Origin of the sequence: Saccharospirillum sp. HFRX-2, from assembly GCF_043196805.1 — a bacterium.
Taxonomy (GTDB): Bacteria; Pseudomonadota; Gammaproteobacteria; order Pseudomonadales; family Natronospirillaceae; genus Saccharospirillum.
The window spans coordinates 204009-250242 of record NZ_JBEBMU010000004.1 but is presented as its reverse complement, the minus strand read 5'-3'; the positions used below and the strand labels follow the sequence as shown (position 1 = coordinate 250242).

General features: G+C 56.5%; 48 protein-coding genes and 4 tRNA genes. 32 read left to right on the top strand and 20 right to left on the bottom strand.

What is annotated here, in order from left to right; translation table 11 throughout:
• Positions 1–25 precede the first annotated feature (25 nt).
• The 3 genes from ABMA60_RS11260 to ylqF all read left to right on the top strand — a co-directional run bounded on the left by ABMA60_RS11260 (position 26) and on the right by ylqF (position 3385).
• A tRNA-Asp gene (locus ABMA60_RS11260) sits at positions 26–102 on the top strand.
• Positions 103–436: 334 nt separating this feature from the next.
• A complete protein-coding gene (locus ABMA60_RS11255; RefSeq protein ID WP_392802952.1) occupies positions 437–2455 on the top strand; it encodes an FAD-dependent oxidoreductase in 2019 nt (672 codons plus the stop codon).
• Positions 2456–2521: 66 nt separating this feature from the next.
• On the top strand, positions 2522–3385 hold the full coding sequence (gene ylqF / locus ABMA60_RS11250) for a ribosome biogenesis GTPase YlqF (protein WP_392802949.1): 864 nt from the start codon (positions 2522–2524) through the stop codon (positions 3383–3385).
• Here ylqF and ABMA60_RS11245 read toward each other — a convergent pair.
• Positions 3382–4320, bottom strand: a complete 939-nt coding sequence (locus tag ABMA60_RS11245; RefSeq protein ID WP_392802947.1) for a histone deacetylase family protein — start codon at positions 4318–4320, stop codon at positions 3382–3384. The two genes, ylqF and ABMA60_RS11245, sit on opposite strands and share 4 nt — an antisense overlap.
• A gap of 73 nt (positions 4321–4393) precedes the next feature.
• Here ABMA60_RS11245 and ABMA60_RS11240 point away from each other — a divergent pair, with 73 nt between their 5' ends.
• Together ABMA60_RS11240 and nudC are read left to right on the top strand one after the other, a co-directional pair.
• Positions 4394–7042: a GNAT family N-acetyltransferase gene (locus tag ABMA60_RS11240; protein ID WP_392802945.1), complete on the top strand. Its 2649-nt coding sequence runs from the start codon at positions 4394–4396 to the stop codon at positions 7040–7042.
• Between the two features lie 11 nt (positions 7043–7053).
• Positions 7054–7884 carry an NAD(+) diphosphatase gene (gene nudC, locus ABMA60_RS11235; protein WP_392802942.1) on the top strand — a complete coding sequence of 277 codons (831 nt, stop codon included), beginning with the start codon at positions 7054–7056 and terminating at the stop codon, positions 7882–7884.
• Here the strand turns inward: nudC and ccoM are convergent.
• The 14 genes from ccoM to ccoN form a co-directional block, all read right to left on the bottom strand.
• Positions 7839–7985, bottom strand: coding sequence for a cytochrome c oxidase subunit CcoM (gene ccoM / locus ABMA60_RS11230; protein WP_392802939.1), 147 nt, complete (start codon positions 7983–7985; stop codon positions 7839–7841). The two genes, nudC and ccoM, sit on opposite strands and share 46 nt — an antisense overlap.
• Positions 7986–8092: 107 nt before the next feature.
• A complete protein-coding gene (gene fnr, locus ABMA60_RS11225; RefSeq protein ID WP_392802937.1) occupies positions 8093–8833 on the bottom strand; it encodes a fumarate/nitrate reduction transcriptional regulator Fnr in 741 nt (246 codons plus the stop codon).
• Between the two features lie 114 nt (positions 8834–8947).
• Entirely contained in the window at positions 8948–9844 is an 897-nt protein-coding gene (ttcA, locus tag ABMA60_RS11220) for a tRNA 2-thiocytidine(32) synthetase TtcA (protein WP_392802934.1), read from the bottom strand.
• A gap of 74 nt (positions 9845–9918) precedes the next feature.
• Positions 9919–10386, bottom strand: a complete 468-nt coding sequence (locus ABMA60_RS11215) for a hypothetical protein (protein WP_392802932.1) — start codon at positions 10384–10386, stop codon at positions 9919–9921.
• Positions 10387–10461: 75 nt separating this feature from the next.
• Positions 10462–11070, bottom strand: a complete 609-nt coding sequence (locus ABMA60_RS11210) for a gamma-glutamylcyclotransferase family protein (RefSeq protein ID WP_392802930.1) — start codon at positions 11068–11070, stop codon at positions 10462–10464.
• Positions 11071–11072: 2 nt separating this feature from the next.
• Positions 11073–11723, bottom strand: a complete 651-nt coding sequence (locus ABMA60_RS11205) for a sulfite exporter TauE/SafE family protein (protein WP_392802927.1) — start codon at positions 11721–11723, stop codon at positions 11073–11075.
• Complete coding sequence (gene ccoS / locus ABMA60_RS11200) at positions 11713–11895, bottom strand: cbb3-type cytochrome oxidase assembly protein CcoS (RefSeq protein WP_392802925.1); 183 nt, start codon at positions 11893–11895, stop codon at positions 11713–11715. The genes ABMA60_RS11205 and ccoS overlap by 11 nt, the downstream gene beginning before the upstream one ends.
• A 3-nt stretch (positions 11896–11898) precedes the next feature.
• Positions 11899–14295, bottom strand: a complete 2397-nt coding sequence (locus tag ABMA60_RS11195) for a heavy metal translocating P-type ATPase (protein ID WP_392802923.1) — start codon at positions 14293–14295, stop codon at positions 11899–11901.
• Positions 14295–14798 (bottom strand): FixH family protein, encoded by a 504-nt coding sequence (locus tag ABMA60_RS11190; protein ID WP_392802920.1) that lies wholly within the window; start codon positions 14796–14798, stop codon positions 14295–14297. Before ABMA60_RS11190 ends, ABMA60_RS11195 begins: the two co-directional genes overlap by 1 nt.
• Before the next feature lie 24 nt (positions 14799–14822).
• Positions 14823–16232: a cytochrome c oxidase accessory protein CcoG gene (gene ccoG, locus ABMA60_RS11185; RefSeq protein WP_392802918.1), complete on the bottom strand. Its 1410-nt coding sequence runs from the start codon at positions 16230–16232 to the stop codon at positions 14823–14825.
• A gap of 95 nt (positions 16233–16327) precedes the next feature.
• The gene (gene ccoP, locus ABMA60_RS11180) at positions 16328–17260 is read right to left on the bottom strand and encodes a cytochrome-c oxidase, cbb3-type subunit III (RefSeq protein ID WP_392802916.1); all 933 of its coding nucleotides are present in this window, start codon (positions 17258–17260) and stop codon (positions 16328–16330) included.
• Positions 17253–17438, bottom strand: a complete 186-nt coding sequence (locus ABMA60_RS11175; protein ID WP_392802913.1) for a cbb3-type cytochrome oxidase subunit 3 — start codon at positions 17436–17438, stop codon at positions 17253–17255. Before ABMA60_RS11175 ends, ccoP begins: the two co-directional genes overlap by 8 nt.
• Positions 17439–17447: 9 nt before the next feature.
• Complete coding sequence (ccoO, locus tag ABMA60_RS11170) at positions 17448–18053, bottom strand: cytochrome-c oxidase, cbb3-type subunit II (RefSeq protein WP_392802910.1); 606 nt, start codon at positions 18051–18053, stop codon at positions 17448–17450.
• Positions 18054–18068: 15 nt separating this feature from the next.
• A complete protein-coding gene (gene ccoN, locus ABMA60_RS11165; RefSeq protein WP_392802906.1) occupies positions 18069–19505 on the bottom strand; it encodes a cytochrome-c oxidase, cbb3-type subunit I in 1437 nt (478 codons plus the stop codon).
• A gap of 344 nt (positions 19506–19849) precedes the next feature.
• On the opposite strand from ccoN, the gene ABMA60_RS11160 reads away from it, so the two are divergent.
• The 16 genes from ABMA60_RS11160 to nadA all read left to right on the top strand — a co-directional run bounded on the left by ABMA60_RS11160 (position 19850) and on the right by nadA (position 32109).
• Positions 19850–20125 (top strand): acylphosphatase, encoded by a 276-nt coding sequence (locus tag ABMA60_RS11160; RefSeq protein WP_392802904.1) that lies wholly within the window; start codon positions 19850–19852, stop codon positions 20123–20125.
• Positions 20126–20235: 110 nt separating this feature from the next.
• Entirely contained in the window at positions 20236–22008 is a 1773-nt protein-coding gene (gene aspS / locus ABMA60_RS11155; RefSeq protein WP_392802902.1) for an aspartate--tRNA ligase, read from the top strand.
• A 39-nt stretch (positions 22009–22047) separates the two neighbouring features.
• Complete coding sequence (locus tag ABMA60_RS11150) at positions 22048–22779, top strand: YebC/PmpR family DNA-binding transcriptional regulator (RefSeq protein WP_392802900.1); 732 nt, start codon at positions 22048–22050, stop codon at positions 22777–22779.
• Positions 22780–22798: 19 nt separating this feature from the next.
• The gene (ruvC, locus tag ABMA60_RS11145) at positions 22799–23323 is read left to right on the top strand and encodes a crossover junction endodeoxyribonuclease RuvC (protein WP_392802898.1); all 525 of its coding nucleotides are present in this window, start codon (positions 22799–22801) and stop codon (positions 23321–23323) included.
• A 31-nt stretch (positions 23324–23354) separates the two neighbouring features.
• Positions 23355–23960, top strand: coding sequence for a Holliday junction branch migration protein RuvA (gene ruvA / locus ABMA60_RS11140; RefSeq protein WP_392802895.1), 606 nt, complete (start codon positions 23355–23357; stop codon positions 23958–23960).
• A gap of 28 nt (positions 23961–23988) precedes the next feature.
• Positions 23989–24996: a Holliday junction branch migration DNA helicase RuvB gene (gene ruvB, locus ABMA60_RS11135; RefSeq protein WP_392802893.1), complete on the top strand. Its 1008-nt coding sequence runs from the start codon at positions 23989–23991 to the stop codon at positions 24994–24996.
• A 119-nt stretch (positions 24997–25115) separates the two neighbouring features.
• Complete coding sequence (tolQ, locus tag ABMA60_RS11130) at positions 25116–25835, top strand: protein TolQ (protein WP_392802890.1); 720 nt, start codon at positions 25116–25118, stop codon at positions 25833–25835.
• Positions 25832–26263: a protein TolR gene (gene tolR / locus ABMA60_RS11125; RefSeq protein WP_392802887.1), complete on the top strand. Its 432-nt coding sequence runs from the start codon at positions 25832–25834 to the stop codon at positions 26261–26263. Before tolQ ends, tolR begins: the two co-directional genes overlap by 4 nt.
• Entirely contained in the window at positions 26253–27116 is an 864-nt protein-coding gene (gene tolA, locus ABMA60_RS11120; protein ID WP_392802884.1) for a cell envelope integrity protein TolA, read from the top strand. Before tolR ends, tolA begins: the two co-directional genes overlap by 11 nt.
• 38 nt (positions 27117–27154) lie before the next feature.
• Complete coding sequence (gene tolB / locus ABMA60_RS11115; RefSeq protein WP_392803120.1) at positions 27155–28423, top strand: Tol-Pal system beta propeller repeat protein TolB; 1269 nt, start codon at positions 27155–27157, stop codon at positions 28421–28423.
• Between the two features lie 87 nt (positions 28424–28510).
• The gene (gene pal / locus ABMA60_RS11110; protein WP_392802882.1) at positions 28511–29041 is read left to right on the top strand and encodes a peptidoglycan-associated lipoprotein Pal; all 531 of its coding nucleotides are present in this window, start codon (positions 28511–28513) and stop codon (positions 29039–29041) included.
• Positions 29042–29047: 6 nt separating this feature from the next.
• Positions 29048–29842, top strand: coding sequence for a tol-pal system protein YbgF (gene ybgF, locus ABMA60_RS11105; RefSeq protein ID WP_392802879.1), 795 nt, complete (start codon positions 29048–29050; stop codon positions 29840–29842).
• Between the two features lie 50 nt (positions 29843–29892).
• Complete coding sequence (queC, locus tag ABMA60_RS11100; protein ID WP_392802877.1) at positions 29893–30567, top strand: 7-cyano-7-deazaguanine synthase QueC; 675 nt, start codon at positions 29893–29895, stop codon at positions 30565–30567.
• A gap of 111 nt (positions 30568–30678) precedes the next feature.
• Positions 30679–30754, top strand: a tRNA-Lys gene (locus tag ABMA60_RS11095).
• Between the two features lie 79 nt (positions 30755–30833).
• Positions 30834–30909, top strand: a tRNA-Lys gene (locus tag ABMA60_RS11090).
• 150 nt (positions 30910–31059) lie between these two features.
• Entirely contained in the window at positions 31060–32109 is a 1050-nt protein-coding gene (gene nadA, locus ABMA60_RS11085; RefSeq protein WP_392802874.1) for a quinolinate synthase NadA, read from the top strand.
• Between the two features lie 9 nt (positions 32110–32118).
• On the opposite strand, the gene ABMA60_RS11080 is transcribed toward nadA, so the two are convergent.
• Positions 32119–33492, bottom strand: coding sequence for a M48 family metallopeptidase (locus ABMA60_RS11080; RefSeq protein ID WP_392802871.1), 1374 nt, complete (start codon positions 33490–33492; stop codon positions 32119–32121).
• A gap of 73 nt (positions 33493–33565) precedes the next feature.
• Between ABMA60_RS11080 and ABMA60_RS11075 the strand changes: the two genes are divergently transcribed.
• Both ABMA60_RS11075 and ABMA60_RS11070 read left to right on the top strand, forming a co-directional pair.
• Positions 33566–33814 (top strand): sulfurtransferase TusA family protein, encoded by a 249-nt coding sequence (locus ABMA60_RS11075; protein WP_392802868.1) that lies wholly within the window; start codon positions 33566–33568, stop codon positions 33812–33814.
• Entirely contained in the window at positions 33777–34928 is a 1152-nt protein-coding gene (locus ABMA60_RS11070; protein WP_392802865.1) for an AI-2E family transporter, read from the top strand. The genes ABMA60_RS11075 and ABMA60_RS11070 overlap by 38 nt, the downstream gene beginning before the upstream one ends.
• Here the strand turns inward: ABMA60_RS11070 and ABMA60_RS11065 are convergent.
• Positions 34925–35410 (bottom strand): peroxiredoxin, encoded by a 486-nt coding sequence (locus ABMA60_RS11065; protein WP_392802862.1) that lies wholly within the window; start codon positions 35408–35410, stop codon positions 34925–34927. The genes ABMA60_RS11070 and ABMA60_RS11065 overlap by 4 nt on opposite strands.
• A gap of 212 nt (positions 35411–35622) precedes the next feature.
• On the opposite strand from ABMA60_RS11065, the gene dapA reads away from it, so the two are divergent.
• From dapA to ABMA60_RS11040, 5 genes are read left to right on the top strand one after another with little or no spacing between them, the layout of a single operon-like run.
• The gene (gene dapA / locus ABMA60_RS11060) at positions 35623–36498 is read left to right on the top strand and encodes a 4-hydroxy-tetrahydrodipicolinate synthase (RefSeq protein ID WP_392802859.1); all 876 of its coding nucleotides are present in this window, start codon (positions 35623–35625) and stop codon (positions 36496–36498) included.
• On the top strand, positions 36491–37084 hold the full coding sequence (locus tag ABMA60_RS11055; RefSeq protein WP_392802855.1) for a hypothetical protein: 594 nt from the start codon (positions 36491–36493) through the stop codon (positions 37082–37084). The genes dapA and ABMA60_RS11055 overlap by 8 nt, the downstream gene beginning before the upstream one ends.
• A gap of 1 nt (position 37085) precedes the next feature.
• On the top strand, positions 37086–37850 hold the full coding sequence (locus tag ABMA60_RS11050; RefSeq protein ID WP_392802852.1) for an MBL fold metallo-hydrolase: 765 nt from the start codon (positions 37086–37088) through the stop codon (positions 37848–37850).
• Between the two features lie 16 nt (positions 37851–37866).
• Entirely contained in the window at positions 37867–38580 is a 714-nt protein-coding gene (gene purC / locus ABMA60_RS11045; RefSeq protein WP_392802849.1) for a phosphoribosylaminoimidazolesuccinocarboxamide synthase, read from the top strand.
• A 58-nt stretch (positions 38581–38638) separates the two neighbouring features.
• Positions 38639–39448 carry a hypothetical protein gene (locus ABMA60_RS11040; RefSeq protein WP_392802845.1) on the top strand — a complete coding sequence of 270 codons (810 nt, stop codon included), beginning with the start codon at positions 38639–38641 and terminating at the stop codon, positions 39446–39448.
• A gap of 179 nt (positions 39449–39627) precedes the next feature.
• On the opposite strand, the gene ABMA60_RS11035 is transcribed toward ABMA60_RS11040, so the two are convergent.
• Positions 39628–40257, bottom strand: coding sequence for a TetR family transcriptional regulator (locus ABMA60_RS11035; protein ID WP_392802842.1), 630 nt, complete (start codon positions 40255–40257; stop codon positions 39628–39630).
• A gap of 119 nt (positions 40258–40376) precedes the next feature.
• Here ABMA60_RS11035 and ABMA60_RS11030 point away from each other — a divergent pair, with 119 nt between their 5' ends.
• On the top strand, positions 40377–41795 hold the full coding sequence (locus tag ABMA60_RS11030) for an NAD(P)H-hydrate dehydratase (RefSeq protein ID WP_392802839.1): 1419 nt from the start codon (positions 40377–40379) through the stop codon (positions 41793–41795).
• On the opposite strand, the gene ABMA60_RS11025 is transcribed toward ABMA60_RS11030, so the two are convergent.
• Positions 41780–43201: a hypothetical protein gene (locus ABMA60_RS11025; RefSeq protein WP_392802836.1), complete on the bottom strand. Its 1422-nt coding sequence runs from the start codon at positions 43199–43201 to the stop codon at positions 41780–41782. The genes ABMA60_RS11030 and ABMA60_RS11025 overlap by 16 nt on opposite strands.
• Positions 43202–43353: 152 nt before the next feature.
• Here ABMA60_RS11025 and ABMA60_RS11020 point away from each other — a divergent pair, with 152 nt between their 5' ends.
• The 3 genes from ABMA60_RS11020 to ABMA60_RS11010 all read left to right on the top strand — a co-directional run bounded on the left by ABMA60_RS11020 (position 43354) and on the right by ABMA60_RS11010 (position 46022).
• Complete coding sequence (locus ABMA60_RS11020; RefSeq protein WP_392802833.1) at positions 43354–44808, top strand: hypothetical protein; 1455 nt, start codon at positions 43354–43356, stop codon at positions 44806–44808.
• Between the two features lie 178 nt (positions 44809–44986).
• On the top strand, positions 44987–45298 hold the full coding sequence (locus ABMA60_RS11015; protein ID WP_392802830.1) for an FKBP-type peptidyl-prolyl cis-trans isomerase N-terminal domain-containing protein: 312 nt from the start codon (positions 44987–44989) through the stop codon (positions 45296–45298).
• Positions 45299–45329: 31 nt separating this feature from the next.
• A complete protein-coding gene (locus ABMA60_RS11010) occupies positions 45330–46022 on the top strand; it encodes an FKBP-type peptidyl-prolyl cis-trans isomerase (protein ID WP_392803118.1) in 693 nt (230 codons plus the stop codon).
• 135 nt (positions 46023–46157) lie between these two features.
• Here the strand turns inward: ABMA60_RS11010 and ABMA60_RS11005 are convergent.
• Positions 46158–46233: transfer RNA gene (locus ABMA60_RS11005), tRNA-Asn, on the bottom strand.
• Between the last annotated feature and the right edge of the window lies 1 nt (position 46234).

Here is a 46234-nt window from a genome sequence, read left to right as displayed (position 1 = left end):
ATCCCGTTCACACCCACCATAACGCGGAGCGGTAGTTCAGTTGGTTAGAATGCCGGCCTGTCACGCCGGAGGTCGCGGGTTCGAGTCCCGTCCGTTCCGCCATTTTGAAGTCCCTAGGGGTAAACCCGAAGGCAGTGCGAGGTTGAAGACCTTGGTCGCGGTCCGGTGTGCCGGCGCAGTCGAGTCCCGTCCGTTCCGCCATTTCTTTTTCTCCCCTTGCATAGACCCATGTCGCGAGCCGGAATCCCGGCATAGCCGCACTGGTCAGTGCCTTCATCTATTTCCCCGTTTCTCCCATCCTTTTGCTAGTCTCTGATGTAGCAATCAGCACCACTCTGTCCAGACTTGGCAAGCACTTCTCGCTTGACTCCAACCACCCCCTGTGGTGCCATTCGCCGAATTAAAACAACTGTTTGAAACGGGTGAAAGAATCGCCATGTCCAGTGCTTATCCTGCTGTGTTCCAACCTCTCGATGTCGGCCCCTTTACGCTGAAAAACCGGTTCCTGATGGGCTCGATGCACACCGGCCTGGAAGAAGCCAAGGGCGGTTTCGAGCGTATGGCGGCGTTCTATGCCGAACGCGCTCGCGGTGGCGTGGCGTTGATCGTCACCGGTGGCATTTCGCCCAACGATGAAGGTGTAACCTATCCTGGTGGCGCCAAGCTGACCAATGAAGAAGAAGCCAATTCGCACCGCCTGATCACCGAAGCCGTGCATGAAGCCGGTGGCCGCATCTGCATGCAGATCCTGCATACCGGCCGCTATGCCTATGTACCGCACAATGTCTCAGCGTCTTCACTGCAGGCGCCGATCAATCCGTTCCAACCGAAGGAGCTGGACGACGCCGGTGTCGAACGCACCATCGACGACTTTGTCCGTTGCGCCCGCCTGGCCAAGCAAGCCGGCTATGACGGTGTCGAGGTGATGGGCTCGGAAGGCTATTTGATTAATCAGTTTACCGCGCCGCGAACCAACCATCGCGACGACCGCTGGGGCGGCGAGATCGACGGCCGCATCAGCCTGGCCGAACACATCGTGCGTGGCATCCGCGCCGAATGTGGCGATGACTTCCTGGTCGTTTACCGGCTTTCGATGATCGACCTGGTCGAAGACGGCAACACCTGGGATGAGATTGTCGATCAGGCGCACCGCATCGAAGCGGCCGGTGCACACCTGCTCAACACCGGCATCGGCTGGCACGAGGCGAGGGTACCGACCATTGTCACCTCGGTGCCACGCGCGGCTTTTGTGGCGGTGACCGAGCGCATCCGCAACGAAGTCGGCATACCGGTGGTCGCCTGTAACCGCATCAACACCCCGGAGGTGGCCGAGCGCATCGTTGCCAGCGGCCAGGCGGATATGGTGTCGATGGCGCGTCCGTTTCTGGCGGACAGCGATTTCGTCAACAAGGCTGAAGCCGGCGATGCCGACGCCATCAACACCTGCATCGCCTGTAACCAGGCTTGTCTCGATCATGTGTTTGAGTTGAAACCGGCGTCTTGCCTGGTCAATCCGCGCGCCGGCCGGGAAACGGAACTGAATTATCTGCCGACCGACAAGGTCAAGCGTGTTGCTGTGGTCGGTGCCGGCCCCGGTGGATTGTCGGCGGCGACGGTGGCAGCGCAGCGCGGTCACATTGTGACGCTGTTTGATGAGCACGATGTGATCGGTGGTCAGTTCAATCTGGCGCGGCGTATTCCCGGCAAGGAAGAATTCAGCGAGACGTTGCGCTACTTCCGGACTCAACTGGAACGGTTGGGTGTCGAGCAGAAGCTGGGTCGCAAGGTTGGCGCTGATGAACTGGCGGCGTTTGATGAAGTGATCGTCGCCACCGGCATCGTACCGCGCACACCGGCCATTGACGGGATCGATCATCCATCGGTGGTGTCTTACGTGGATCTGGTTTCCGGCAAGGTCGCACCCGGCAAGAAAGTCGCCATTGTCGGCGCCGGTGGTATTGGTTTCGACGTTGGCGAAGTACTGGTTCATGGCGAGCATAGCCCGAGTCTGGATATCGAGGCCTTCGCGCGTGAATGGGGTGTCGATTTCAGTGTCGCCGGCCGCGGTGGTCTGATCGCACCGCAGCCCGAACCGAGCCCGCGTCAGGTCTGGCTGTTGCAGCGCAAGTCATCGAAGCTGGGCAAAAATCTGGGCAAGACCACCGGCTGGGTGCATCGCGCTACTTTGAAACAGAAGGGCGTCGAATTTCTCTCTGGTGTCGACTACCAGCGTATCGATGACGAGGGTCTGCATGTTCTGGTTGATGGCGAAGCCAGAACACTGCCGGTCGACCAGATTGTTATCTGCGCCGGCCAGGAATCGCGTCTCGATTTGTTCGAGGCATTGGAAGCCGCAGGCAAAAGCTCACATCGCATCGGCGGCGCCTTCAAGGCCGGCGAGCTGGATGCCAAGCGCGCCATTCGCCAGGGCGCAGAGGTAGCGGCAGAGCTGTAATACCTAAGCCGGTCAAACAGACCGGCTGTGTTACACTGCGCGCCTTTCATTCAGCCAGAGATTTTCATGGCCAAGATTAATTGGTTCCCCGGCCACATGGCCAAGGCGCGGCGTCAGATCGGCGAGTTGATGCCGAAGATCGATGTGGTTATCGAAATCCTCGACGCCCGCCTGCCACAGTCCAGCATGAACCCCATTCTCGGTCAGGTGCGCGGCGATAAGCCGGTGGTGCGCCTGCTGTCGAAAGTCGATCTGGCCGACCCGGAGATCACCGAAGCCTGGCGTCGGCATTTCAGCGAAGAGCACAACATCAGTGTGTTGCCGCTGGAGATCACCGACCGTCGTCAAATCAAACGCGTGCCCGATCTGTGCCGCAAGCTGGCGCCCTACCGAGGCGGCGTCGGCAAGCCGGTGCGCGCCCTGGTGATGGGCATTCCCAATGTGGGTAAATCGACCTTGCTCAATGGCCTCGCCGGCCGGCGTATCGCCAAAGTCGGCGACGAACCGGCCGTCACTCGCCGTCAGCAACGTATCCAGATCGCTGATGATTTCACGTTGATGGATACCCCCGGGGTGATGTGGCCGTCACCGGACAGCGAAGTCGGTGGTTACCGCTTGGCTGCCTCCGGCGCGATTCGCGATACCGCCGTCGAATACGAAGACATCGCCCTGTTCGCAGTCGATTACCTGATGCAGCGCTATCCTGAGCGCCTGCAGGAACGCTACAAGCTCAAGGAACTGCCCGACAGCGCCATGGACTGCATGGCCGCCATCGCCCGTCAACGCGCCTGTGCGCCGGGTGGACACGTTGATTGGCATAGAGTCAGTGAGATTGTGCTGAAGGAATTGCGTGGTGGGGTGTTGGGTCGGATCAGTCTGGAAGAGCCGGGGCGGGAAGTGCCGTATCGGGATTTGGAAGAAGACGCTTAGTCGAGCTCCGTCTCTCCCATCAAGGCTCTGATATGCACCTCAGCGCTGTCCGCCAATGCCTTGAGGTGATAACCGCCTTCCAGCATCGAGACGATGCGCCCGTCACAGACTTCCTCGGCCACTTCGACGATGCGTCGGGTAATCCAGTCGTAGTCTTCGGTTTGCCAGTTCAATTGACCCATCGGATCGAGCGTATGGGCGTCGAAGCCGGCGGAGATAAAGATCATCTCTGGCTGGTGTGCCAGCAGCGCCGGCTTCCAGCGCGCTTCCCAGTCGGCTTTTAGATCATCGGCGGTGGCGAAGGTGATTTGCGGCGACAGCACGATGTGCGGATGCTCGCTGGCCCAGTGCGAATTCGGGTAGAACGGATGCTGGAAGCTGGAGCAGACCAGGATTTCCGGCCGGCTTTCGAAAGCTTCGATGGTGCCGTTGCACTGGTGGACATCGAAGTCGATGATGGCGACGCGTTTCAGGCCATGCTCGGCAATGGCATGAGCGGCGGCTACGGCGATGTTGTTGAAGAAGCAGAAACCCATGGTGACGTCGGGTTCGGCGTGGTGGCCAGGCGGGCGGATGGCGCAGAAGGCGCGCTGGTATTCGCCGGCCATAATGGCGTCGACAGCACCGGTGCCGGCACCGACGGCGCGATAGGCGGCTTCCCAGGTGTATGGACCCATCAGCGTATCGGGGTCGGCCTGAATCAGCCCGTGTTTCGGGCTGATGCGGTCGAGCTGTTCGATATAGATATCGCTGTGCACGCGGCGCACAGTTTCCGGGCCATCGAGGCGGGCTTCGCGAACAATCAGTTGGTTGACCAGGCCGGTTTCATCGAGCCGGTTGAGGATGGCTTCGAGGCGCTGCGGCGATTCCGGATGACCTTCGCCCATGTCGTGCAGCTGGCAAACCGGATGCTGGATGAGCGCTGTTCGAGTCATGCGGACGGTCCATTGAAAGGCAAGGCAGTATAAGGCTAGTCTTGTCGCGATTCATCCCGACTTTGGTGGTACCGTGCCCGACCTCAGTGCCTTTTTCCAGCCCAAGAGCGTTGCTGTTCTGGGTGCCTCTGAACGACCCGGCAGTATGGGCGCTGTGGTCACCACCAACTTGAAAGACGCTGGCTTCGAAGGCCGCATTTACGGCGTTAACCTCAAAGGTTACGACAGCGTTTACGGCTTCCCTTGTTATCGCTATGTCCGCCAGATTCCGGATCCGGTTGATCTGGCGCTGATCTGTTTGCCGCCGGAAACTATTTTGCGCGTTTTGCCGCAACTTGGCCGTAAAGGCATTAAGGCAGCGATTATTCTGACTGGCGGCCTGTCGCGGCGCCTGGCGGTGGAACAGAAACGCCGTCACCAGCGTATTGAAGAGCTGGCGCGCGAGCTGAATATCCGCGTGCTCGGCCCGCATTGTCTGGGTGTGCTGGTGCCGGATGCGCACCTGAATGCGAGTTTCGCGCATCTGAATGCGCAACCCGGGCGTTCGGCTTATGTCGGTCATTCGGCGGCGCTGGGTTCGGCCTTGTTGGATTGGGCCGGAGCCCGTGGGATCGGCTTCTCGCACTTTCTTACCGCCGGTTCCAGCGCTGATCTGCGCATCTCTGATATCGTCGATCATCTGTCCACCGATCGCCGCGTGCGCGCCATTCTGATTCATCTGGAGCAGATCCGTGACGCCAACCGTTTGTTGATTGCCATGCGGGCGGCGGCGCGTTCGAAAAAGGTGCTGGCGATCCGCACTCAGGTACAGGACAAATTACCGCCGGGTCTGATCGATCGTCGCGCCGTCGACGACGAATTCTTCGCCCGCGCCGGTGTGCTGCAGGTCGATAGCGTCGATGGTTTGTTCAGCGGCCTGGAGGTGCTGTCGCGGGCGCGGCCGTTGCACCGTCCTAACCTGGCCATCGTCAGCAATGGCCTGGGTCCGGCGATGCTGGCACGGCAGCAGTTGCAGGCGCTCGGTGGACAGTTGGCGCCGGTCGACAAGGTCAGCGAGCGTCTGACCGATCTGTGGTATGCCGACGAAACCGGCTACAACCCGGCCATCCTGCCGGCCAACGCCAGCGGCGACGACTATGTGCGGGTGCTGACTGAGTTGGAAAAAGAAGGCGCCATTGGCGGCATTCTGGTGGTGCACGGCCCCAACCGACGCTCCGACCCGACTGAGGTGTCGAAAAAACTGCTGCCCTGGGTTAAGCGCAGTCGGCGACTGGTGCTGACCTGCTTTTTGGGCGGCGTCAGTATTGGCCCGGCCCGAGCCGCCTTTGATGCCGCTGGCCTGCTGAATTTCGATTCGCCCAACGACGCCGTCGAGGCGTTTTTTACCCTGGCCAAACACGAAATGGCGCAAGAACGCCTGCGTGAGACGCCAACATCCTTGGCGCTGGGTTTTCAGCCCGATCGCGATCAGGCGTTACAGCTGTTCCGACAGGCAGAGGAAAACAAACGACGCTATTTCACTTGGGCCGAAGCGCGAATGTTGATGCGGCTTTATGGTTTCCAAATGGTCGATTCCACCTTTGGTGTCGACTTCGACCGGGTGCTGGAACGACTGACCGGGCGCTATTTTCCGGCCTCGCTGCGTCTGGTTCATGAGGCCTATTGCTATCCCTTTGCCTACAACGAAACGCCTGCCGAACGTTGGCGTGGTGTGCGTATCGAATTGAATTCTGCGGAAGAATTACGGCAGGCGCGGGCTGAGCTGGAAGCTGAAAAAGCCGAGCGTTTTCCCAACAGTCGTACTCTCGGTTGGGGCGTACAACCGATGCGGCGCAAGATCGATCATCTGCAATTCAGTCTCGGTATGACGCGCGATGAAGCCTACGGGCCGTTGATTTTGTTTGGCGAAGGCGGCTCGCGCGCCGACATGCTGGCCGACCGTCAGGTGGCATTGCCGCCGCTCAACGCCAGTCTGGCGCGGCAAATGATTCAGCGCTCACACGGTTATCAGGTTCTGGCGGAGCGTTCTGATCATCTGGAAAAAGATCTGGCGCGGTTGACCCGGGCGTTGAAGACGCTGTCGCAGATGGTCATCGATCTGCCTGAACTGGCCGGGCTGGAAGTGAATATTCTGTTGCAGCCGGGTGAGGAATTATTGGTTTTGGGTGTCGCTGCCTGCCGTGGTCCGGCTCAGCGTCCGGCCTTGAATCCCTATCCGAGCGAACTGGTTGACCGTCTGAGCCTGAAAGATGAGCGTTCGGTGCTGATCCGTCCGATTCGCGGTGAAGACGAGCCGTTATTGAAAGCCTTCTACGGTGGCTTTGACAGCGAAGCCCTGCGTTTGCGCTTTTTCGGCAGCCGCCTGCATTTTGAACATCGTGAACTGGCGACTCTGTGTCAGATCGATTACCGCCGGGAAATGGTCTTTGTGGCGCTCATCGATGGCGCCATCGTCGGTGAAATGCGGCTCTGGACCGATGTGAACACCAACGAACTGGAGTTCGCCATCATGGTGTTGCCGAAGTTTCAGGGCAGCGGTCTGGCCGGTCAGTTGATGCGTAAGACGCTCGACTACGGCCGAGCTCAGGGCGTGGATCGGATCGTTGCCGATGTGTTGGCGGAAAATCAGCCCATGCTCGGTCTTGGCCGGCATTTTGGGTTTAGCGTCGAACCCGACGAAGAGGGTGTGGTTCGGCTAGTCTTGCCGCTGAAGGCGGATTAAGGAGTGCGCTTGTGTTGTATGAATTAGGCCAGCACCGGATTGAACTGCCTGGCTCGGCGCCGGCAGTCAGTTCGGATGATCGGTTATTGCTGTGGCAAGACGGCGAATTGGTCAGCCCGGAGGATAACTGGGTGCAGCAGCGCAGCGAGTGGTCAGCGCATCCATTACTGAATGAAGAATTTGTCGGCTTGTTGGATGGACATGCTTATTACACCGCTCAGCTGGATAGTACCGAAAGCTGGCCTCGATTGGGCTTAAGAGACATCGGCCTGCGCAGTGAAACGGCCTTTATGCTGGCGGCGCGCGCCCGTGGTTTGTTGGATTGGCGTCGTCAGCATCGGTTTTGTGGCCAGTGCGGCCAGACGACAACCAGATTGCCGGGCGAGTCGGCCATGGTCTGTGAGCCCTGCAAGCTGCGCTTTTACCCGCGTGTCAGCCCTTGCGTCATTGTACTGATTACCCGCGGGCCGGAAGTGCTGCTGGCTCAGGGCGTGCGTCATCGCAGTTCCGGCTGGTACAGCACCCTGGCAGGTTTTGTCGAGACTGGTGAGTCGCTGGAGCAGGCGGTACACCGCGAAATCCGCGAGGAAGTCGGCGTCGAAGTGACCAATCTGCGCTACCAGGGCAGCCAGACCTGGCCGTTCCCGCATCAGTTGATGCTCGGCTTCTGGGCCGACTACGCCGGTGGCGACATCGTTCCGGAACCAGGTGAAATTGCCGATGCGCAGTGGTTTCACGTCGACCAGCTGCCGCAATTCCCGCCCGGTTTTTCCATTGCCGGCTATATGATCGAGGCTTACCGGCGTTCCTGGTCGTCCGCTGAGGCGCCATTTTCCGGATGAGCGCGTAAGTCTTGACGCACGAACCAAGCAATGCCGCCGAAGAAGGCGAACATCAGAGCCACAGTGACTAAGCCAGCGATAACTACAGTGTCGAAATACATGGTTGGAACCCCTTGGACTGGAGGATGTGTATCAGTCTAGGGGAGGTCGGGATGGGGCTATTGATGTGGATCAAGGCCGCGCCGGCGGCCAGTTGATCTAGATCAATTCAGGCGCTGATGCCCAGTTCCAGGCGCTCGCAGTCGGCCAGAGAGGCCATCTGGGTCAGCGCAGTCAGGTCGACGATTTCGATATCCCGCGCACTGCTGCTATCGGCCAGGATGCCCTGGCGCTGGAAACGGGTGAATACGCGGCTAACGGTCTCTACCGCCATGCCCAGATAGTTGGCAATGTCGCTGCGCGCCATGGTCAGCCGGAACTGGGTGCCGGAGTAGCCCCGGCGGCGGAAGCGGGCAGCGAGGTTGAGCAGGAAGGAGGCGATGCGTTCTTCGGCGCTCTTCTTGCTCAGCAGCAACATCATTTGTTGGTCTTCACGCAGTTCGCGACCCATCAAACGCAGCAGTTGACGACGCAACTCTGGCAACTGGCCCGATAACGCATCCAGACGATCAACCGGAATTTCACAAACGTTGGTGGTTTCCAGGGCGCGGGCTGTGGCTGGGTAAACCGGAGAGTCGTAGGCGTCCAGGCCAACCAGTTCGCTGGCCAGATGGAAGCCGGTGATCTGTTCATCACCTTCCTGAGTCAGGGTATAGGTTTTAACGGTACCGGTCCGTACGGCAAAGACCGAATTGAAAGGTTCACCCTGCGCAAACAGTAACTCGCCTTTTTTGATCGGTCGGCCACGGCGGATGATCGCATCCAGTTTGTCCATTTCACTGGTTTTCAGTGACAGCGGCAGGCACAACGGATGCAGACTGCAATTGCTGCAGTGAGTGGTCAGCGACATCGTTTCTCTCCCGTCCAAGGGTGGGATAATCACCTTCCTACAGCCAGAGTAGAACGCCGATTATCTGTTGTTCGCCATCTTAGCCGAAACCGTCGTGCTGTACAGGGTTGTGGCTCAATCGTCGTTCGACGGAACCCAGGTATTGACGCGGGTTTGCGCCATTGGGCTGTATTCACTGCCCTCATTAACCGGCGCTAATGGGATGCCCGTCGCCTGTAGCGACAGAAAATCGAATTGTTCACGGTCCGCCAGTTGGGACGGTGCGATGTTCTGGATGGACCGAAAAATATTTTCGACGCGGCCCGGATGCTGTTTTTCCCAGTCGCGCAGCATGGCTTTGATGGATTGACGCTGCAGATTGTCCTGCGAACCACAGAGGTTGCATGGAATGATCGGGAATTCACGCTCGATGGCGTATTGCTCGATATCGCTTTCGCGGCAATAGGCCAACGGCCGGATCAACACGTTGGTGCCACTGTCGGACAACAGCTTGGGGGGCATGGCTTTAAGCTTGCCGCCGTGAAACATGTTCAGAAACAGCGTTTCCAGAATGTCGTCGCGATGGTGGCCTAAGGCAACCTTGGTGGCGCCGATCTGGTCAGCAAAGGCGTAGAGCGTGCTGCGCCGCAGCCGCGAACAGATGCCACAGGTGGTTTTACCTTCGGGCACCATTTCCTGAACCACGCTGTAAGTATCGCGTTCCAGGATGTGATAAGGCACGCCCAGGTTTTTCAGGTACTCCGGCAGGATGTGTTCCGGGAAACCCGGTTGTTTCTGGTCCAGATTGACGGCCACCAGCTTGAAGTCGACCGGGGCGCTGCGCTGCAGGCTGATCAGGATATCGAGCATGGTGTAGGAATCTTTGCCGCCGGACAGGCAGACCATGATGGTGTCGCCGTCTTCAATCATGTTGAAGTCAGCGATGGCGCGGCCGGTTTCCCGGCGCAAGCGTTTTTGCAGCTTGTTGAATTCGGTGCGCGATTTTTTCTCAGCGAGGGTCTGGGCAGTCATGGACAATCGGGTGGCTCGGGGTTGGGCGCGTGTTCTACCACCTCAGACGCCGAGGGACAAGTGTTGTCGTGAAATCAGGCGGCCTGTTCAGAGGGTTCCATCGAATAGACGCGCCGGAACGGCCGGTCGTCAACCCGGTGGCCGCGATGACAGGCCTGACGCCACAGTTCGACCGCCTGGTCGCTGTCCAGAACGGGAACCTCACCGCCGGCATAAAAGCGGGCGTTCAAGGCCGCCAGGGCCGTGGCATAACCCCAGTTCAGGCTGAGTTCCTGGTGAGGATCTTTAAGAAAGCAGCGTTGGCTGGCCAGGCCACGAATCTGACAGGCCAGTTCCGGCCATTGCGCGATGTATTCATCCCAGACGCGTTTGTGTTGCCAGGCGGTCATGCCGAACGGGCCATAGCGGTTGCTGCTGCGACGTTGTTGTTCAGCGCCAGCGACCGCATCGAGCCAGGCCGGCAGGCCCGGATCGGTTAATTGCGCCAGATGCAGCGCCGGTTCGATTACGCAGCTTTTCAAATCCAGACAATACGCCGTCATAGCGGACACCTCCTGAGGTTCGCAGTCAGCCTGCAAAAATCGGGCTGAACTCGACCTGAACTGCCTATATCTGGGTTAACGGCCGACGCTTTCAAGGCTGAAGCGGGTGCGCTGCTGAAACAGCTCGGGCAATTCATCGGCGAGTAGTGCATCGATGCGCGGTGGCAGGTGGTGATCGTCCATGGCGCGAGGGTACTGCGGTGCCAGACGGTCATCGCTCAGGTGTTGCCAGGGACCGGTGGAGTGCAGAAAGCGGCGGGCGAAGTCTTCACCGTAGCTGAGGCAGCCGTGCAGGATGACATCGACATAGGTCTGCATAATCGGTCGATGCGGTTGCGGTGTTTCGCTGGAATAACCGACATAAGCCCACAAGGGTAATTCCATTGGTAAGGACTGCTGGCCGAGCGAGCGCACCTCGGACCAGTCGATGCGATGCCGGTCATAACCCTGTTCACGTTCATCAAAGCGCGCCAGGTTGGCGTCATCGACGATAAAGACGACGCCGTTGCAGCGGCTGTCCGGATTCAGGTGAGCACCGACAGCAGTAGCGCCATAATCCGGTACCGGCACTGACCAGCGGCGCTCAATGCCGTCGATTTCCACGGCCAGGGCATCGCCACCGATACCCGTGCGGCGCCGACTGTCGGCGCTGATCAAACTGCCATAACCGAAAATGGCCTGCATCCTTACATCACCCCCAGCATGCGTGCGGAATTGAACATCAGCCAGCCGGCAAAAAACAACAGCGTCGCACCGATCAGGGCGCGTAGCGCGGGGCGCCGTAACCAGCCATTCAGCTGTTGGCTGAAGGCGCCGGTGGCGAGCATGGCCGGTAGCGTACCGACACCAAAGGCCAGCATCAAAGCCGCACTGCCCAAGGCATCGGCTTGGGTCGCTGCGTAACCCAGGGCGGTATAAACCAGGCCGCAGGGCAGTAATCCCCAAATCATGCCGACCGGATAAGCCTGAAGCGGATGGCGTAACGGCAGCCAGCGCCGGGCCAGCGGTTGCAAGCGGCGCCACAGCGGGAGCGCCAGCTTCTCCAACTGAGTGATCCAGGGTTTGATGTTCAAATAATACAGCGCGATCAACATCAGAAGTGCAGCGGCGATCAAACGCAGAATAGGGGTGGCGGAGGCGGGCAACCAATGCAGACCGGCGCCGATCAGCAGGCCGAGCAGGGCGTAGGTGGAAATGCGCCCTAAATTATAAAACAGCAGGCTGCCCGAGCCCTGGCTGTGCAATCCCAACGCCAGCGTAATGCCTCCGCACATGCCCAGACAGTGGCCGGCAGAAATCAGCCCGATCAGGGCCGCAGAGAGCAGATCAGCGATCACGGTGGGACTTATGGTCGTCGGGAATCATGTCGTCATCGTCGTCGAAGAGGATGCGCTGGGCCGGGCTGTCCAGATCGTCGTATTGGCCGGAGCGCACCGTCCACCAGAACAGGCCGCCGCCGATCAGCAGCAGGAAACCGGTGATGGGCAGCAAAAGCAGCAGAATATCCATGGCTTAATTCAAACGTCTCAGTCGCAATGCATTGAGCACGACCAGCAAGGAGCTGGCCGACATACCAATAGCCGCTTGCCAGGGTGTTACCCAGCCCAAAGCAGCCAAGGGGAGGGCGACGCCATTGTACACCAGAGCCCAGATCAAATTCTGGCGAATGATGCGCCGGGTCTTGCGCGCGGCCCTGACGGCCGCTGCCAGCACGGTCAGTTTGTCGTTCAGCAAGAGTGCATCTGAAGCTTGCTTGGCCAGATCGGTACCCGAGGCCAGGGCGATGGAAACCGGTGCACCGGCCAGCACCGGCGCATCGTTGATGCCATCGCCGACCATGGCGATGCGCCAGCCGTCGTCCTGTTGTTGATGCAACCAACTTAGCTTATCCGCCGGGCTTAACCCTGAACGGTAGTCTCCGCTCAGCGATAAAGCGTTCAAGCGCGCATCGGGCATGGGGTTGGGATCACCAGTCAGGACATGGCAGCGCAGACCCAAGTCGGCCAATTGCTGTAACGCCGGTGCGGCGGTGGCGCGTAATTCGTCCGCCAGCTGGAACCGAGCCAGGGCGATTCCGTTATGGCTGAGCCACAAAGTACCCGATGTTTGGGTGTCTTGATTCGGTTCACTCAGTGCAAAGGCAGCGCTGCCCAGACGGTATTCACCGCTGCTATCGCGTCCGGAAACGCCTTGCGACGGGTGCAAGGTTCGCTCGTTTAGCAAAGGTAACGATGCACCAGCAGCGGCTTCTCGAAAGGCCCGGGCCAGAGGGTGATCGCTGTCGGCTTCCAGAGCGGCGGCCAGTTCGATCAGTTCCGCAACACTGTGCTGTGCCGATGGCTGTACTGCTGTCTGTACCAGTCGAAACCGGCCTTCGGTCAGGGTGCCGGTCTTGTCGAAGGCAAGATCGGTGATATCAGCCAAGCGTTCCAGGGTATGGCCGCGGGTGACGATCATGCCTTCTTTGGCCAGGCTTTGCGTGGCCTGCGCCAGGACAGTAGGCGTTGCCAGGCTTAGCGCGCAGGGGCAGGTGACGACCAGCACGCTGATGACGATCCAGAAGGCGCGGTCCGGGTCGATCCACAGCCAGGCCAGACCAATCAGCGCGGTGATGATCAAAGTGGTCCAGACAAAATGCCGGGCACCGCGATCGGCCAGTTCCGCCAGGCGCGGTTTTTCGCTGGCGGCTTGTTCGAGCAGTTGCGTGAGGGCCGAAGCGGAGCTGTCGGCGCCGAGTCGTTCAACCTCGATTTCCACCGCCTGGCTGAGGTTGGTGGTGCCCGCCAGTACCGCATCGCCGCTGGCTTTTGGTTGAGGCGCAACTTCCCCGGTCAGCCGCGCTTCGTCGAATTCGCTGGCGCCACTGACGACACGGCCATCTACCGGGCAGAGTTCGCCGGCGCGGACCTGAATGCGTTCGCCGATAACCAGGTCGCGTACCGCCTTTTGCTCAAAGTCATCACCCTGGCGCACCCGGCAGGTGGGCGGCAGCTGGCGCGCCAGTGCATTGCTGGAGGCGTGGACAGAGGTGCGGGCGCGAAATTCCAGAAAACGGCCCAGCACCAGAAAGAAGGTGAACATCGATACCGATTCGAAATAGACCTCACCCTGGCGGGTCAGGGTGGCCCAGACGCTGGCGGCGAAAGCGCCACCGATGGCCAGCGACACCGACACATCCATGCTCAGACTGCGCGCTCGAATAGACCGCCAGGCGGCGGTGAAAAAGGGGCCGGCGCCGATGATGACGACCGGCAGGGTGATCAGCAGCGAGGTCCAGCGCAGCCAGTGCACATAGGTCGCTTCGATACTGCCGCTGTACAGCGCCACCGCATTCATCATCGCCTGCATCATGCCAATGCCGGCCACGCCCAGACGCAATAAATAACGTCGTCCGGTGCGCTGACGCAGCGCTTCCTCGGCGTCGGCCTGGTACGGCTGAGCGCGATAACCGAGTGAATGCAGTGCAATAAACAGCGTCGACAAAACAGCTTCGCCGGGTTGCCAGCGCAGCAGCAAACGGTGAGTGGTCTGATTAAACCGGGCCTCGGCAACGCCAGCTTGTTGATGCAGTCGCTTCTCGATCAACCAGCTGCAGGCGGCGCAACTGACGCCATCGATCATTAACGTCGCTTCGCATTGGCCGGAATCGAGCTGGCGTACAAAATCGGCCTGGACATCATCGCGGTCGTAGAGCGCCAGCTGTTCGCGGTCACGCTCACTGACCGGTGGTGCGGCCGGGGTCTGGTCGGGATCGTGGAAGCGGTAATACTCGCCCAGGCCGCTATCGATAATGGTCTGGGCAGCGGCCAGACAGCCGACGCAACAGAAAACCCGGGCCTCGCCGCCTACCTCGAGCTGAAAACGCTCATCGAAGGCCGGCAGACCGCAATGAAAGCAGGCCTGCGCCATTAGAGTTTGGGCGCAAGCCTGATAATGCTGCGATCGGGCAGGGTGGCTTCGCCGTGCAAGCGCCAATTGGCCTGATCACCAACCGGTTCCAGAATCAGCTGGCGTGTTTCGGTGACGACTTCAGGCAAGGTACCCAGGTAGCGACCATCGGGCTGACGCTCGAGTTGCACGCTGACGTCCCAGCTGGCTCGTGTTGGGAAGGCATAGGTGAGCTGGAGGGTATTCGGAATCGGATCCAGATTGCCTTCCAGGCGCAGCTGCACGCGCTCGCCGAGCGTCTGCAACTGGGCGCTGAGATCGTGCTCGGCCGCCCATTGCGACTGGGTGTTGCGTTCAATAACCGTCATGCCGTCCTCGTAGTAATTATCGAGGATGGCGCCGTCGTTGGTCTGGATGGCAATGGGGATCAACCAGGCCCAGAAACTGACCACGGCGATGATCGGCGCCAGGATGAACCAGATCCAGAATTCACGGTACCAGGGTTTGCGAGCGCTCGTGTTCACGTCAGTGTTCTCCTAAACCGTCTATTAAAACCGGGCCGGGCCAAAGAAACGGCTCTCCGCCTCGACGCTCTGGCTTGGGTCGTCGACGGCGACAGCGGTGAAATGAATTTCGTTATTGGGCAGTTGTAACTGATTGGGGTCGATCAGCAGACGCACGGGTAATTGCACCACACCGCCGGCGGTGACGCTGATCACGTCCGGTGCCAGCAGTTGCAAACCGTCCAGACCATCGACGCTGAGGCGATAACGCCGATCCTGCTCTGTCATATTCATCAGACTGATCTGATAGGAGTTTTCCACCAGCCCGGCGGGCGTCATGCGGTGCAGCGCACCCCGGCCGCGTTCTATGGACAGATCCATGGGAATACGGGTGGCGATGACCCAACTGAACAGCCCGATCATGACCGCCAGCGCCAGCGCATAGCCGATCAGGCGGGGTCTGAGGATACGGCTGGGTTTGCCTTCCAGGCTGTTTTCGGTGGTGTAGCGGATCAGGCCGGGCTCGTAGCCCATCTTATCCATGACCGAATCGCAGGCATCAATACAGGCGGCGCAGCCGATGCATTCGTATTGCAGGCCATCACGGATATCGATACCGGTCGGGCAGACCTGAACGCACAGTTCGCAATCGATGCAATCACCCAGACCAGCATCTTCTGGTTTGATGCCGCGCTTGCGCGCCCCTCTGGGTTCGCCGCGTTTTTCGTCGTAGCTGACGATCAGGGTGTCCTGATCGAACATCACCGCCTGGAAGCGGGCGTAAGGACACATATAGATGCACACCTGTTCACGCAACCAGCCGGCGTTGCCGTAGGTCGCCAGCGTGAAGAAGGCGATCCAGAAAATGGCCCAGCCACCGGCGCTAAAACCGGCCAGTTGCGGCAGCAGTTCTTTCACCGGTACGAAATAGCCGACGAAGGTGATGGCGGTAATCAGTGCTACTGCCAGCCAGAGCAGATGCTTGGCAGCTTTGCGCGCGAACTTCTGAGCGGTCATGGGTTGATCATCGAGTTTGATGCGGGCGTTGCGTTTGCCCTCGGTCTTTTCCTCGATAAACATGAAGATCCAGGTCCAGGCGCTTTGCGGGCAGGTGTAACCGCACCAGACCCGGCCGGCGAAGACGGTGACCAAAAACAGCGCAAAGGCGCAGATGATCAGCGCCCAGGACAACAACATAAAGTCCTGCGGCCAGAAGGTGATGCCGAAGATATGGAACTGGCGCGCGGGCAGGTCGAACAGCACGGCCTGGCGACCGTTCCAGTCCAGCCAGAGGGTGCCAAAGTAAAGCGCGAACAGGGCTGCGCCCCCGTAGACTCTCAGGTTTCGATAAAAACCTTTGATGCGGCGGACGTAGATTTTTTCCCTTTCTTGATACAGGTCGACGGTCGTTACGGCGTCGTCCGTGACGTCTTTGACCTCTATTTTATCGGTCATGTTTTTTGGGGGATCAGGATTGGTTTGGGAAGGGCGGGCACGCCCGACCTTTCCAAGCCAGTCCGGGGTGCGTGGGCACGCACCCCGTTGGTTAGTTATTGCTGCTCCAGCTCTTGCTCTTGGCTAAGGCTGTAGACGTAGCCAGCAACGATATGCACGCGCTCTTCGCCGAGCACGTTGGCCCAATCCGGCATCCGTCCAGAGCGACCATGTTCCAAGGTGTACTGAACGGAATCGCGCAGACTTTCACCTGGAATTCGGTACAACCAGATATCGTCGGTCAGGTTGGGAGCACCAATGTTGGGCTGGCCAGCGGCAATGCTGCCGCGACCGTCCTGGCCATGGCAGGCAACACAGCTGGCATTGAACAGGGCTTGCCCCTGAGTGGCCAGGTTGGTGTTGACCTCGTCCTGACCAGACAGCTGCATGACGTACTCAGTCACTGCACGCACACCGCTGGCGCCAAGGGCATCACCCCAGGCCGGCATCTGACCACTGCGACCAGCCATAATGGTGGTCTTGATGGTGTCACCCTCGCCGCCGTAGAGCCAATCGTCATCGGTCAGGTTAGGAAAACCGTAGCTGCCGGTGCCAGCCTGGCCGTGGCACAGGGCGCAGTTGTCTTCGAACAGACGCTGACCGACGCGCATGGCTTGAGGGTAGTCGTGCAATTTTTCGACCGGAACCGAGGCCAGACGCTGGTAGATTTCGCCATAGCGGCGCTCATGGGCAACCTGATCGGCGGTCAATTCACCCACAGAGGTCCAGCCCAGTACGCCTTTCCAGTTACCCACCGGCATAGCGATGAGATAGCACACCGCAAAGATGATGGTCAGCCAGAACAGGTTCAGCCACCACTTGGGCAGAGGATTGTTGTATTCCTCAATGCCATCAAACTGGTGACCCGTGGTCTGAGCGCCTTCACCGCCCGGATCGGGCATCCGTCGAGTAAAATAAAGCAGCGCGACGATGCCCACCAGAAAGACGGTGGTGATTGCAATAATGTAGAAACTCCAAAAGCTACTCATCGTCATTCCTCTTCTTGTCCGAGGCGGCGTCCATCTGTTCGTCGCGTTCGGCGAACGGCAGGTTGGCCGCATCGTCAAAACGTGCTTTGCGCTTACTGGAGTAGGCCCAGAACACCACGCCAAAGAAAGCGATCATGGTGAATACGGTGGCCAGTCCGCGCCAAGTATTGATATCCATGACAGTCCCCTAGCGACCGGTTACGACGGTACCGAGGTGCTGCAGATAAGCGACCAGGGCGTCGATTTCGGTGGTTCCAGCTACGGCTTCCTGAGCACCAGCGATCTGTTCGTCGGTGTAAGGCACACCAACGGTACGCAGGGCGCGCATCTTGGCCGCCGTATGTTCACCATCCAGAGTGCGTTCGAACAGCCAGGGGAAAGCCGGCATGTTGGACTCGGGAACAACAGAGCGCGGATTGTAAAGGTGCGCTTTATGCCACTCATCGCTGTAACGTTCGCCGACACGGGCAAGGTCCGGGCCGGTGCGCTTGGAACCCCACAGGAAGGGATGCTCGTAAACCATCTCGCCAGCCTGGGAGTAAGGACCGTAGCGCTCAACTTCAGCGCGCAGCGGGCGTACCATCTGGGTGTGGCAGACATGGCAGCCTTCGCGAATGTAGATATCGCGACCTTCCAGCTGAACCGCGGTGTAAGGTTCCAGACCTTCGACCGGTTCGGTGGTGTCGTTGATGAAGAAGAGCGGCACGATTTCGACCAGACCGCCAAAGCTGATGGCGATGACGACCAGAAAGGCCATCAAGCCAACGTTCTTTTCAACCTTTTCGTGTTGCATCTTATGTCCTACCTATCAAGCGGCCTGGGGCGCGGGTTCAGCCTGAGTCGCCTGATCATTGCGCACAGTGCGCCAGACGTTATAGGCCATCAGCAGCATGCCGGACAGGAAGACAATGCCTCCGATCAAGCGCACCACATAACCGGGCCAACTCACCTCGACACCCTGGACGAAGCTGTACATCAAGGAACCGTCGGTATTGACTGCACGCCACATCAGACCCTGGGCAATGCCGTTAACCCACATGGCCGCGATGTACAGAACGGTACCGATGGTCGCCAACCAGAAGTGCACATTGATCAGCGCGATGCTGTACATCTGAGTCTGACCAAAGAGACGCGGAATGGTGTGATAGATAGCACCGATGGAAATCATCGCCACCCAGCCGAGTGCGCCGGAGTGAACGTGACCGATGGTCCAGTCGGTGTTGTGTGACAGAGCATTGACCGTCTTGATGGCCATCATCGGGCCTTCAAACGTGGCCATGCCGTAGAACGACAGTGACACCACCAAAAAGCGCAGAATCGGGTCGGTACGCAGTTTGTGCCAGGCACCGCTCATGGTCATCATGCCGTTGATCATGCCGCCCCAGGAAGGAACCAGCAGAATAACGGACATCACCATACCCAGGTTCTGAGCCCAGTCGGGCAGGGCAGAATAGTGCAGGTGGTGACCACCTGCCCACATATAGATAGCGATCAGCGCCCAGAAGTGCACGATCGACAGCCGGTAGGAATAAACCGGGCGCTCAGCCTGTTTGGGTACGTAGTAGTACATCATGCCGAGGAAGCCGGCAGTCAGGAAGAAACCAACAGCGTTGTGGCCGTACCACCACTGCACCATGGCATCCATGGTACCCGGATAGACAGAGTAAGCTTTGAACAGAGTGACCGGGATGGCGATGTTGTTGACCACATGCAGCACCGCCACGGTGATGATGAAGGCCAGATAAAACCAGTTACCCACATAGATGTGCGAGGTACGGCGGCGGTGAATGGTACCGACGAAGACCGCCAGGTAAGACAGCCAGACGGCGGCGATCAGGATATCGATCGGCCATTCCAGTTCGGCGTATTCCTTGGACGACGTTAAACCCATTGGCAGGGTGATGACGGCCGCGACGATGACCGCCTGCCATCCCCAAAAGGTAAACTTGGCGAGCCCCTCAAAGGCCAACCGGGCCTGAGTGGTTCGCTGGACGACATAATAGGACGTTGCAAAAAGCGCACAGCCACCAAAGGCAAAAATGACCGCATTGGTGTGCAGTGGACGCAAACGACCAAAGTGAAAGTAAGGACCGAAATTCAATTCAGGGAAGGCTAACTGGGCGGCAATAATAACACCAACCAGCATGCCGATAATTCCCCATACGACAGTCATGATGGCGAACTGACGAACAACCGTATAGTTGTACGTTTCATTCACCTCAGTAGCGGGGCTAGCATGGCTCATGGATCAGCTTCCGAGGGGCAAAGGGTTAGATACAAAAAGCGGCGCAAGTATGCTCAGCCGCTTGGGGTTTTGCAAATGACCCAGGTCAATTTCCAAGGTAATAGCATTGCAGATGTGCCGCCATTACCCGCTTTGGAACAGAGCCTAGCAAAGGTTTTTCGACTCTGCCGATTGTTCGAAGCAATAGTAAAACGATGCGTTTTTTTAAGATTGTTCGGTGGGTGAATATCGCAATAATTATAATGAGAATTGTTATCAATTAATGTCTGGCTGAGATATCTTTGAATGAATGATGGGCGCCGTTAAACTGGCGTGCTTATTAAAGTCGGACAGAGAGGTTTGCAATGCAGTGCATGAAGGCCTGGGTTTACGGCAAAGTGCAGGGTGTCGGTTACCGCCTGTTCTGTCGGCGCCGTGCTCGTGAGTTGGGAGTGACGGGCCATGCCATCAACCTGCCGGATGGTCGTGTTGAAGTGATGCTCTGTGGTACCGAACAGGCGCTGTCCGATATGGTTGACGCCTTGCACCAGGGGTCGCGCTTTGCTCAGGTTGCCGGTGTCGATGTCGAACGCATCCAACTCGATGAAAGCAAGCTGCCGGTCGACTTCGTCACCGGCTAAACCGCCTTGGCCTACCGTTTTGCCACAGATCACCGGTAGTTAAACGACCGACACCTAGGTATAATGCCGGCCCTTTGCGAACTCCCTAAGCACCAGATTCAGGAACTCCTATGCGAAGCCATTACTGCGGGGAACTCAACGCTTCCCTGATTGACGAAACCGTGACCATCAGCGGCTGGGTTCACCGTCGCCGCGACCACGGCGGCGTGATCTTCCTCGATGTGCGTGACCGCGCCGGCATCACCCAGGTGGTCTTCGACCCCGATGCACCGGAAAGCTTCAATATTGCCGACCGGGTTCGCTCGGAATACGTCATTGAAGTGACTGGCCGGGTGCGTGCCCGCCCTGAAGGCACCGTCAATCCGAATATGGCGACCGGTGAAATTGAATTGCTGGGCAAGGAAATTACCGTCCTGAACTCAGCCAAAACGCCTCCCTTCCCGCTGGATGAATATTCCGATGTCGGTGAAGACGTGCGTCTGCGCTACCGCTTTATGGACCTGCGTCGTCCGGAAATGCAGCAGAAGCTGGTGTTGCGTTCGCGCATTACCTCCAGCATCCGCCGTCATCTGGAAGACCAGGGTTTTCTGGATATCGAAACCCCTATTCTGACTCGCGCCACGCCCGAAGGTGCGCGTGATTATTTAGTGCCCAGCCGGACGCATCCGGGTGAGTTCTTTGCACTGCCGCAGTCACCGCAGCTGTTTAAGCAATTGCTGATGGTGTCGGGTTTTGATCGTTACTATCAGATCGCCAAGTGTTTCCGTGACGAAGACCTGCGCGCCGATCGCCAGCCGGAATTCACCCAGATCGACATCGAAACCTCCTTCACCGATGAAGCCGGCATTATGGCGCTGACCGAAACCATGATCAGCAACCTGTTTAAGGATGTGCTGGACGTCGATTTCGGTGAATTTCCGCGCATGCCGTATTCCGAAGCCATGGAAAAATACGGCAGCGATAAACCCGATCTGCGTATCCCGCTGGAGTTGACCACCGTCAGCGATCTGATGACCGAGGTCGATTTCAAAGTCTTCTCCGGACCTGCGACCGATCCCAAAGGTCGTGTGGCTGCTCTGAAAGTACCGGGTGGCAGTGAGCTGACCCGTAAGCAGATTGATGACTACACCAAGTTTGTTGGCATCTACGGCGCCAAAGGTCTGGCTTATATCAAGGTCAACGACAAGAGCAATCTGCCGGATGGTCTGCAATCGCCGATCGTTAAGTTTATTCCCGAAGCTGTGCTGGCTCAGTTGATCGAGCGTCTGGACGCCAACGATGGCGACCTGATCTTCTTTGGCGCCGATAAAGCCACCATCGTTAACGATGCTCTGGGCGCCTTGCGCTGCAAGATCGGCGAAGACATGAATCTCTATACCCAGGATTGGGCGCCGCTCTGGGTCGTCGACTTCCCGATGTTTGAAGAAACCGGTGAAGGTCGCCTGGCTGCGCTGCACCATCCGTTCACGGCGCCGTCGTGCAGTCCGGAAGAATTGAAAGCCAACCCGGAAACCGCCTTGTCACGCGCTTACGACATGGTATTGAACGGCGTTGAACTCGGTGGTGGTTCCATCCGTATTCACGACGAAGCCATGCAGCACGCGGTGTTTGAAGTGCTCGGCATCAGCGAGGAAGAGCAGGAAGAGAAGTTCGGCTTCCTGCTGTCGGCGCTGCGCTATGGTGCACCGCCGCACGGTGGTCTGGCTTTTGGTCTGGACCGTCTGGTCATGCTGATGACCGGCGCAGAATCCATCCGTGAAGTCATCGCCTTCCCGAAAACCCAGACCGCTGCTTGCCTGTTGACCCAAGCACCGGGTGAAGTCAGCCAGGAACAGTTGCGCGATCTGAATCTTCGCATTCGCAAGCCGGTGGCCGAATCCTGATTCGCGCCACCCAAGGAAAGAGCACGAGGTAATAAAGCTATGGCAGGTCATAGTAAGTGGGCCAACATCAAGCACCGCAAGGCGGCTCAGGACGCTAAGCGGGGCAAGGTCTTTACCAAGATCATCCGTGAATTGGTGGTCGCTGCGAAAAACGGCGGTCCCAGCCCGGAAGATAACCCGACGTTGCGTTCGGTCATGGACAAAGCTCTGACCGCCAACATGAAAAAAGACACCATCGAAAAAGCCATCGCCCGAGGCGCGGGTAATGCCGAGGGTGACGACTTCGAAGCCATGACTTACGAAGGTTATGGCGCCAGCGGTGTGGCGGTGTACGTGAAGTGCCTGTCGGACAACCGCAACCGCACCGTCTCGGAAGTGCGTCATGCGTTCACCAAGTGTGGCGGTAATCTGGGCACCGACGGTTCTGTTGCTTATTTGTTCAGCAATGCTGGCCAGCTGTTTATCGAAAGCGGAGAAGAAGACGCCATCATGGAAGCGGCGCTGGAAGCCGGCGCTGAAGATGTGATCAGCAACGATGACGGCAGCTTCGAAATCCGCACCAGCCCGGAAGATTTTCTCGACGTTAAAAACGCACTGGTCGAAGCTGGTTATGAAGTGGAAGGCGAAGTCACCATGATTCCCTCCACCGAGACTGAACTGGACGTTGAAACCGCCGAGAAAGTACAGCGGCTGATCGATATGCTTGAAGATCTTGACGACGTGCAAAACGTCTACACCAACGCGGCCTTCCCCGAGGAAGCGGAAGCCTAGTGATGGTGGCGGTGCGCCCATGGCATTGATACTGGGTATCGACCCCGGTTCGCGTAAAACCGGCTTTGGCATTATCAATGTTGTGGGCAGCCGTCAGGACTATGTCACCTCTGGCGTGATTCGCCTGGAATCCTTCGATACCTTCGCTGAGCGACTCGACAATTTGTTTCGCTTTCTGCGCGAGGTGATCGAGCAGTATTCACCGGCGGAAGCCGCCATTGAGCAAGTCTTTATGGGGCGCAGTGCTGCCTCGGCGTTAAAACTGGGTCAGGCGCGCGGCGTGGCGATTCTCGCCGCGACGCAATCCGGTCTGGCGGTCAGCGAATACGCCGCTCGTAAGGTTAAACAAGCCGTCGTTGGTAATGGCGGCGCCGATAAGGTCCAGGTTCAGCATATGGTGCAACGCATGCTGAAGTTGCCTGGCCTGCCGCAGGAAGACGCCGCCGATGCCTTGGCCATCGCCCTCTGTCATGCCCATACCAGTGCGGGTTTGGTCCGGGTAGCCGGTAGTCGCCACTCACGACGTGGACGCTGGCTGGATTAGCCGTCCAACGACTCTATAAAGGAAGCACCTCATGATTGGCCGTTTACAGGGCACTTTGCTGGAAAATCGGGCACCGGATTTGCTGGTCGATGTCGGGGGTGTGGGCTACGACGTCCAGGCACCGCTGTCGACAGCCTTCAAATTGCCGGCTGTTGGCGAAACCGTGGTCCTGCATACCCATCTGGCTATTCGTGAAGATGCGCATGTGCTCTTTGGTTTCGGAACCCGTGAAGAACGCAGTCTGTTCCGTGCACTGATTAAAACCAGTGGTGTTGGTCCGAAGCTGGCTTTGGCTATTCTCAGTGGTATGGAACCGGATCACTTTATCCGCTCTGTCCAACAAAAGGATGCGACCATGCTGGTGAAGGTTCCGGGTGTGGGCAAGAAAACCGCCGAGCGGTTGATTGTCGAAATGCACGACCGTATTGCTGACCTCGGTGGCGCAGAGCGCCTATTGGCCATGCCGACCGTGCCGGAAGCTATGCCGCGCCCGGCAAGCGCCGAAGAAGATGCCGAAAGCGCTTTGATCGCTCTGGGTTACAAGCCTCAGCAGGCAACACGCGCCATTGCGCAGGTCGCGCAGGCGGGTATGGATTCCGAAACCTTGATCCGCGCTGCGCTCAAGCAGATGATGTAAACCACTTTCTGGCTGAACCAACTGACCGATGATCGAAACCGACCGCTTTATCGCGCCTGAGCCGCAAAACGTCCGTGAGGAACAGTTTGATCGGGCTATCCGGCCGCTGTCTCTGGCTGAATATATTGGTCAGGCGGTGGTGCGCGAAAAGATGGAAATCTTTATCAGCGCCGCCCGCAAGCGTGAAGAGCCGCTCGATCATACCTTGGTATTCGGACCGCCTGGCCTGGGTAAAACGACGCTGGCCAACATCATTGCCAATGAGATGGGCGTCAACATCAAAACCACCTCCGGTCCGGTGCTGGAAAAAGCCGGTGACCTGGCGGCCATGCTGACTAATCTGGAATCCGGTGATGTGCTCTTTATCGACGAGATTCATCGGCTGTCGCCCCAGGTTGAAGAAGTGCTCTACCCGGCGATGGAAGATTATCAACTGGATATCATGATCGGCGAAGGCCCGGCGGCGCGATCCATTAAACTCGATTTGCCGCCTTTCACTCTAGTTGGCGCGACCACTCGTGCCGGTTTGCTGACGTCGCCCTTGCGGGATCGTTTCGGTATTGTCGAGCGACTGGAGTTTTATTCGGTCGCTGAACTGACTGAGATCGTGCTGCGTTCTGCCAATAAGCTCGGTGTGGAAATTGATCGCGAAGGTGCCGGCGAAGTGGCGCATCGTTCCCGTGGTACGCCCCGGATTGCCAATCGCCTGTTGCGACGGGTGCGTGATTATGCCGAAGTTAAGCACGAAGGCAGTGTCAATCAGGTTATTGCCGATGACGCCCTGAATTTGCTCAATGTCGACAAAGCCGGATTCGATCATCTTGATCGTCGTATGCTGATGACGCTGATCGAGAAGTTCGGTGGCGGTCCGGTGGGTGTGGAAAGTCTGGCCGCTGCCTTGAGTGAGGAGCGCGATACGCTCGAGGATGTGGTCGAACCCTATCTGATACAGCAAGGATTTTTGACCCGCACGCCGCGCGGTCGAATGGTGACCGATCTGGCTTACCAGCACTTCGATTTACCCCAATCCAAATAACCTTTCCGGCGTTGCTCGCGGCCCTGTGCAAAGGGAGTGAAAACCGTCTTTAGCGCAATAGCGCCGTCTAGTATTTGCCAAAAAACTTCTTTAGTCTGGCCCGCTGAAAGTCTCTGAGGATGACGGTAGTGGGCAGTCAAATATCAATATGGGAATTGGTCAGCGAAGCGACACTGTTGGTGCAGTTTGTCATGCTGACGTTGTTAGCCGCTTCGGTTGCAACCTGGGTGTTTATCTTCGAGCGCCGTAAGGTGCTGACGACCGCCTATCATCGATTTGCCAGTTTTGAAGAACGTTTCTGGTCCGGCATGGACCTGTCTCAGTTGTATCGTCAGATCAACGCCAACCCGGATCCCGATAACGGCGGCGAGCATATCTTTCGCGCCGGTTTCAAAGAATTCAGCCGCCTGCGCCAGCAGCAAGTGACCGACGCCGATGCCATCATGGCCGGCTGTCAGCGCGCCATGCGGGTTGCGGTCAGCAAGGAAATGGAAAAGCTCGACCAGCATCTGCCGTTTTTGGCGACGGTCGGTTCGACCAGTCCGTACGTCGGTTTGTTCGGTACCGTCTGGGGCATTATGAATTCATTCCGTGGCCTGGCATCAGTCACCCAGGTGACGCTGTCGACGGTAGCTCCAGGTATTTCTGAAGCATTGATTGCTACGGCGATGGGCCTTTTTGCGGCTATCCCAGCGGTGATCGCCTACAACCGTTTTTCGGCACGCTCCGATAAACTGGTTGCCAACTACGAAACCTTTGCTGAAGAGTTTGCCGCCATTTTGCACCGTCAGGCACATTTGCTGGCGGGCCAGGGTCGCAAGCAGGAAGTGGCTGAATGAGCCTGGTGCGCAAACGGCGCAAGCCGATGTCCGAGATCAACGTGGTGCCTTATATCGACGTCATGCTGGTCTTGCTGATCATCTTTATGGTGACCGCGCCAATGATGATGCAAGGCGTCGAGGTTGAGGTGCCGCAGGTTGAGTCCGGTCCGCTTGAGCGTGATGAAAACCAGGAATATTTAATTGTCGCTGTTGATGCCGGCGGCCAGGTGTATGTCGAGCGCGGTGAAGAAGAGCCCGAGGCCGTTGAACCGAATGGTGTAGGGCAGTATGTCGCTCGCGTTCTGGGTCAGCAGCCAAGTTTGCAGGTTTATATTCGCGGCGACAGCAGTATCTCCTATGGTCGTGTTATGCAGGTCATGGCGAACCTACAGACTGCCGGTATTGAGTCTGTGGGTCTGATCACCGAGGCGCCGGATGAAGAGTGAGTGGCGCTTAAATTTAAGTCGTCGCCATTTGGCGTTGCCGGCTGTGCAAGCTGTTGGCTTGCATGCATTGTTGGCGGCGCTGTTTTTGGTTGGCTTTAGCGTGACTCACCCGTCGCCGGACCGGTTCGAACTGCCGCCGACCTTGACCGCCAACCTGATGATGGAGCCACAGCCACAGCCGGTTCGAGAACAACCGCCAGCAGCGCAGCCGGCTCCGGAACCAGCACCACAACCCAAACCGGAACCAGAGCCCCGGCCTCAGCCTGAACCACAACCGACGCCGCCGGCTCCAAAACCAGAGCCACAACCTGAACCAGCACCGCAACCAGCGCCGCAGCCAAGGCCAGAGCAAGCTAAGGCGCAGCCGGAACCTGAGCGGGTGCCGCCGGCCAGCAGCAATACTGCGCCAGCGGAAAGCCAGCCAGCTCCGACGAATAGTGAAGATCTGTTTGATGATTTATTGGCGGGTTTGGACAGTGAAGACTCACAGCTGGAGCGTCAGCAGGAAGAGCTGGCTGCAGCTCAGGCACAACGTGAACGTGATGCACAGGTGACCTCGACCTATACCGACCGTATTTATCAACAGATCAGTCGCGCTTGGTCGAGACCAATGGAACTGCAGATTATGGATTTGACCGGTCGGGAAACCGTCGTACAGGTATCGTTGTTACCGACCGGCGAATTGTTGTCCGCCGAAATCGTATCCAGCAGTGGTATTGCTGCACTGGACCAATCTGCTATCAGGGCGGTGCAGCGTGTACGTCGCTATCAGGTGCCGGATGATATCAATATTTTTAATCGTAACTTTCGAAGCTTTCGCTTCCGTTTCAAACCAGAGGACCTGATGCAGTGAGAGTTCAACGACGTCTGGCCATTCTGGCTATCGCTTTTATGTCGCTAGTGGCTGGAACACTGGCCCAAGCTGAAGACCTGGAAATTGTGGTTACCCGCGGTTACGACGCGCGCACCAAAGTCTCTGTTGTGCCGTTTTTCTGGGGTGGATCGGAAGCTTTGCCGGAACAGGTCGATGCGGTTATTCGTGCGAATCTGAGCCGCACCGGTCGGTTTGACTTGTTGCCGGCGAGTGAAATGCTCAGTCAACCAACATCCCAGGAGGGTGTTTTTTATCGCGACTGGCGTTTGCTGGAGCAGGAATACTTGGTGATTGGTCGAATGGAGCCGGTGGCCGGAGGGCGTATTCGGGTCAACTTTTCGCTGTTCGATATTGTCCAGGGCCGACGAGTGGTCGGCGGCAGTCAGACGGTCGCGGTTTCTCAGTTGAGGGATCTGGCGCATTCCATTTCCGATCTGATTCATGAGCGTATTACCGGCATTAAAGGCATCTTTTCCACCAAGATCGCTTTTGTGACGCGCCAGCCAACCAGTGTCGGTAATTTTGAGTATCGCTTGCAGGTGGCGGATGCCGATGGTCAACGCGCCCGCACTGTTTATCAGTCCGATGAACCGATTATTTCGCCATCCTGGTCGGGTGATGGCCGACGTATTGCCTTTGCAAATAAGGTCGGTGATCGTTGGAAAGTTTTTGTACAGGAGTTGGCTTCCGGTCAGTCGGATACCTTGTCGGGTCGACGGGGTTATACCAGCTCGCCGGCATTTTCTCCTGATGGTCGATATTTGGCTTATGTATCCAGTACGGAGGGTAATCCAGAACTATATCTGTATGATTTTTCCACGGGGCGAAGTACTCGTTTAACGCGCAATAGTTATATTGATACTGAACCGAGTTTCTCGCCTGATTCTCAATCTTTGATCTATACCTCGGAAAGAGGAGGTAGACCACAAATTTATCAAATGGACCTTGCCACTAAGCGTATTGAGCGCTTAACCTTTGAAGGCAGTCAAAACCTGAAAGCCCAATACAGCAGCGACGGGCAATACCTGGTCTTTATTCACCAAACAGAGGGCAGGTTTCACGTTGCAGCAATGGATCTGGCATCACGTAACATTAGAGTGCTGACAGAAACCAACCTGGATGAGTCTCCCAGTATTGCGCCAAATGGCACCATGCTGGTCTATGCGACTAAGAGAGGGGGTGAGGGGGTTTTGGCCTGGGTGTCCCTGGATGGGCAGGTCACAAGCCAGATGCCGTCGATATACGGTGACGTAATTGAACCGGCCTGGTCTCCCTACTTGAACTAGGGTCATTTGCAGGGCAATATGCCAATAAGGGCAAATTGGTCTGCAAATAACCAATAAAACGACATATAACCGATGGGATAAAGGAAAATGGCTAAATCCAAACTGATTCAAGCTGCTGCTATTACATTCGCGGTATTCCTGGCCGGCTGTGCCTCTACTGAAGAGACTGCGTCTACTGGCGAGTCAAACACAACGGGTACTACTGGCTCTGTGCAGGAAGAAGAACAGCTGACACTCGATACTGAACCAACTGAAGCCGAACAAAGCGTTACCAGCGAGTTCCAAGCTTTGCTGGATCAGACCATCATCTACTTCGATTTTGACAAGTCTGAGATCCGCACTGAGTTCCGCACTGTGCTGAACGCACACGCTATGAACCTGGTTGCCAACCCGAACATGAGCATCGTTCTGGAAGGACATGCTGATGAACGTGGTACTCGTGAATACAACCTGGCATTGGGTGAGCGTCGTGCGCAAGCCGTTGCTGACTATCTGATGCTGAAAGGTGCCGCTGCCAGCCAGATCGACACCGTAAGCTATGGCGAAGAGCGTCCGGTTGCTTTGGGTAGCACCGAAGCAGATTACGCCGAAAACCGTCGTGTAGAGATTGTTTACTAATCGTCTATGCTGAACAAACAAGCTCTAATCTACAGTGCTGCCCTTTTGGGCAGCACTTTTGTTTTTATAGGGTCGCTTTCCGCTGAACCCGCGATTGTTGAATCGCAGCCTGACGGTGCTTCGGGGACATCGAGTCTCGGTACTTTGGGTGGTCCGGAAAGTTCCGCACGTACCAGCAGTAACGGTCCATCCGCTGCCTTTGTAGAAAACCTGATGTTTCAGGTTCAGGACTTACAGCAGCAGGTTGCTGAGCAAAGAGGGAAGATTGAAGAGCTCAGTTATCAGCTCGATGTGATGCGCGAAGAACAGCGCGAACGTTACATTGATCTGGACCAACGTATTCTGTCTTTGCAGCAAAATCCGGGTTCAGCTTCAGCGTCTATTGAGACCGCTCCTGCTGCGTCCGCTGATTTTGATGCGGTCAGCGACGAAGACATTCTGGCGGAATATAATGCGGCTCGAGAGCATATCAGAGCACGAGAATTTCCTGAGGCAATATCGTCGTTGCAGGCTTTTGCAGACAGCCATCCTGAACACTCTTTAACCCCTAATGCATGGTATTGGCTGGGTGAGGTTCAACTGGCCAGCCGCAATGTCGATGAAGCACGCACGGCCTTCCAAACGGTCATTGACCAGTTTCCGGATAACGCCAAGGTTCCTGACTCCCTTTATAAGTTGGGAATTATTGCTCAGCAGGGCGGCAACTCCGACCAAGCACGTCAATTGTTCCAGCGCGTGATAACTGACTACCCTGATAGCCAAAGTGCGCAATTGGCTCAGGCGCGACTCAACTCCAATTAAAGACGACAGCCTCTGGGCTGTCGTCTTGTTACTACTCGCGAGATATACCCATGACAAAGAAAGCCGTGGTTCTTCTGTCCGGAGGCCTCGATTCGACGACTGTGTTGGCGCAGGCCAAGGCGGACGGATACGAGCTCTATGCGCTGAGCTTCGACTATGGTCAACGGCATGATGCTGAATTGGATGCGGCCAAACGCATTGCTAAATCAATGGGCGTGGTGGAGCACAAAGTCATTCCAATTGATCTGGCTAGCTTGGGCGGGTCGGCTTTGACTGATCACAGCCTTGAGGTGCCAACCGAAGAGACTGAAGGCATTCCGGTCACCTACGTGCCAGCACGGAACACTGTTTTTCTATCGATCGCTCTGGGCTGGGCTGAGGTGTTGGAAGCTCAAAATATTTTTATCGGTGTCAGTGCTGTCGACTACTCCGGATATCCGGATTGCCGGCCTGAGTATATTGCAGCCTATGAACGCCTTGCCAACCTGGCAACCCGGATGGGTGTCGAAGGACGTGTCATTAAAGTCCACACCCCACTGATTAACCTGAGTAAGGCTGAGACAGTCGCGCTCGGCACTCAGTTGGGTGTGGACTATGGTCTTACCGTCAGTTGCTACCAGGCCAACGAATCGGGTGAAGCCTGTGGTCGGTGCGATTCCTGCCGGTTGCGCCAAAAAGGCTTCGCAGAGGCCGGTTTGTCAGATCCGACGCGGTATCAGGCCTAAGCTGTCAAAGTACTGTTGGCAAAGCCCTTTTAGATCAAAGGCTTGGCAGCAAAAAAAGACAATGCCGGGGTTGCGTCCGGGATAAAAATACATATTATATGCGCCTCCTTTGGGTCGTTAGCTCAGTTGGTAGAGCAGTTGGCTTTTAACCAATTGGTCGCAGGTTCGAATCCTGCACGACCCACCACCTTTACTCTGTTCACGGTCCTGAGGCGGAGTAGCCAGTAAGCGATTCGGGTTGAAAGGGTGATCAGGCCAGCTACCAAGGGTCGTTAGCTCAGTTGGTAGAGCAGTTGGCTTTTAACCAATTGGTCGCAGGTTCGAATCCTGCACGACCCACCATATTCCCAAAAAAGGAGAGCCCAGCTCTCCTTTTTTATGCCTGCTAAAACCCCATTGTGCCGCCTGCCAACCGTCCCCATCATGAGGGTCATAGGGCTCCGCCTTGTTTCGGAGTACAATGTAAGGCTGTAAAGAGGCCGCTGAGTAACCATGACCGATTCTGCTGTGTTGTCCGATCTGACCATCAACTTTGACGTCCCTATCGCTGAGCGAATAACCAGTCTCAGTACTGCGGAAGTGAATGCGTTGAATGAAGAAATCATTGAGCTGATGCGCGCTCAAAAAGCGGTGTTGGTTGCTCACTACTACACCGATCCGCTGGTGCAGGCACTGGCAGAAGCGTCGGGTGGTTTTATTGGTGACTCTTTAGAGATGGCGCGTTTCGGCCGTGATGTCGATGCCCAGACGGTGCTGGTTGCTGGGGTTCGTTTTATGGGCGAAACCACCAAGATCCTGAGCCCGGAAAAGCGTGTACTGATGCCGACGCTGGAAGCTACCTGCTCGCTGGATTTGGGTTGCCCGCCTGATGAATTCGCGGCTTTTTGTGATCAGCACCCTGATCGTACGGTGGTGGTGTATGCTAATACGTCAGCAGCGGTCAAAGCCCGTGCCGATTGGGTAGTGACCTCAAGTATTGCTCTGGATGTGGTGGATTATCTGGATCGGCAAGGTAAGAAGATACTCTGGGCTCCGGATCAGCACCTGGGTCGCTATATTCAGCGTGAAACCGGTGCGGATATGCTGCTCTGGAATGGCTCCTGTATTGTCCACGAAGAATTTCGCGCCAAAGGCCTGACCGACCTGAAAGCCCTGTACCCTGAGGCCGCCATCCTGGTGCATCCGGAATCGCCCGAAGCCGTTGTCGAATTAGCCGATGTCGTAGGCTCAACCACTCAGCTTTTGAACGCCTCGGAACAGCTGCCGAATCAGCAATTTATTGTCGCTACTGACCGAGGCATCTTCTATAAGATGCAGCAACGGTCACCGAACAAAACCTTTATTGAAGCGCCGACGGCCGGCCAGGGTGGTAACTGCCGCTCGTGCGCTCATTGCCCCTGGATGGCCATGAATGATCTGCAGCGTATTAAGTCGGTATTGTTGAATCCGACCGAAGAAATCCAGGTAAGTGCCGACTTGATTGAGCGAGCTCGGCTGCCGTTGGACCGTATGTTGAACTTCTCCTCCCAGCGCGCGGCTTAAGCCGCGCCTTTAACTGGGCAGCAGGTTTCGCTGTCGTTCGAATTCCGTTAAGCGCTGACGTAGACGAGCCAATTGGCTGGTGCTCACCGGCTGTTCAATGGCTTGCCGCAGCAGATTGAAAGCTGCGCTTTCCTCTCCGTTGTGCCACAGCCACAGCGCTCGGGCTTCAGTTTCCCGTTCGGGCTGGCACCGAGCCGCCAACTGTTGCGAAAGTGCCAGCACTTCAATGTAGACAGCGTCGATTTTATCCAGATGGTTGCGTGCTTCCAGGCAGGCGCTGTTGCCCTCTTGTTGCGCCCTAGTTTTAGCTTGCCAGAACCAGCCCGGGTCAAAATCGGGAAACAGTTGAGTCAGCATTGCCAGTTGCTCGCTGACCTGCGCTGTTTCAAATTGATCTTGTTGGTGCAAAATCCAACCCAGTATTAAATCGGGGTCCGCCTGACTGAGTAATTCTTCGGGTAATGCGGAATCACCTGGTTGTGCTGACAGCAACGGTTGGTAGCGGCTTGGCCAGGCGGCGAAGTTGTCATCGGGTAAATGCGTTTGGCTGAGATGCCAGCGCAGAACATCGTATTGGTGGTCGGGTGAGTCCTGGGTGGTGACATCATCCATTGACTCCAGTCGGGCCACTCGAGAGGCCGGTAAAGGGTGTGATTGCCAGTAGTCTGAGCCAGAGGACTGGTAGGTGATCTGCTGTTGCATGCGCCGAAACACCTGAGCGCCTGCCTGGGCGTCATAGCCGATTTCTGCCAGCGTCTTGCTGGACAGGTCATCGGCTTCGGATTCCATGCTGCGGCTGAACGCCAGGCTTTGCTGAATGGCGCTGGCCTGAGAGCTGGTAAAGGTGGCGGCCCCCAATTCTGAGTTGCTGCTCATCAGGGCGATACCCAGCAGGGCGCCACTGATGGCTAACCAGCTTTGCTGGCGGCTGGCGTTTTGCATACGGCTGAAATGGCGCAGCCGAAGGTGAGCCAATTCATGGCCCATTACCGACAGAAACTCAGCTTCCGTCTCGGCGGTACGCCACAGTCCCAGGTTAAAACCCATTACATTACCGGGCAGCGCAAAGGCGTTAAAACTGCGTTCGTTGATCGTTAGCGCGGACACTTCATGCAGCGGAATGTTTGATGCCTGCCGTAATCGTTCGGCGCGCTCATTTAACCAATACTCAACCCAGACATCATTGATGACCTGCCCCTGTCGCTGTAATCTGCGCTGCAGATAGCCAGCGACGGCAGCTTCTTGGTCGCGGGTCCAGCCTAAAGACTGGTCACCAAAACCTTCGGCGCTGAGTTGGCTTGGTCCGGTGCATGTCAAGGCCAGTGTCAGTCCGGTGAATAAGGCTGAACAACGGCGTCGAAAGTGGCCTTTGCAAAATCGCACAACGACTCCATAGAGTGGAAAGATTGCGCCTATCATAAGGGTGCCGACTTCGGCTGACACCAGGAGGGTGTAATTGAGTTGTAAAACCAAAGCGACACACTGTCTGGATGTGCGAGGTTTGCGGTGCCCGTTGCCGCTGCTACGCACCAAGCAGCAGTTGCTGAAACTTCAGCCGGGTGAGGTACTGGAGGTCAAGGCAACAGATGCCGGGTCCTGGCGCGATATTCCTGCCTATTTGGCCATGAGCAACCATCGTTTGCTGGAGCAGCATGATACGGCAGACGGTGAGTTTCATTATTGTATTGAACGAGGAGTTGACTGACTTGAAGCTGTATCGGGTTATACAAGGATTTTTCCAGCGTTATTTCTCCGATGAAGAAGCCGTCATCCTCTTCATTTTCCTAGTGCTTTTCGGGGTGCTTGTTTATGTACTTGGCCAGGCATTAGCACCGGTATTTACCGCCGTTATTTTGGCGTATTTATTGTCTCCTCTGGTTGATCGGCTGAACGGTTTACGCGTTCCACACCTGCTGTCAGTCGGCCTGGTCTGCCTGCTGTTCTTTGGCGTTTTATTTGTGGCAACACTGATCATTGTGCCGTCGCTGGTGCGACAGGTAACCAGTCTGGTGACTGAACTCCCGGCCATGCTGCGGTTGTTCCAAGATCAGATTCAAGGTTTGCCGGAGCGTTATCCGGAATTGATTTCCAGCGATCTGGCGCAGCAGTGGTTGCGCGGTCTTGATCTGCGCGGTATCAGTCAGCAATTATCCGGCTGGTTGCCACGGATGTTGACGATTTCACTGAACACCTTACCCAATGTGGTCGGCGTGTTGATCTATTTGATCGTTGTACCGCTGATGGTTTTTTTCATGCTGAAAGACCGCACCAAGCTCTGGAACAGTGTTAAGTCCCGGTTGCTACCGGTTCAACGTGGCCTGATGACGCAGATTGCGGTGGAAATGAACCAGCAGATCGCCAACTACTTACGTGGCAAGGCGATTGAAATCCTCATTGTTGGGCTGGTGTCCTTTGTTACCTTTGAATTATTCGGGCTTCAGTATTCGGCGTTGTTGGCGACCTTGGTCGGCTTGTCCGTGCTTATTCCCTACATCGGAGCCACGGTCGTGACGATACCGGTCTTTTTGATCGGCGCTTTTCAATGGGGGTTCACCAACGAACTGTACTACGTCATGTTGGCGTACCTGATCATCCAGATGCTCGACGGCAATGTGCTGGTACCGTTGCTATTTTCTGAAGCGGTCAACCTCAACCCGGTTTCCATCATCATTGCTGTGCTGGTGTTTGGTGGATTATGGGGCTTTTGGGGGGTCTTTTTCGCCATACCGCTGGCGACCTTCGTTAAGGCCATTTTTAATGCCTGGCCACAACACCCCGCCAGCCCCGAACTGGAATCCGACCAATCCACCGAGATCTAGCCGGCTCGAAGGGATCCCCGGCCCGCGTTCAGGTCATCGAGCAGTCGATGCACATGTTCGCGGGCGTCGACATCCCGCCAAGCCCGTATTAGCTGACCGTCTTCGTCAATCAAGAAGGTCGATCGGACCAGGCTGTGAATTGTCCGGCCGAACATTTCTTTTTCACGTAAAACACCAAACAGTCGGCACAGCGCTTCGTTGCTGTCGGAGATCAGTTCGAATGGCAAACTCTGATTGCGTTTGAATTGCTCATGGCTGGCAAGGTCGTCACGGCTGACACCGAAAATCAAAATGCCCTGGCTGCGAAAACGTTGATAGTTGGCGCCAAAGTTTTGGGTTTCGATGGTACAGGCCGGAGTGTGGTTTTTAGGGTAGAAGTAAAGCAGCACCTTATAACCGCGTAAGGCGCGCAGGTGGACGTTCTTATTGTTTGTCGCGGGAACGACGAAATCGGGCACGATCTGGCCCACTTCAAGCATCATGGCGGTTGCCTCCCTGAATCCCTCCAGAGTTGAATCTTTTAGTATGGTCGATATTTGAGCAAATGCCAGTGGCTCAGCCTTGTGTCAAAGCAAGGCGCCCAGTACCATTGCGCCGATAAATCGGGCTCGCTCGTCGGGCGTCCTTTATTCGACGATTCAATCGTTTCGAACCACCCATCCGATTCCGGAAACAGCGGGGAGACGCAACATTCATGATCACTGGCAGTATTGTGGCCTTGGTGACACCCATGCGCGCAGACGGTTCTGTGTCCTGGGAACATCTGGAGCAGCTGATCGAGTTCCATATTGACAATGGTACAGCGGCCATTGGCGCCGTTGGCACAACCGGCGAAGCCTCTACGCTGGACATGAAGGAACACGAGGAAGTGATCCGCTTTACCGTCGATAAATGCGCCGGCCGTATTCCTGTGATTGCTGGCACTGGCGGTAACTCGACGCGCGAAGCCATGCACCTTACCCAGGCGGCCAAGACTGCTGGTGCCGATGCCTGTTTGCTGGTAACCCCTTATTACAACAAGCCGACTCAGGAAGGTTTGTATCAGCACTATCGGACCATTGCCGAAAACGTCGACATCCCCCAGATTCTCTATAACGTGCCGGGCCGTACTGCCTGTGATATGCAACCGGAGACAGCGCTGCGTTTGGCCGAAGTGTCCAATATCATTGGGATTAAAGAAGCGACCGGTAATCTGGAGCGCGCCCGTTTTCTGGTCGAAAACGCCCCGGAAGATTTTGCCATTTACAGTGGTGACGACGTCACTGCCATGGAGTTGATGCTGCTCGGTGGTCATGGCGATATTTCAGTGACTGCTAATGTGTCGCCCAAAGCCATGTCCAGTCTCTGTGCTGCCGCGATGGCGGGTGATCGTGAGTTGGCTACCCGGCTCAACGATTTGCTGATGCCGTTGCATACCAAACTCTTTGTCGAGTCCAATCCGATTCCGGCTAAATGGGCGCTGCATACCATGGGTTTGATTCCTGAAGGTATTCGCCTGCCATTAACCTGGCTGTCCGAAGAGCATCACGAAACGGTGCGTCAGGCGCTGATGGAAGCGGGTGTTGTCTAAGGTGATTAAATACGTATCGATCTGTTTGGCGGTATTGGTTGTTGCTGGTTGTGGCAGTCGCACCGTCAATGTCACCTACCAACCGCCGGCTGAGTTGAGTCAGGGCGACTGGTTCCCCGTTCCGGCACAAACCGAACGCACCGTCACCAACGCGGAGCGGACTCTGGAGCGCCCACCATTGGTTCTGGCTGACGCAAGTCAGGCCAACGAATTGGATGCAGCGCTGACCGTAACCGAAACCACCGACAGCTTCGGCAACGTCAGTCTGGCCGTTAATCGCGGTGCCAGCCTGACCTGGGAGTTGCTCGATAGCAGCGTTACCCGCCTGGGGTGGCCCGTGTCGGACCGCAACCGTTCTGAATACCGCCTGCAACTGAGAGATTCCGACGTTGCTGCGGCCGATGGCTTCTTTGCGCGAGTCGGTCGCCTTTTTGATGATGAGCATCAGCCGGTGCATCTGATACTGGTGCCACGCATCGGTGAAACCACCATTTCCGCTGAGTATGAAGATGGCACGGTACTGCCACAGGACGAAAACCAGCGGTTGATGGCGCAAATACGGGAACAGATGCGCCAGGGGGGCTGAGGTGCGCTTCACCTCATTGGGCAGTGGCAGCAAGGGCAACGCCACCCTGATCGAATCGGGGACTACTCGTATCCTTGTCGATTGCGGCTTTGGACTGCGCGATGTTGAAGCGCGCTTGAATCGGCGTGGTGTCGACCCGCAGTCGCTGACGGCCATACTGGTAACGCATGAACACGGTGATCATCTCAAAGGTGCACCCATGCTCGCCAACCGCTACCGACTTCCCCTCTATACGACGCCAGGTACGTCACGCTCATTCAAAACGGCGGTCGAGACTTATCAACCGATTAACGTCCATCAGTCGTTTAACCTGGGCGATATCAGTATTGAGCCGGTTACGGTGCCACATGATGCGCGCGAACCCAGCCAGTTTGTTTTCCAGGCCGGCGATTACCGCTTAGGTCTGCTGACCGATCTGGGCAGCGTCACACCGCTGGTGCGTGAACGCTACCGTCATTGCCAGGCACTGTTGCTGGAGTGCAATCATGACCCGCGCATGCTGGCAGAAGGCCCTTATCCGATCAGTCTGAAACGCCGAGTTGGTGGTGATTGGGGCCATTTGAGCAATCAGCAGGCCGCTGATCTGCTGGCCAGTCTGGAATTGAAAACCTTACGACACCTGATGATTTCGCACATCAGTGAACAGAATAATCATCCTGATCTGGCTCGGGCTGCGCTCGACCCGGTTCTGGATGGCTTTAATGCCCTTGTTCAGACGCTCAGTCAGGACGAAGGCTGCGACTGGATTAATTTGGAAACCGTCTAACCACGAGGCTGAACCCATGAACAAGACGGGCGTGCTGTACGCAGGCAAGGCAAAAACTGTCCATACCACCGAAGATCCAGATCTTCTGGTGCTGGAATTCCGCAATGACACCTCGGCCTTTGACGGTGAAAAGGTGGAACAGTTGGAGCGCAAAGGTCAGGTTAATAACGAGTTCAACGCTTTTATTATGCAGGCCTTGCAAAAGGCAGGTATCGAGACGCATTTTGTCAAAGCCTTGTCGCCGACCGAATCATTGGTGCGCAATATGAAGATGATTCCGGTGGAATGCGTGGTGCGTAATCGTGCCGCCGGCAGCCTGTGTCGTCGCCTGGGTATTAGCGAAGGTGAGGTTCTCGATCCGCCGGTGTTCGAGTTCTTTTTAAAGGATGATGCGCGTCACGATCCGATGATCAATGAATCGCATATTGAAACCTTTGGCTGGGCCACATCAGCCGAAGTAACGCGCATGAAAGAGCTGACCATGGCAGTCAATCAGGTGCTGAAAAAACTCTTTGCCGATGGCAACTTATTGCTGGTCGATTACAAGCTGGAATTCGGTCGCTTCCAGGGCAACATTGTTTTGGGTGACGAGTTTTCACCCGACGGTTGCCGACTCTGGGATGCCCAGAGCCTGGAAAAAATGGATAAGGATCGCTTCCGGCAAGACCTGGGTCACGTTATTGAAAGTTACGAAGAAGTTGGGCGCCGTATTGGTGTGCAATTCAGCTGACAGAAACTACACTTCAAGGCCTGAATTACAAAAGCCGTAATAAAAAAGGGGAACGTCTGTGAAAATTTGGATTGCGACCGCTGCCATTACACTGGCAGCACCGATGGCCTGGTCAGCGCCGCTGATCGATTTGGCTGGCAGTGTGGGTTACAGCTTTAATGGTCTGGACGAAGGCACCTTGGCCAACAATTCCATGGACCTGACCAGCGACAGCGCTAACAATCCGGCCGGCCTGGATCACGAAATGGATTCTGGTCTCTATGCGACGGCCAAAATCGGCCTGCCGTTTTTGCCGGATATCGGGCTGAAGTATGAGAGTCTGGTTAGTAATGGTAGCAATGTCATTTCTGATACCGTTTCCTATGGTGGTGAAAGCCAGACCTACGTTGCTGAAGAAGTCGAATCAGAACTGGACATGAGCTATCTTGATCTGACCGTGTCCGCCGGCATTCCTTTCGCCTATTCGTCACTCGACTTTGGTGTGAATTTCCGTTCGTTTATCGGTGGTTTTGAAGCAGAAGGTAAGAACACCGGCCAAAAATTGGAGGCCTCCTTCAGTGATGGCCCGGTGATTTTACCGATGCTGTATGTGGCCGGTTCGTTCACGCCGCCCGTCGTCCCTACCGATCTGACGCTCAGCGCAGAACTTAAAACCATGCCCATGGATACCAACGTCACCGATTGGAATGTGAAAGCGGCTTGGTTTGCACCGCTGCCGACCAATGCCTTGGGTAAGCTGGGTGTTGAAGGCGGTTATCGTGACTACAGTGTGAGCATTGGTGAGTCCACCTTTGGTGCCGATACCGAAGACTTCGTATCAGAAATCAGTTACTCCGGTTTCTTCCTGGGCGCCACTGTCCAGTTCTGATCAATCGTGAGTCGGTTTGATTGTAATAAGCCTCCTTCGGGAGGCTTTTTTATGTCGCCTGCATCCAAAAACCACTCCTGGGTCGTCAACAGTTCAGCTTCTGGCTAGGGCGCCAGATTGCTTGATCAAGATATCCCTTCAAGGTTCTTTCGCCGCCCAGCTTGGCTGAGGCGGCTTTTTTATTGGCGGGGAGTGGTCGACCAGATGCGCTCGAAACTCCACTGAATTTCGTCGCCAAACTGTCGGCGCAATACCTCAAAGTCGGGACTCTCAGCTTGATCCGCCAGTACCGGCGGCCATTGCAGCAATTGCCACAGGCCCACCATGGCCGCATAACAATGCAGTAAGCTGCGACTGCCGGTACCCGCTTGCAGTTTGTAGGTCTGATCCAGCCAATGACCCGAATCGATCAGGTTCTGCGCCAGCTGTCGCTTGAACTCCATCAGCATTGGTTGATCTAGGTTTTGCTGCAAGGTGCCCTGCAATTGAGCGGACAGGGGCAGAAAGCTCGGTTCGGCTTCGATGTAGTCCAGCACCCTGGCCGTCAGTCGTCTGGCGATAGACTCTTCTCTAACCGGTTGGCGAATGGCGCTTAACAACTGCTGCAGATGTTCGCCCAACAGACCCAAAAAAATCGCTTCCTTGGTACTGAAATACAGATAGACGGTACCTTTGGCGACCTGCGCCGCCTCGGCAACCTGAGCGGCAGAAGGCAGTTGATGATTATTATCGACAAAGCAACGCGCAGCGGCGCTCAATAAAGCCTGGCGGCGGGCGGCTTTTTGCTCTGGGGCGCGGGCGCGTTTCATGTCGAACTCGATGCACAAGGAGGCATTATTGTGCCCGAAACGCTCTGGCTTCTCATCTGTGATGGTATCGGCTTGGGCAGCTGCGCTAGGCTTGTTTGATCAGTTAGGAGGGCGAGGCAATGCAAGCGGTACTGACGGTCGAAGCAGTGAAGGCTGCCGAACAAAGTTGGGCCCGGAACAACGATGGTGAAACCTGGCCTTTGATGCTCAAAGCGGGTCAGGCGGTGGCGCGTCACGCCCGTCGCCACTGGCCGTCGGCGCGTCGTATTCTGGTCGTTGCAGGACGCGGTAATAATGGCGGCGATGGTTATATTGCAGCCAGCGAATTAATGGCCGCGGGTCTGGATGTTGCGGTGTTGGCACCTGCCGGTATGCCAGCGCCGGATACCGATGCCGAACGGGCGCTGAACGTTTTTCGCCAGGCAAATGGAGCCTTGCTGGATGATCTCCATTCGAACTGGGACCTGATTATTGATGCGGCTCTGGGCACAGGACACCGTGGTGCTTTGCGAGAGCCCTGGCCTCAGTTATTTGAACAACTTCGATCACTGCAGATACCCGTGCTTGCTGTGGACCTGCCGTCGGGATTGAATGCCAGTACCGGTGAGGCCGACAGCGCTGCGATGACGGCCCAGCGAACACTCACTTTTATAGCTTTTAAGGCGGGTCTATTAACACATCAAGGCCCGGGTTTAACCGGTCAGATCAGCTTGGATCGCTTGGCTATCGACAGTGCTAACCAAGCTCTGGGTCATTTCCTCGACGAGCCACCATCTTGGCCGGAGCGTAGATCGGATGCACATAAAGGTGCTTTCGGACAGGTCGCGATTATCGCCGGTGCGCCAGGCTTTGGCGGCTCAGGTTTGCTGGCAGCTCGGGCGGCATTGGCGGCCGGTGCCGGCCGGGTGGTTTGGCACTGTGATGCAAGCATGGCGGGTAGCATTTTGGCAGCGCAGCCGGAATTGATGACGGCTGCGCCGACTGAGCCTGCCAAAGGAACTCTGGTGCTTGGTCCGGGGTTGGGATTCAGTGCGCAGGCCGATAGCTTGTACCGTCAATATCTGGCCGGTGAGGGCGGCGGCATCCTGGATGCCGATGGTCTGACCTGGTTGGCACAGCAAAGTGGCGACTGGTCTTTGCCAACCTGGGTATTAACGCCGCATCCGGGCGAGGCGGGTCGTTTGCTGGGGTGCAGCAGTGCGGATATTCAGGCCGACCGTTGTCAGGCGGCATTAGCCTTGTCCGAGCGCTATCAGGCAGTGGTTGTACTTAAAGGTGCGGGCAGTGTGGTTGCCTGGGATGGGCAATTGCGCTTTGTGCACCCGGGTACGGTTGCCATGGCAACGCCGGGAATGGGCGATACTTTGGCTGGTCTGATTGCCGCCTTGATGGCTCAGGGTCAGTCTCCCTGGCAGGCGGCTCAGACGGGTGCCTGGTGGCATGCTTATCTGGCCTGGCAGCTGGCGCAGAGCCGGCGCGTGGTGCTGGCGTCGGATGTGATTGAGGTCATTGCGCAAGCGGATCAGTTTTCCGGTTGATTGCTCCATTGGTAACCAGAGCTACGGCATTTTTCCGCACGGCGATTGCGTTGAGCGGAAAGCGATTCGCCCGTGTCGCGGTATACGTTTTCATAGAAAAATACGCGTAGCTCTATATCGAGCTCGGTACAAACACCCAACAGGGCTCCGCCATTTTGCGAGGTGGGTGAGCAACGTCCGGGTGAAGGGATGGTTGTTGTTGAGCCTGAAGAGACAGGGATGCACTGACCATATTCTAGGCTGCCATCCAGAGACTCTTCACAAATATTGAGAGTGTTGGCGTCAATATTTATTGGGTTGGACAAGCAACTGCCGCTGGCGCCAAAAGTCGGGTTCGCCAGAGGATTGTCGCTGCCGACCTGAAGAATCATTCCTAAGGTACTACGGTTGTTGAGTTCATCGCTGACACTAACCACCCAGCTATGTGGTCCCGGTTGGGTGACGGCGGGCGAGAAATTCGCCGCCGAAGATCTGGTGACGGAACCATCTGGCGCAACTAACTCTTGATCGAAAGTGAGAGTGGACCCTTGACTTGAATAGGAGTCATAAGCAGATAAACCAATGGTTCGCGGTGCATTAAACGAGCTACCAGGGGTGACCTTCATGATCACCTTGATGGCACTGTCGCCTTTGTCGTGATTAGGTGCTAAGTCCAGTGCACCTTGAATTACGGTTGAACTCAGAGGCGTTGGAGGTGCATTGCCCAAAAACAGGTTGTAATAGCTAAGGTTGCCTACTGACCCACCGTTATTGTCGGTAACCGCGAGATATGAATTTGTCGCCTCAAAGTTGAAATGGTCGTGTAGATCGTCCAGGTTGTGTAGATCTTCAAGCCATTCTTGTTCTGGGTCTGGGTCGGCTAGGTAGATATCACCAAAGGGATCCGTTGGCGCGGTCCAGGCGTTAGCCAGATAATGATTCAGGTACCCGCTTGCACGACCCTGTATTACTGGGGTGAAACTGTCGATCAGTATCTCTTCACACCCCGCTGTTACTAGGCAAGCATCTAAAGAACGGTTCCGATGAAACTTCGACCAGGCTTCGATCAGGGCCGTCGTGGTTGGATTAAGGTTGACGGTTCTGTCGGTTAAGTTAGGCGCGTGGCGGTAGAAACTAGTGAGCCATACGAGATCTCCGTTGCTTTCCGGAACCGCAGCACGCACTAACTGAGATGCGTTTAACGGCAAATCGAAACGATAGTTACCGGTGTTGTTAGCGCGCGTACAATCGTTATTGATACATACCTCAGCCCATTGCCCCGGTCGTCCCAGCTCTACCAAGCCCGCCAGTCGATACAGCTGTTCTTTACCAGAACCACTGCCAGTATCATCCTGACTGCAAGCGCACAAAGCGGCAGTAAGGCAGGCCAGAGCAGCCGGACGGAGCAGGGGAGTCAGCGAGACCATGTTCAACCTCAACAACGGTTGTCTTATAGATCGGTCTGTTGGCGGTTAACTTGAGTTTGTGCATCGCACCGGTACCCCCTTTTCCGCTACACTGTGAACCAGGCCCGGTCCCGCCCGGAATCGGGCTCAGGCTGTTCCCGAAGAGGTCCCTTGTGAACTGGATGATCATACCCGACGCGCCGCTGTGGTCGGCGCTGGTGATATTGTTGCTGGCTCTGGTGCTGCTCTATGCAGCGCGGTTGCCTGTGCATCGGCTGGTGCAGCGGTTTTCCCGGCTGGTCACGTCGGTGTTGCGTCTCTATGGACGATCCCTGGCGGTGCTGGCTGAACAAATTCGCCTGCGTAACCGCGAAGTCCTGCTTGAGCTTGGTCGCAGCCGCGAAGAGCGTCGCCTGGAACGTCATTTTCATCAGGTTAAACGCTTGGTTGAGCGGGACCTGGCACGCTTCCCGGATCTGCAGCAGGCTATCAGCCGGCATATTGCCCAATTGGAAGACGACTACTACCGAACCGCTGAAACACCGCCACCGGCACCGGATTGGCTCGATGCCATCGATAAGGTTGTCCACCTGCGCGAGATCCAGGCCGGTAACCCGGTGGTATCCAAGGTGTTGGCCGATCTGGAATCCAAGCTGCACCGTCAACACGAGCAGTCTTTGGAAGATTTTCGCCGCGGCATGCAACAGCGCCATCGCCTGCTGCATTCGATGATGCCGCACTGGCGCAAGCTGAATCATGAAGTTGAAGATGTGGGCCGTGGCATGCGCGGTCTGTTGAACCAGGCGGCTCATATTGACCAGCATTACCGGCAATATCGAGCATTGCGCAGCCATTCGGATCGTATCGAGAAGCTGCAGCGGGTTTCAGTCATCGGCCAGTTTGTGCTCGCCAGTCTGCTGCTCTCCGCCTGGGCGATCATCGGCTGGTTAAACGTCCGTCTTATTCGCCCTGCTTTTGAGTCCGGTGCCACCAGCGATCCCTTCTTGGCATCGGTCGGTTTGGCTGACTTGTCGGCTTGGGCACTGGTGCTGCTTATCGCCCTGTTGGGCACCTTGCTGCTGGAGGCGTTGCAGGTGACACGCATCTTCACCAGCTTTGCTTTTTTGGATGATCGACGACGGCGATGGTTATTGTGGTCGGTGGTGTCTGTCCTGGTGATAGTGGCGCTGAGTCAGTCAGGATTGATATTTATGCATGAGCGTCTGCGCTCAGTGCCAGAGCTGTACCAGCGCTTGATTGCCTATCCGGTGGTCGTCTATGAAGCGCCCAAAATCGACCAGGGCGTGCCCTTAGCGGCGCGGATGTTGTTGGGGCCGGTACTGACCTTTTTGTTGATGTTCGCTGTCGTGCCACTTGAGCGTTGGGTGGAAAACGGTCGCGTATTGCTGGGCGATGCCTTGGTGGCTGGGTTGCGTCTGGTGTCTTTGCTGACGCGTTTGATCGCTGCCTTTGTCAGTCAGTTGTCGTCGTTGCTGCTGGCAGTCTACGATTTATTAATCAGCCTGCCTTTGTGGATTGAAAGCTTCCTGGGCAAGCTGCGACGCCATCGTGTGCAAAGAAAATCGGCCGCGGCCGATGGCTCGCAAATGGGAGTCAATTCGCAGTAAACGCGGTGGAGTTGATGACTTCCATCAGGTTACACTGGCGCGCGCCTTTCGTTGGTGGCGCCTTTTTTTTGCCTGACGAAAGCCGAACGCAGAGGGTAATGTCACCCTCCTCAATACTGGAAGATCGGCAACTGGCTTAGGTTTTGGCCGAACGGTCTTCCCCGGACAGGATGTTTTTATGTCACTGACAAGCCTGAAAAATCCTTTTTTCGCCGGTGTCGTCGCCGTTGTATTGGCTGCGCCCGTTCTGGCTGAAGACCTGGACACTGATGAGGCGGTTGCCTCCTATGGTATCGGTTACGGCTTCGCCAATAGCCTGGTTCAGCAAACACAAGGAGTGGATCTGGACGTGGATGCTCTGGAAGCGGGTTTGCGCGCTGCCATGGCTGGTGAAGAAAGCGAATTAAGCAACGCTGAAATCAATGCGGCGATTGAAGCCTTGCAACAACAGCTGCAAGCGCAGCAGTCAACTCCAGAAGAAGGAAGCTGAGATGCAATTGACTGATGTACGTAAACACCTGATGGCCGGCGTCGCCGTACTGACACTCTCTGGTGTGGCACTGGCCGAAAATCTGGATTCTGACGAAGCGGCAGCTTCTTATGGCATCGGTTTTGGCTTTGCCAGCAACCTGTTGCAGCAGACCCAGGGCCTGGAATTGGATGTCGACGCTTTGGTCGCTGGTGTTCAGGATGCCATGGAAGGTGAAGAGAGCGAGTTGACCGAAGAACAGATCAACACCGCGGTTCAGGCGCTGCAGCAAAAGCAACAGGCTGCTATGGCTGAACAGCAGGCAGAGCGTCAGGCAGAAGTCGAAGCCACCAAAGCAGAAGGCGCTGAATTTCTGGCCGAGAATGCTGACCGAGAGGGCGTTACCGTCACTGAGTCAGGTCTGCAGTACGAAGTGCTGTCAGCAACCGACAGCGGTGAATCCCCCTCTGCTGAAGACACCGTCGAAGTGCATTACCACGGTACTTTGATGGACGGCACGGTTTTCGACAGCTCTGTCGAGCGTGGCGAGCCGGTTGAGTTTCCGCTGGGTAATGTCATTGCCGGCTGGACCGAAGGTCTGCAGTTGATGACCGAAGGTGATAAGTACAAGTTCTACATTCCGGCTGAGCTGGCTTATGGCGATCGTAGTCCGAGCCGTGCGATTCCGGCGGGCTCCACGCTGATTTTTGAAGTGGAACTGCTCAACGTCGTCAGCGCCGACTGAGAGTAAGTGGATAGCCCGGTTCGCCGGGCTTACGCTCTGGATTGTAAAAGCCTGAATCACAAAAAAGGGCGCCTCCATTTAGGGGGCGCCCTTTTTTAATCGGCGCTCGAATCAGGGATTCAAACGCCGGAAATCTGGCTCCTCGAGCAGGACTCGAACCTGCGACCAATAGATTAACAGTCTACTGCTCTACCAACTGAGCTATCGAGGAA

Excerpts from the sequence above, each read along its gene's own strand:
- ABMA60_RS11255 (WP_392802952.1), top strand. The coding sequence starts at position 437 with ATGTCCAGTGCTTATCCTGCTGTGTTCCAACCTCTCGATGTCGGCCCC.
- ylqF (WP_392802949.1), top strand. The coding sequence starts at position 2,522 with ATGGCCAAGATTAATTGGTTCCCCGGCCACATGGCCAAGGCGCGGCGT.
- ABMA60_RS11245 (WP_392802947.1), bottom strand. The coding sequence starts at position 4,320 with ATGACTCGAACAGCGCTCATCCAGCATCCGGTTTGCCAGCTGCACGAC.
- ccoM (WP_392802939.1), bottom strand. The coding sequence starts at position 7,985 with ATGTATTTCGACACTGTAGTTATCGCTGGCTTAGTCACTGTGGCTCTG.
- fnr (WP_392802937.1), bottom strand. The coding sequence starts at position 8,833 with ATGTCGCTGACCACTCACTGCAGCAATTGCAGTCTGCATCCGTTGTGC.
- ttcA (WP_392802934.1), bottom strand. The coding sequence starts at position 9,844 with ATGACTGCCCAGACCCTCGCTGAGAAAAAATCGCGCACCGAATTCAAC.
- ABMA60_RS11215 (WP_392802932.1), bottom strand. The coding sequence starts at position 10,386 with ATGACGGCGTATTGTCTGGATTTGAAAAGCTGCGTAATCGAACCGGCG.
- ABMA60_RS11210 (WP_392802930.1), bottom strand. The coding sequence starts at position 11,070 with ATGCAGGCCATTTTCGGTTATGGCAGTTTGATCAGCGCCGACAGTCGG.
- ccoS (WP_392802925.1), bottom strand. The coding sequence starts at position 11,895 with ATGGATATTCTGCTGCTTTTGCTGCCCATCACCGGTTTCCTGCTGCTG.
- ABMA60_RS11195 (WP_392802923.1), bottom strand. The coding sequence starts at position 14,295 with ATGGCGCAGGCCTGCTTTCATTGCGGTCTGCCGGCCTTCGATGAGCGT.
- ccoG (WP_392802918.1), bottom strand. The coding sequence starts at position 16,232 with ATGACCGATAAAATAGAGGTCAAAGACGTCACGGACGACGCCGTAACG.
- ccoP (WP_392802916.1), bottom strand. The coding sequence starts at position 17,260 with ATGAGTAGCTTTTGGAGTTTCTACATTATTGCAATCACCACCGTCTTT.
- ABMA60_RS11175 (WP_392802913.1), bottom strand. The coding sequence starts at position 17,438 with ATGGATATCAATACTTGGCGCGGACTGGCCACCGTATTCACCATGATC.
- ccoO (WP_392802910.1), bottom strand. The coding sequence starts at position 18,053 with ATGCAACACGAAAAGGTTGAAAAGAACGTTGGCTTGATGGCCTTTCTG.
- ccoN (WP_392802906.1), bottom strand. The coding sequence starts at position 19,505 with ATGAGCCATGCTAGCCCCGCTACTGAGGTGAATGAAACGTACAACTAT.
- ABMA60_RS11160 (WP_392802904.1), top strand. The coding sequence starts at position 19,850 with ATGCAGTGCATGAAGGCCTGGGTTTACGGCAAAGTGCAGGGTGTCGGT.
- aspS (WP_392802902.1), top strand. The coding sequence starts at position 20,236 with ATGCGAAGCCATTACTGCGGGGAACTCAACGCTTCCCTGATTGACGAA.
- ABMA60_RS11150 (WP_392802900.1), top strand. The coding sequence starts at position 22,048 with ATGGCAGGTCATAGTAAGTGGGCCAACATCAAGCACCGCAAGGCGGCT.
- ruvC (WP_392802898.1), top strand. The coding sequence starts at position 22,799 with ATGGCATTGATACTGGGTATCGACCCCGGTTCGCGTAAAACCGGCTTT.
- ruvA (WP_392802895.1), top strand. The coding sequence starts at position 23,355 with ATGATTGGCCGTTTACAGGGCACTTTGCTGGAAAATCGGGCACCGGAT.
- ruvB (WP_392802893.1), top strand. The coding sequence starts at position 23,989 with ATGATCGAAACCGACCGCTTTATCGCGCCTGAGCCGCAAAACGTCCGT.
- tolQ (WP_392802890.1), top strand. The coding sequence starts at position 25,116 with ATGACGGTAGTGGGCAGTCAAATATCAATATGGGAATTGGTCAGCGAA.
- tolR (WP_392802887.1), top strand. The coding sequence starts at position 25,832 with ATGAGCCTGGTGCGCAAACGGCGCAAGCCGATGTCCGAGATCAACGTG.
- tolA (WP_392802884.1), top strand. The coding sequence starts at position 26,253 with ATGAAGAGTGAGTGGCGCTTAAATTTAAGTCGTCGCCATTTGGCGTTG.
- tolB (WP_392803120.1), top strand. The coding sequence starts at position 27,155 with ATGTCGCTAGTGGCTGGAACACTGGCCCAAGCTGAAGACCTGGAAATT.
- pal (WP_392802882.1), top strand. The coding sequence starts at position 28,511 with ATGGCTAAATCCAAACTGATTCAAGCTGCTGCTATTACATTCGCGGTA.
- ybgF (WP_392802879.1), top strand. The coding sequence starts at position 29,048 with ATGCTGAACAAACAAGCTCTAATCTACAGTGCTGCCCTTTTGGGCAGC.
- queC (WP_392802877.1), top strand. The coding sequence starts at position 29,893 with ATGACAAAGAAAGCCGTGGTTCTTCTGTCCGGAGGCCTCGATTCGACG.
- nadA (WP_392802874.1), top strand. The coding sequence starts at position 31,060 with ATGACCGATTCTGCTGTGTTGTCCGATCTGACCATCAACTTTGACGTC.
- ABMA60_RS11065 (WP_392802862.1), bottom strand. The coding sequence starts at position 35,410 with ATGATGCTTGAAGTGGGCCAGATCGTGCCCGATTTCGTCGTTCCCGCG.
- dapA (WP_392802859.1), top strand. The coding sequence starts at position 35,623 with ATGATCACTGGCAGTATTGTGGCCTTGGTGACACCCATGCGCGCAGAC.
- purC (WP_392802849.1), top strand. The coding sequence starts at position 37,867 with ATGAACAAGACGGGCGTGCTGTACGCAGGCAAGGCAAAAACTGTCCAT.
- ABMA60_RS11035 (WP_392802842.1), bottom strand. The coding sequence starts at position 40,257 with ATGAAACGCGCCCGCGCCCCAGAGCAAAAAGCCGCCCGCCGCCAGGCT.
- ABMA60_RS11030 (WP_392802839.1), top strand. The coding sequence starts at position 40,377 with ATGCAAGCGGTACTGACGGTCGAAGCAGTGAAGGCTGCCGAACAAAGT.
- ABMA60_RS11025 (WP_392802836.1), bottom strand. The coding sequence starts at position 43,201 with ATGGTCTCGCTGACTCCCCTGCTCCGTCCGGCTGCTCTGGCCTGCCTT.
- ABMA60_RS11015 (WP_392802830.1), top strand. The coding sequence starts at position 44,987 with ATGTCACTGACAAGCCTGAAAAATCCTTTTTTCGCCGGTGTCGTCGCC.
- ABMA60_RS11010 (WP_392803118.1), top strand. The coding sequence starts at position 45,330 with ATGGCCGGCGTCGCCGTACTGACACTCTCTGGTGTGGCACTGGCCGAA.